Origin of the sequence: Jiangella aurantiaca, from assembly GCF_004349105.1 — a bacterium.
Lineage (GTDB): Bacteria > Actinomycetota > Actinomycetes > Jiangellales > Jiangellaceae > Jiangella > Jiangella aurantiaca.
Genome location: NZ_SMLB01000032.1, coordinates 1 through 55,661, shown reverse-complemented (window position 1 = coordinate 55,661; position 55,661 = coordinate 1). Strand labels below are relative to the sequence as shown.

Sequence of the window (55,661 nt, the reverse complement as noted above, 5' to 3'; positions counted from 1 at the left end):
ATCAGTGAGATCGCGTACGGCAACTGGATCACCCACGGCTCCCAGGTGCAGGACGACACCGCGATCGCCTGCGTGCGCGCGGCCCTCGACGCCGGCATCACGACCTTCGACACCGCCGACGTCTACGCGGGCGGCCGCGCCGAGGAGGTCCTCGGACGCGCGCTGGCCGGTGAGCGGCGCGAGTCGCTGGAGATCTTCACCAAGGTGTTCTGGCCCGCCGGCCACGACGGCCCGAACGACCGCGGCCTGTCGCGCAAGCACATCCACGAGGCGATCGACGCCTCGCTGCGCCGGCTCGGCGTCGACTACGTCGACCTCTACCAGGCGCACCGCTACGACGCGAGCACGCCGCTGGAGGAGACGATGGAGGCCTTCGCCGACCTCGTCCGCGCCGGCAAGGCGCTCTACATCGGTGTCTCGGAGTGGACTGCCGACCAGCTCCGGCAGGGCCACGCGCTCGCCCGCGAGCTGCGTATTCCGTTCGTCTCCAACCAGCCGGAGTACTCCATGCTGTGGCGGGTGATCGAGTCGGAGGTGATCCCGGCGTCGGAGGACATCGGCGTCTCGCAGGTCGTCTTCTCCCCCATCGCCCAAGGCGTGCTCACCGGCAAGTACCGGCCCGGCCAGGCCGCGCCGGAGGGCTCCCGCGGCGCTCTGACGAGCAGCGGCTCGGACATCGGCCGGCGCCTGCTCACCGACGACGTGCTCACCCGCGTCCAGAACCTGCAGCCGCTGGCCGAGCAGGCCGGGCTCTCGCTGGCTCAGCTGGCGGTCGCGTGGGTGCTGCAGAACGCCAACGTCGCGGCCGCCATCGTCGGCGCCTCACGGCCGGAGCAGGTCACCGAGAACGTCGCTGCCAGCGGTGTCACGCTCGAGCCGGATCTGCTGAAGGCGATCGACGACGTCCTCGGCGACGCCATCGTGCGCGATCCGGCCGAGACGGCCAAGCGGTCGCCGAAGTACTGACACCGGAGACAGCGCGAGCCCCGCGGCGGGCCGGACCACACCGGACCCGCCCGCCGCGGCACGTCCGCGCCGCCCGCGTCCGCCGTCAGTCCGGCGGGGCGAGGCTCATCGGGCCGTAGACCTCGCGGCCGTCTTCGATCAGCACCACCGAGTCGACGCCGGCCTCGACCAGTTCCCGCCAGTGCTCGCCCAGCCAGCTCTCGGCGTCGGACTGGGTCGGGAACCCCGCGTCGGGGCGCCCCGCTCCGTCGTCCACGCCCGGCACGGGTCCGCCGTCCGCTGCCAGGAACCGCCACGTCCAGCTCATCTTCGCCTCCCGATCAGCGCCGTCACTCCGCCCCGACAGTACGGTCCGCCGGCCGCGGAGCGACGCCCGCCCCGATGTTGCCCACGTCACATCGAATGCCGCGTCATGAATCGGCGGCCGCTCTGTCTTGACGGGTACAAGGGCGCGTCGTTGCCGCGCAGGGGACGGCAACGACGCGCCCTGAAGCCACCTCCCCAGGCGGTTCTGACGAGCGCCGCGACGCGCCCGCGGGCGCCTTGACAAGACACCCGTCATGCTGTTGCCTTCCGCGTAAAGTTCAGTTCGCGGGGGGCGGGAGTTCATCGACGTGGGTAGTTCAGCGCCCGCAAGGCGCCAGCGTCTGCTCGACGATCCGGACATCTTCCGGTACGTGGCGGCGCGCATCGTCTCACTGACCGGCTCGGCGGTGACGTTCATCGCCATGCCGGTCCTCATCTACGGCATCACGGCCTCAGCCACGTGGACGTCACTGGTGATCGTCGCCGAGGCCGTGCCGTACCTCGTGTTCGGCCTGTGGGCCGGCGCGCTGGCCGATCACGTCGATCGGCGCCGTATGATGGTCGGTGCCGACCTGCTGGCGGCGCTGACGCTGGCCACAGTGCCGGTCGCGTTCTGGTTCGAGTCGCTGACCGCGACGCACGTGCTGATCGCGACGTTCGCCGTCCGCACTGTCTACGTCTTCTTCGACGCCGCCAACCAGGGCGCGCTGCCCAGCCTGGTCGGCCGGGAACGGCTACCGGCGGCCAATGCACTGGTGGCCGGCGGCAGCACGGTCGCCGAGACGGTGGTGCCGATGATCGCCGGCGCGCTCATCGTCGTCATCTCCCCCGCGTCCATCATCGCCATCGACGTGCTGACGTTCGTCGCGTCGGCGATGCTCATCCGTGGCATCGTCCGGCCGCTGACCGGCGCGCGAGACCGCGAGAGCACGCTGCGGCTGTCCGCCGTCGCCGAGGGGACCCGGTTCATCCTTCGGCACGAGATCATCCGGGTGATGATCGTCATCGGGGTCCTGGTGGCGTTCAGCGCCGGTTCGCTGATGGCCATCCTCGTCGTCTGGGCCGACCGCACCCTCGGCGTGCAGGAGGGCGACTGGCGGCTGGGCATGCTGTTCGGCGCCTGGGGGATCGGCGCCGTCGTGGGCAGCGTGCTCATGCCCCGGCTCATGCGACGCTTCGGCGGGCCGCGGGCCGCGCTGATCGTGCTGCCGTTCGCAGCCGTCGCCGGGATCACCGTCGCGCTGGCGGGGAGCTGGCTGTCCGGCGCGCTGGCGATCGCCGGCTGGTCGCTGATGTATCTGGTCATCGCGACCATCTCGGTGACGCTGCGGCAGCAGGTGACGCCTGAGCCGCTGATGAGCCGCGTCATGACGGCCGGGCGCATGGCCACCTTCGGCGTCGGCTACCCGCTGGGGGCGGTCGTCGCCGGCGCGCTGGCCGGTGCGCTCGACACCCATGAGGCGGTGCTGGTATGCCAACTGTCGCTCGTGGTCGCGGCCGTCATCGCCTGGCTCTCGCCGCTGCGCTCCGCGCCCCGGCGGCTGGACGTCGCCGAGGGCTGACGGCCGGCGGCTCAGCCCTCCTTCGTCGACGGCTGCACGAACGGCGGCCGCACCACCTCGAAGGCCTCGGCCCGGCCGCGCACGTCGACGTACACCTCGGCACCCTCGGCGACGTCCGGCGGCAGCAGCGCGAGGCCGATCCCCTGCTTCAGCGTCGGCGAGAACGTCCCCGACGTGACGGTGCCGGCCGGCTCGCCGTCGACCGTCACCGTCATGCCCGGGCGCGGGATGCCCCGGCCGCGTGCCTTGATGCCCTGCAGCCGCCGGGCCGGGCCGGCCGCCTTCTCCGCCAGTAGCGCGTCGCGGCCCCAGAACGCCGGCTTGGACCAGCCGACCGCCCAGCCGGCCCGGGCCTGCACCGGCGAGATGCCCAGCGAGAGGTCCTGCCCATGCAGTGGGTAGCCCATCTCGGTGCGCAGGGTGTCGCGGGCGCCGAGGCCGGCCGGCGCGATGCCGTACTCGCGGCCGGCCGCCAGCAGCGCGTCCCACACCGTCCCGGCGTCGGCCCACGGGACCAGCAGCTCGTAGCCGCGCTCGCCGGTGTAGCCGGTGCGGCAGACGGTGAGCGGGACGTCGTCGTGCGTGGTCTCGGTGAACGACATGTACGGGTGCCCGGTCGGCAGCCCGAGCGCGGTGAGCACCTCGTCGCTGTTCGGGCCCTGGACGGCGAGGACGGCGAAGTCGTGGTGCCGGTCGCGCACCTCGACGCCGGCGGGCGCGGCCGCCGTGAGACGGCGGACCACCTCGGCGTTGTTGGCGGCGTTCGGCACCAGCAGCAGGTCGTCGTCGGCGCGCAGATACACGATGAGGTCGTCGACCACTCCACCGGACTCGTCGCAGCACAGCGTGTACTGCGCCTGCCCCGGGCCGATCTTCTCCAGGGCGTTGGTGAGGCAGGAGTCGACGAACGCCCGCGCGCCCGGCCCGGTGACCGACGCCTTGCCCAGGTGGCTGACGTCGAACAGCCCGACCCGCTCGCGCACGGCGGTGTGCTCGTCGACGACGCCGGTGTACTGCAGCGGCATCGACCAGCCGCCGAACTCTGCGAACTTGGCGCCCAGCGCCACGTGGCGGTCGTACAGTGAGGTTCTGGCGAGGTCGTCGGTCGTCACGGCCACACCCTACGGCGTCACCAGCCGGTGTCGGCGGCGGTGACGGCAGCACCGGTCGCGAGCAGGTGCGGCGGCAGCTCGCGGTCGACAGCGAGCCCGGCACCCTCGACGCACCGGCCGCCGGGCTCGTAGGTCAGCGCGGTGCTGACGCTGAGGACGACGCCGTCCAGCAGGCCGACCGTCCGCGGCCGGCCGCTGCCGCCGCCGCTGGGCTCGCCGACCAGCTGGACGTGGCGCATCGTGCGCAGCCCGAGCAGCGCGTCCTCGGTGGCGGAGTAGCACAGCCGGTCGACCAGGAACCGGGTCGGACGGGTCCAGCGGCCGGCCTCCGCCGGGGTGCCGGTGATGGGCGCCGGGCCGGCGAGGCCGCCGTCGCCGGTGCTGAACCGGACGGTGCCCAGGGCGGTCGCGCGGTCCAGGAACCGGTCCCGGAACCGCAGCGCCGTCACCAGGTCGCCGCCGGAGTTGCCGCGGACGTCGACGACCAGCCGTTCACACCGGCCCAGCTCGGTGAGGGCGGCGTCCAACGCCTCTGGGTCGGACCAGGCGCGGATCCGCAGGTAGCCGGTGCCGGACGGCAGCCGCGACCAGCTCACCGGCCGGGGCTCGGTGTCGTCGAGCCAGCTCCGCTCCCGGCCGCCGGCGGACCGGACGACGACGCCGGCGGCGGCGCCGCCGGTCAGCGTGAGCGCCCGCCGGCCGGCGAAGGACTCCAGCGTCCGGGCCTCGGCGCCGGTGGTCGCCCGCAGCCGCGCCGCGTCGACCGGCTCACCGCCCACGGCGACCAGGAGGTCGCCGGGCCGGGCGCCGGCCGCCCAGCCCGCGCTCCACCGCGGCACGTGCGCGAGCCGGACGCTGCCGCCGCCGCCCCGCGCCGTGTACGGCAGCACCCGCCGCGGCCCCGCCGCCCGGACCGACGTGTGCGGGTCGCGCAGCTCGGCGATCCAGCGCTGCAGCGCGTCCAGTCCGCCGTGTACGGCGGCCTCGCGGTGCCGCGCCACCAGCGCCGGCCAGTCCAGGCCGCGCAGCGCGAACGCCGGGTACGTCCAGGCCACCTCGGCGGCCAGCCGGTCGGCGGCCTCGGCGGCGGTCCGGGCGGGCCGCGGCGTCAGCACGCCTGCCGCGCCGGTGCGGACCGCCGTGCGCAGCAGGCTCAGCGCGACGCCCGCATCGTCGCCCGCCGTCACCACGACGACGTCGCCGGCGAGCTCGACCGCGGGACCAGCCATGGCCACGCTGCCGGTCCGCCGACGCCAGGCGGCCAGCTCGGGATGCGGAGCGCCCGGCACGTCGAGAAACATGGTCGGCCCGGCACCCGCGGCCCCGGACCTGCGGACCTCCACCGGCGCGCCCAGCTCGGCGGCGAACTCAGCCCGTTCCCGGGTGACGAGCTCGGCCAGGTGCCGTGCCGCCGCGTCCCCGCCGTCCGGCAACACCATCCACGCGACGGCGGCGCCCACGAACGGCCGCGGATCGACGATGGCCATCGCCCCATCCTCGCCGAGACCGGCCGCGTCCCCGCGTCCCGTCCGTTGATCTTGGAGAAACTGTCGAGATCCGGTCCGGAATGTCCGATGAATTCCACGGTTACTCCAAGATCAACGCGGGGGTGAGAGCATCGGACGCATGGTCGCGTCCGTCGCCGTGTTGTCCGACATCCACGGAGCGCTGCCGGCGCTGGAGGCGGTGCTGGCCGAGCCCGACGTCCGGGCGGCCGAGCGGATCGTGCTGACCGGCGACATCGCCGCGGGCCCGCTGCCCGTGGAGACTCTGGACCGGCTCGTCGGCGAGGGCGAGCGGGTCGTGTGGGTGCGGGGCAACGCCGACCGCGAGCTGGTCGCCGTCGCGCGGGGCGGGACGTCGGGCATCGACATGTCGGACTGGGCGGGCCGGCAGCTGCGGCAGGACCAGGTCGAGCTGCTGGACGGCCTCCCCCACCCCGTGACGCTCGGCGTCGACGGGTTCGGGCCGGTGCTGTGCTGCCATGGCACGCCGCGCGACGACGACGAGGTCGTGCTGGTCGACAGCTCGCTGGACCGCTGGGCCGACGTGCTGTCGACGGTGCCCGACGACGTGCGCACCGTCGTCTGCGGCCACACCCACATGCCGTTCCAGCGGCTGGTCGACCGCCGGCTGGTGGTGAACCCGGGCAGCGTCGGCATGCCCTACGGACGGCCCGGCCCGCACTGGGCGCTGCTGCGCGACGGCGTCGTCACGCTGCGACACACCGCCGTCGACCCGGACGAGCTCGCCGACGCCGTCGTCACGGCCAGCTCCTACCCCGGGGTGGCGGCCTGGGCGGACGCGTACGCCCGCACCGTCTACTCCGACGCCGAGGCGCTGACGGTGTTCGCGCCGCGCGACGGCCGCCCGGTGGAGCGACGGTGACCCGGCGGTAGCATCGGGCGGAATCGACTGAATGAGCGACGTCAGGAGAACCGTGACCAGCATTGCCCTGTCCTCCGCCGCCCCGACGGGTCTCAAGGTCGACGCCGTCGTCGTGGGTGTGGCCCCGGGTGACGACGACGTCGTCCTGCTGCCGGGCAGCGAATCCCTCGACAAGGCCCTGAAGGGCTCGCTGGCGCGGCTGCTGGGTCAGCTCGGCGCCACAGGGAAGGCCGACGAGGTCACGAAGCTGCCCGCCATGGGTGCCGCGAAGGCCGGCCTGCTGGTCGCCGTCGGGACCGGTCCGCTCGCCGAGGCCGGCACGCCCGCACGGCACGAGTCGCTGCGGCGCGCCGCCGGCGCCGCCGCCCGCGCCCTGGCCGGTCAGCAGTCCGCCGCCGTCGCGCTGCCCGTCCTCGACGAGGCCGACGCCGCCGCCGTCGTCGAGGGCATCACCCTCGGCGCCTACGCGTTCGACCAGTACAAGAGCGGCGACTCGACCACGCCCGTCCGGTCCGTCACGCTGATCGGCCCCGGCATCAAGGCCAAGGGCGTCAAGGAGGCCGTCGCCCGCGCCGAGACCGTCTCCGCCGCCGTCAACCGCGCCCGCGACTGGGTCAACGTCCCGCCGCGCGACCTCACCCCGGCCACGTTCGCCGACGCCGCCACCAAGCTGGCCAAGAGCGCCAAGCTCGACGTCGAGGTGCTCGACGAGAAGGCACTGGCCAAGGGCGGCTACGGCGGTCTCATCGGCGTCGGCCAGGGCTCGGCCAACCCGCCGCGGCTCGTCCGCGTCGCCTACCGGCCGTCGCGGGCGAAGAAGCACGTCGCGTTCGTCGGCAAGGGCATCACGTTCGACTCCGGCGGCCTGTCGCTCAAGCCGGCCGACAGCATGGTGGAGATGAAGAGCGACATGAGCGGCGCCGCCGCCGTCATCGCCGCCGTGCACGCCATCGCCCAGCTGGGCACCAAGGTCGCCGTCACCGCCTACGCCGCGATGGCCGAGAACATGCCGTCGGGCAGCGCCCAGCGCCCGTCCGACGTCATCACGATCTACGGCGGCAGGACCGTCGAGGTGCTCAACACCGACGCCGAGGGCCGCCTGGTGCTGGCCGACGGCATCGTGCGGGCCGGCGAGGACGAGCCCGACCTCATCATCGACGTCGCGACGCTGACCGGCGCCGCCGTCGTCGCGCTGGGCAAGCGGGTGTCCGGCATCATGGCCAACGACGAGAAGCTGGGCGCGAAGGTCCACGACACCGCGGGCCGGGCCGGCGAGGCGATGTGGCCGCTGCCGCTACCCGCGGAGCTGCGCGAGAAGCTCGACTCCCAGATCGCCGACATCGCCAACATCGGCGACCGCTGGGGCGGCGCGCTGCAGGCCGGGCTGTTCCTCCAGGAGTTCGTCGCCGACGGCATCGACTGGGCGCACCTCGACATCGCCGGACCGGCGTTCAGCGACAAGGCGTTCGGCTACACCCCGAAGGGCGGCACCGGCGCGGCCGTCCGCACGCTGGTGCGGCTGGTCGAGGACGTCGCCGACGGCGTCATCTGAGGGCCGGCCGCTTCGGACGGCGGTCGCGGCGCAGCAGTCAGGCGCCGCGGCCGCCGTTCTTGCGGTTCCAGTCGCGCATGCGCTGCGGGTAGCCGACCACCTGCGCGTCGTAGGCCGGAATGCCGAGCTTGCGGGCCAGCGCGTGCGCCGCGCCGGCGTCACGCACGCGGCGGCGGGTCCACTCGCCGTCGTGGGCGACGAAGACGACGGTGGTGGCCGTCATGGTCGTGGGCGGCTCGACGAACGCCTCGACGCCGCGGCGGCTGCGCGCGAACTCCTCGAGGTGCTTGACGTCGGCGGAATCGGCAGCGCGATCCAAGCTGCCGTCGGCGCTCTTCCGCCGTCGCCGGAACAAGCCCATCGTCGACCTCCGTGTTCGTCCGCCTGGTGAGAACCAGGACCGTATCGCGACACTACCTGCTCACCGTGCAACGTCCCGGTCCGGTGAATGGTGTCGGAACAGCGAATGGAAGGATGCTGTTGACGCGGTAGCGAGGACAACGACGACATCGAGGAGCACCACCGTGGCCGACACTGCCGGTTTCGACGTCATCATCCTGGGCGGCGGGAGCGGCGGCTACGCCGCGGCGTTCCGCGCCAGCGAACTGGGCATGAGCGTCGCGCTGATCGAGAAGGACAAGGTCGGCGGCACCTGCCTGCACTACGGCTGCATCCCCACCAAGGCGCTGCTGCACGCCGCCGAGGTCGCCGACAACTCCCGCGAGAGCGAGCAGTTCGGCGTCAAGACCTCCTTCGAGGGCATCGACATGGCCGGCGTCAACGCCTACAAGGACGGCGTCGTCGCGCGGCTGTACAAGGGGCTGCAGGGCCTGGTCAAGGCGAACAAGGTCACGCTCATCGAGGGCGAGGGCAGGCTGGTCGCGCCCAACGCCGTCGAGGTCGGCGGCACCCGCTACGACGGCCGCAACGTCATCCTGGCGACGGGGTCGCGCTCGCGCACGCTGCCCGGGCTGGAGATCGACGGCACCCAGGTCGTCAGCAGCTACGAGGCGTTGACGCTGGACCGCGTGCCGGCGTCGGCTGTGGTGCTGGGCGGCGGCGTCATCGGCGTCGAGTTCGCCAGCGTGTGGCGCTCGTTCGGCGCCGAGGTCACCATCGTCGAGGCGCTGCCCCGGCTGGTCCCGCTCGAGGACGAGGCGTCGTCGAAGGTGGTCGAGCGCACGTTCCGCAAGCGCGGCATCGGCTCCAAGACCGGCGTGCGGTTCGCCGGCGTCGAGAAGCGCGACGGCGGCGTCACCGTGTCGCTGGAGAACGGCGAGACCATCGACGCCGAGGTGCTGCTGGTCGCCGTCGGACGCGGCCCGGTCACCGAGGGCCTGGGCTACGAGGAGAACGGCATCACGCTCGACCGCGGCTTCGTCGTCACCGACGAGCGGCTGCGCACCGGGGTGCCCGGCGTCTACGCCGTCGGCGACATCGTCCCGGGCCTGCAACTGGCCCACCGCGGCTTCGCGCACGGCATCTTCGTCGCCGAGGACATCGCCGGGCTGAACCCGGTCCCCGTCGACGACCTCGGCATCCCCAAGGTCACGTACTGCGACCCCGAGGTCGCCTCCGTCGGCCTCACCGAGGCGCAGGCCAAGGAGCGGCTGGGCGACGACAAGGTCGAGACGATCGAGTACAACCTCGCGGGCAACGGCAAGAGCCAGATCCTCAAGACACAGGGCTTCGCCAAGCTGGTGCGCGAGAAGGACGGCCCGGTCATCGGGCTGCACCTCGTGGGCGCCCGGGTCGGCGAGCTCATCGCCGAGGCGCAGCTCATCTACAACTGGGAGGCGCTGCCCCACGAGGTCGCCCAGCTCATCCACCCGCACCCCACCCAGAGCGAGGCGCTGGGCGAGGCGCACCTCGCGCTGGCCGGCAAGCCGTTGCACGTCCACGGCTGACCTGCCGGGGCATAAGCTTGCCTCGGCCTTGTAGCGACGACCGTTTGTAGCACTCGAGAGGACAGACGATGGCAACCTCCGTCACCTTGCCCGCACTCGGCGAGAGCGTCACCGAGGGCACAGTGACCCGCTGGCTCAAGCAGCCGGGTGACACGGTTGCCGTCGACGAGCCGCTGCTGGAGATCTCCACCGACAAGGTCGACACCGAGATCCCGTCGCCGGTCGCCGGCACGCTGCTCGAGATCAAGGTCGCCGAGGACGAGACCGTCGAGGTCGGCGCCGAGCTCGCGGTCATCGGCCAGGAGGGCGAGTCCACGGGTGACGGCGCCAGCGGCGGCCAGGCGGCCGCCGAGGAGGCCGCGCCGGCTGCTGAGGAGGCGCCTGCTGAGGAGGCGCCTGCCGAGGAGGCGCCTGCTGAGGAGGCGCCTGCCGAGGAGGCCGCCCCGGCTGCCGAGGCGCCGGCCGAGCAGGCCGCCCCGGCTGCCGAAGAAGCGCCGGCGGCGTCGGGCAACGGCGCGGGCGGCGAGAGCACGCCGGTCACGCTGCCGGCGCTGGGCGAGAGTGTCACCGAGGGCACGGTCACCCGCTGGCTCAAGCAGCCGGGCGACACGGTCGCCGTCGACGAGCCGCTGCTGGAGATCTCCACCGACAAGGTCGACACCGAGATCCCGTCGCCGGTCGCCGGCACGCTGCTCGAGATCAAGGTCGCCGAGGACGAGACCGTGGAGGTCGGCGCGGTACTCGCGCTGGTCGGCGCCGAGGGCGCCACGCCGGCGGCCCAGCAGGCACCGGCGCAGGAGGCCCCGGCGCAGGAGGCCCCGGCGCGGGAGGTCCCGGCGCGGGAGGTCCCGGCGCAGGAGGCCCCTCCGGCCGCCGCTCCCACACCGGCCGCGACGCCGGCCCCTGGCCCCGTCCCGCAGGCACCGCAGACCGCCGGCCCGCAGGCGACCGCCACTCAGGCACCGCCGGCGCCCGCCGCGGCGCCGTCCGGGAACGGGACGCCGTACGTCACCCCGCTGGTCCGCAAGCTCGCCGCCGAGCACGGCGTCGACCTCAGTACCGTCGAGGGCACCGGCATCGGCGGCCGGGTTCGCAAGCAGGACGTGCTCGCCGCGGCCGAAGCCGCCAAGGCCGCCGCCGCGCAGCCGGCCCCGTCCGCCCCAACCCCGGTGGCTCAGCCGGCCGCCGCGCCCGAGACGGTCGAGCCGTCGCCGCTGCGGGGCACCACCGAGAAGCTGACCCGCATGCGCAAGGTCATCGCCAAGCGCGTCCACGAGTCGCTGCAAGAGACCGCGCAGCTCACCACCGTCATCGAGATCGACATCACGACGCTGGCCCGGCTGCGCGACCGCGTGAAGGCCGACTTCGCCCAGCGCGAGGGCGTCAAGCTGTCGTTCCTGCCGTTCTTCGCGAAGGCCGCGGTCGAGGCGCTCAAGCAGCACCCGAAGATCAACGCCTCGATCGACGTCGAGAAGGGCGAGGTCACCTACCACGACCGCGAGAACCTCGTCATCGCCGTCGACACCGAGGCCGGCCTGCTGGTGCCCGTCGTCAAGGACGCCGGCGACCTCAACATCGCCGGGCTGGCCCGCAAGATCGCCGAGGTGGCCGAGAAGGCGCGCACCGGCAAGCTGACGCCCGACGAGATCACCGGCGGCACGTTCACGCTGACCAACACCGGCAGCCGCGGCGCGCTGTTCGACACGCCGATCTTCTTCCAGCCGCAGGTCGCGATCCTCGGCACCGGCGCCGTCGTCAAGCGGCCGATGGTCATCGACGACCCCAACCTGGGCGAGACGATCGCCGTCCGGCACATGGTGTACTTCGCGCTCAGCTACGACCACCGGCTGGTCGACGGCGCCGACGCCGCGCGGTTCCTGACGACGGTGAAGAAGCGGCTCGAGGGCGGCGCGTTCGAGGCCGACCTGGGCCTGTAGGAGACGTGCGGGTCGCCGTCGCGGGATCCAGCGGGTTCATCGGCACGGCGCTGGTCGCCGGGCTGGAGTCCGCCGGCCACGACGTCGTGCGGCTGGTCCGGCACGCTCCGGCGGCAGCGAACGAGGCGCAGTGGGACCCCGAGCAGGGCGCGGTCCCACTCGCCCACCTCGCCGGTGTCGAGGCCGTCGTGCACCTGGGCGGCGTCAACGTCGGTTCGCGCCGCTGGACCCGTCGCGTCAAGAAGCAGCTGCACCACAGCCGCATCCGCTCGACGACGGTGCTCGCGTCGGCGCTGACCGGGCTGGCCATACGGCCGCGGGTGTTCGTGTGCGCCTCGGCCATGGGCATTTACGGCCCCGACCGCGGTCGCGAACTGCTCGACGAGGAGTCCGGCCCCGGCGACGGTTTTCTCGCGCGCCTGTGCCAGGACTGGGAACACGCCGCCGCCCCTGCCCGGGCCGCCGACATCGCCGTCTGCCATGCGCGGTTCGGCCTCGTGGTCGGGCCGGGCGGCGGGGCGCTGAAGCCACTGCTGCCGCTGTTCCGGCTCGGGCTGGGTGGCCATTTCGGCAACGGCGAGCAGTTCTGGAGCCCGGTCTCCCTGCACGACACCGTCCGGGCCCTGCGGTTCCTCATCGAGCAGCACGGCTGCGTCGGGCCGTACAACGTGACGGCGCCGGAGCCGGTGACGAACGGCGAGTTCAGCCGCGTACTCGCGGCCGAGCTGCACCGGCCGCGGCTGCTTCCCGTGCCCGGATTCATCCTGGAGATCGCCATCGGCCAGGCGTCGTCGGAGCTGCTCGGCAGCCTGCGGGTCGTCCCCACGCGGCTCACCGAGGCGGGGTTCGAGTTCGATCACCCGGATGCGCGCGCCATCATTCGGGCCGCTCTCTAGCGGGAGTTGATCACGTTCACCATGAAAACTCGTGTCGCACTACGCCTGTAATCGTGTCGACGCTCCAGAAATCCTGGTGATGGCCGCCCCGGGGGGCCCGAGGAACCACCAACGATCAAGGACCAGGCGAACTAGCCGAACCGCCAGGAGGTCGTACCGTCCGGGTTGGCGACCGCGACGAGGTCGGCCTCCCAGGTCATCTCCTCGAAGCCGTCCATCTCCTGCTCCACGTCGCCATCCTCGTTGACGAGCGTGTAGGGCGGGGTCCGCTGGGTGATGTTGACCGTCGCGCGGCCGCCCTCCTGGGACACGAGCTCGGCGTTGACCACCTCGAAGACCAGGCCCTCCGTGTGGACGTCGGCGTCGGCGTACTCCTCGAGCAGTTCGGCGTCATCGGCGAGGGTGCCGTTGGTCGGGGCGTGGACCTGGCAGAGCAGCTCGGGATTGCTCTCCTCGAACGCCTGCGCCCGCAGCGAGTACAGCCGCTGCACCTCCTGGGTCCAGTCGGTGACGGTGGGCGGCGGAGCTGTGGGCGCGGGCTGCGGGCCGCCGCAGAGATCGGCCGAGGCGGCGGAGTCGCCCGGGCTGGAGCCGCTGCCGGGGCCGTCGGTCGGGGTGTCCTCGCCGAAGATGCGCCAGCCCACGATCGCCACGCCGGCCACCACCAGCAGCGCCACCAGCGTGCTGACGATCCAGAGCCGGTCCTTGCGTTTCGGGCCGCCGGTGTCCTCGTCGGGGACGGGAGGCGGGGCGCCGCGCCCGCGCCGGGACTCCTTCGCCGCCGGCGCGGCGGCCGCGGACTCGGCCGCACGGCGGTCGGGACGGCGGTCCGGACGGCGCTCGTCGGGCATGACGCCGCCGGGGACGGGCACGTTCACTCCGTCGTCGATCCCGCCACGCGCGCCCCCACCGGGAGCACCTGCCGGCGGCTCCTCGCTGCGGCCACGCCGGCCGCGCCGTGGAGTGCGGATCGGGCCGGTCGGGCTGACCCCGGCTCCACCGGGCGCGGCGGGGGCACCAGCGGCGCCGGCTCCCCCGGCGCCCGTGCCCGCCAGGCCGCCGATGGCACCCGGCGTGCCGACCTCGGGAGTTTGGCGCAGGTCGCCGGACTCGGCGCGACGGCGGGCCCGGCGCCCGGTGGACGTCGAGCGGCGCATGAAGGCGGCCACGTCGTCGGCGGCGCCCATGACGGGGGCGTCGAGGACCGGCCGCATGGTGCCCGTCGTCGCGTGATTCTCCTCGAGGACCAGTTCGACGGGCGCGGGGTCGGCCACGGCGAAGAAGACGTTGCCGATGCTGCTGACCGGCGGCCGCCGGTTGGGCACCGGGTCGAGCGCGCTGGCCAGCAGCGCCTGGGTGGCCGGCGGGACGGCGGGCAGCGACAGCCGCGCCGACGGCAGGTAACCCGTCAGCGCGACGACCGCGGCCGTGACGAGCCCGTACACGTCGGCCGGGGGTCCAGGCGGCGAACCGGCCTGGACCTCGGGCGGAACCGGACGGGAGCGCTGACCGACCCGCAGCGGGACGCCGGCCTGCACCAGCCCGACTCCGGCGACCATGGGCCGGCCGTCGAGGCTGAAGACGATGTCGTCGAGCGTGAGGTCGCCGTGGACGATGCCGCGGCGGTGAATCTCGGTCAGCCCTTCGGCGACCGGCGCGCAGGCCGTGACGACCTCGCCGGGCGGCAGCACGCCGCGGGCGCCGATGATGCCGGCCAGGCTGCCGCCCTCGGCCGCCCCCAGGACGACGACGATGCCGCCGGGCGCGTCGACGATGTCGAGGAACGGGATGACGTGCGGGTGGTCGATGGCGCGCAGGGGCTGTGCGGCCATGCGCAGCCGGTCGCGCACCTGGGGGCCCACCTGGCCGACGAACCGCAGGGTGACGGACGCACCGGTCGCGTCCTCTCGCGCGAGGTACATGGCCGACGCGTCGGAGCCGAGCCGCCGGGTGATCGTGTAACCCGCGGGAGTCTCGAGACCCTGCATCCGCCCATCGTTGCAAACCTCGGCCCCGGATGCCTCATCGGCCGTGTCACAGCTTGCTCGGAACCCCGTTCCCCGGCTGCCGGCCGCCGTTGTCGATGACGATGGGTCGTCGTTGACGTTGACGACGACGACCGGCACGCTTGATCATGGAGAAGGTCGCCTTTGGAGTCGCGGGAAACCCGACCTTCTCCATGATCAACTCGGTGAGGGAGGGTGTGAGCCGGCCATGGGGGGCAGGTCATTCCAGGCGCTGCCCGCCGGGGCGGCTCGCATCCCTGCCGGCGCCGGTGATGGCCGCGGAGGTGTTGACATGAGCGCCAACGGTTGGCGCTGGTGTCAACACGCCCGGTTGTGATCGGTGCCCTGCCCGGGGGCCGGCCCAGCGTCGCGGGGGCGGCCGACGCCGTACGACGGCGACGTCGCCGCGCCGATCACACGACCTCGCCCGTGACCGCCAGATCCTCGTGATCAGTGACGCCATCATCGGCATTTTCAATGGCGGCTAACACGCGGCCCGCGCGGCCACGCGCCGGCCAGTGACTACGATGCCGGACATGGACGGGGTCACGCCGCTCGCCGCCCCGGAGAGCCCGTTCGGCCTGCCGCTCTGGCTGGGTGTCGCCGTCATGTTCTGCATCGTCGTGGCACGTGCCCAGGCCACCTACTGGCTGGGCCGGGCCGCGGGGACGGGGATCGCGCGGTCCCGCTGGGGCGACCGCCTCGGCCGCGACCGGCTGGCCCGGGCCGAGCACGTGGTCGCACGCTACGGCCCGGCCGCCGTCACGCTGTCGTTCCTGACCATCGGCGTGCAGACGGCGGTCAACGCCGTCGCCGGCGCCACTCGCATGCCGTTCGGCCGCTATCTGGCGGCGATGCTCGTCGGGTCCGCGCTGTGGGCGGTCATCTGGACCGTCGGCGGGCTGGGGGTGATCTGGGGCGCCGTGACGGTGGCGTCGGCGTCGCCGCTGGCGGCCGCGGCGGTGGTGCTCACGGCGCTGGCGCTGGCGGCCGGGGTCGTCGGGTACCGTCGGCGGCGCGCCCGCCGCCGGCTCGTCCCCGACCAGGAGGCTCGATGACCCGCACCCCGACCGTCCTCGCCACCAGCGGCGGGTTCAGCTACGACGCCCGCGGCACCCTCCGCCCGGCCGGGCTGGCGCAGCTCGCGCTGCGGCTCACCGGCGCCGACCGGCCGAAGCTGTGCTTCCTGCCGACGGCCTCCGGCGACAGCGTGAACTACGTCCAGCTCACGTACGCGGCGTTCGCGGGCTGGTCGGTCGATGTGTCGCACCTGAGCCTGTTCCCGATGCCGAACGTCGAGGACATCCGGGCGCACGTGCTGGCGCAGGACGTGCTGTGGGTAGGCGGCGGCTCGGTCGCCGGGCTGCTGGCGATGTGGCGGCTGCACGGCGTCGACGACGTCATGCGCGAGGCGTGGGAGGCCGGCGTCGTGCTGGCCGGCGTGTCGGCGGGGTCGATCTGCTGGCACGCCGGCGGGCCGACCGACTCGTTCGGGCCGATGCTGCGCGCCGTCACCGACGGGCTGGCGCTGCTGCCGTACGGCAACGGCGTCCACTACGACTCCGAGGAGCAGCGCCGCCCGCTCCTGCACCACATGGTCGCCGACGGCGAGCTGCCGGCGTCGTACGCCACCGACGACGGCGCCGGCCTGTTGTACCGCGGGACGGAGCTGGCCGGCGTCTACGCCGAGAAGGACGGCGCTCGCGGCTACCTCGTCGAGGCGGCCGGCGGGGAGGCCAAAGAGACCGTGCTGGACCCGCAGCCGGCTCCGTAGGTCACGGCAGCAGGCCCGCGAGCAGCTCGTACGAGCGCGGCCGGTCGGCGTGCGGGGTCACCGTCGTCACGACCATCAGCTCGTCGGCCGCGGCGCGGTCCAGCAGCGACTCCAACTCGCTGATAGCCCAGGTCGTCGGCGTGCCGGGCCAGCTCCAGCGTCTGCGCAGCGCCGCCGACGGGGTCGACCCGGTCACGACGGGCGCGAGGTCGAGGACAGAGAGAGAGGTACTCCGCGGAAGGTCACCACGTGAGACACCAACCGCGGTGTTGCCGCGAGACTTCCTCGCGGGCGTAGGCTCGACGTTCGTGGGCGAGCTACGGATCATCCGGCACGACGCGTTCGTGCCGTATCAAGAGGCCTGGGACGAGCAGCGGCGGCTGCACGCCGCGCGGGTCGCGGGCGAGATCGAGGACACCATAGTGCTGCTGGAGCACGAGGCGGTCTACACCGCGGGCAAACGCACGACGCCCGAGGAACGGCCACTGCTGGACGCCGGCGCTCCGGTCATCGACGTCGACCGCGGCGGCAAGATCACCTGGCACGGCCCGGGGCAGATCGTCGGCTATCCGATCCTCAAGCTGCCCGAGCCGTACGACGTCGTCGGCTACGTGCGCCGGGTCGAGCAGCTGATGCTCGACGTCTGCCGCGATCTCGGCGTCGACGCCGTCCGGGTCGAGAGCGACGGCCGCAGCGGCGTGTGGATCCAGCCGGGCGGCGGCCGGCCCGACCGCAAGATCGGCGCCGTCGGGCTGCGGGTCGCGAAGGGCGTCACCATGCACGGGTTCGCGCTCAACTGCGACAACGACCTCGGCTGGTACGACCGCATCGTCGCGTGCGGCATCCGCGACGCCGACACCACGACGCTGTCCCACGAGTTGGGCCGCCGGGTCACCGTCGCCGAGGTGCTGCCATATGTCGAACGTCACCTCGACGACCTCCTCGCGCTGCAGCCGCAGACGTAGGGTGGAGGGGTGACTGTCGCGCCGGAGGGACGTCGGCTGTTGCGCCTCGAGGTGCGCAACGCCGCGACGCCGATCGAGAAGAAGCCTTCCTGGATCAAGACGAAGGCGACCATGGGCCCGGAGTACCGCGAGCTGCAGTCGCTGGTGAAACGCGAGGGCCTGCACACGGTCTGCCAGGAGGCCGGCTGTCCCAACATCTTCGAGTGCTGGGAAGACCGCGAGGCGACGTTCCTCATCGGCGGCGACCACTGCACCCGCCGGTGCGACTTCTGCCTCATCGACACCGGCAAGCCCGACGAGCTCGACCGCGACGAGCCGCGCCGGGTCGCCGAGTCCGTCCAGGCCATGGGGTTGCGCTACGCGACCGTCACCGGCGTCACCCGCGACGACCTCCCCGACGAGGGCGCCTGGCTGTACGCCGAGACGGTCCGCGAGATCCGCCGCATCAACCCCAACACCGGCGTCGAGATCCTCACGCCCGACTTCACCGGCAAGGCCGACCTCCTGCAGCAGGTGTTCGACGCGCGGCCGCAGGTGTTCGCGCACAACGTCGAGACCGTGCCGCGCATCTTCAAGCGCATCCGGCCCGCGTTCCGGTACGAGCGCTCGCTCGACGTCATCTCGATCGCCCGCGCCGCCGGCATGATCACCAAGTCCAACCTGATCCTCGGCATGGGTGAGACCCGCGAGGAGATTTCCCAGGCCCTCGTCGACCTGCACGGCGCCGGCTGCGACCTCATCACCATCACGCAGTACCTGCGCCCGTCCGTGCGGCACCACCCGATCGAGCGGTGGGTCAAGCCCGAGGAGTTCATCGAGCTGCAGGCCGAGGCCGAGGAGATCGGCTTCGCCGGCGTCATGTCCGGGCCGCTGGTGCGCTCGTCGTACCGCGCCGGACGCCTCTACCGGCAGGCCATGGAGGCCCGCGCCGCCCGGTGACGAACCGGGCGGATCAGGTTCCGGACCACGGCCGGCGAAGAAGTACTCTTCTCCCCATGGCACGCAACGACGACCAGGAAACGCCCGAGAAGACCGGGCGCATCGCGCAGATCCGGCAGACCTACAAGATGGCCCGGCGGTCCGATCGCTGGGTCGGCTGGATCATCCTGGGCATCCTGCTCGGCGTCATCGCGCTCGCGGTCGTCGTCGGCATCTTCGTCGGGCCGCTGTGGCTGTGGATCGTCGTCGGCCTGCCGATCGCCCTGCTGGCCGCCGCCATCGTGTTCGGGCGGCGGGCCGAGCGAGCCGCGTACTCGCAGATCGAGGGGCAGCCCGGCGCCGCGGCGGCCGCTCTCGGCACGCTGCGCCGCGGCTGGGATACCACCCCCATGGTGGGCGCCAATCGCTACCAGGACGTCGTCCACCGCGCCGTCGGCCGCCCCGGCATCGTGCTCATCGGTGAGGGCGCCGTCGCCGGTCGCGTCGCGCAGCTGCTCGCGAACGAGCGCAAGCGGCACGCCCGCGTCTCGCCTGAGTCGCCCATCATCGAGGTCATCGTCGGCCGCGAGGAGGGCCAGGTGCCGCTGCCCCGGCTGACCCGGCACCTCAACAAGCTGCCGAAGAACATCCGGCCCGGCGAGGTGACCGAGCTGCGGGCGCGGCTGCGCGCGCTGGGCAGCACGCCCATCGGCATCCCGAAGGGCCCGCTGCCCAAGGGCGCCCGCATCCCGCGCGGTACCCAGCTGCCGGGTCGTTGAGCTGAGCCCGCCGGCTCAGCGGGCGTTGACGACCACCGTGTTGGACGCGAGGTCGTGCAGGCCACGACCCTCGCGGGTGAACACCAGCGGCGGGATGACCAGCGCGATCATCAGCGTCCGCACCGCGGCGATCACTGGGCCGATGCGCCGTCCGCCCAGGTGGGCGACCCGCAGCCCGAGCATCAGCTGGCCGAGGCTGCCGCCTGACACCGTCGTCGACACCACCACCAGCAGGTACCAGCAGATCAGCGGGAGCCAGAACACCCCGCTCTGCGCATCCCACACGCCGGAGTTCCCGCCGGTGACGATGAATGCGACGAGGTTGCCGGCGACCCAGTCCAGCAGCAGCGCCGCGAAGCGCCGTCCCCACCCCGCGGGCGAGCCGGGACCGTGGTCGGGCAACTGGAGGTCGGAGGCGGTCGGCCGGTCGGAGCTCACGCTGCGAGCCTAGGCCCTTGCCGGCGACCGGGGGCGACCGGATCGGCACACCGCCGCACACCGCACGTAACACTGGTGAAACACTTGGGACACCACCGGGAAATCCCAGGAATCTAGCGTCCGGGCCACGAGGGTAATACGGTCAACGCCGACCGTCGACGGATGCGGAGACTGCGCCGCCCAGGCGCGAAGGAGATGCGGATGTTCACCAACCCGGACGAGCTGCTGAAGTTCGTCAAGGACGAGGGCGTCGAATTCATCGATGTCCGCTTCTGCGACCTGCCAGGCGTGATGCAGCACTTCAACGTCCCGGCTTCGGCCTTCGACGCCGACGCGATCGCCGAGGGCCTGATGTTCGACGGCTCCTCGATCCGCGGCTTCCAGGCCATCCACGAGTCTGACATGAAGCTCATCGCCGACCCCGCCACGGCGTTCGTCGACCCGTTCCGCCAGGCCAAGACCCTCGCGCTGAACTTCTCCATCGTCGACCCCTTCACGGGTGAGCCGTACAGCCGCGACCCGCGCAACATCGCGGCCAAGGCCGAGGCGTACCTCGCCAGCTCCGGCATCGCCGACACCGTGTACTTCGGGCCCGAGGCGGAGTTCTACGTCTTCGACGACGTCCGTTTCGAGACCAAGCAGAACGCCGGCTACTACCACATCGACTCCATCGAGGGCGCCTGGAACACCGGCCGCGTCGAGGAGGGTGGCAACCGCGGCTACAAGACGCGGTACAAGGGCGGCTACTTCCCCGTCCCGCCGGTCGACCACTACGCCGACCTGCGCGACACCATGGTGAAGGCGCTGACCGAGGTCGGCATCCCGGTCGAGCGGGCCCACCACGAGGTCGGCACCGCCGGCCAGGCCGAGATCAACTACAAGTTCGACTCCCTCAAGCACGCCGGCGACCGCCTGATGCTGTTCAAGTACATCATCAAGAACGTCGCCTGGGAGGCCGGCAAGACGGCCACCTTCATGCCGAAGCCGCTGTTCGGCGACAACGGCTCGGGCATGCACTGCCACCAGTCGCTCTGGAAGAACGGCGACCCGCTGTTCTACGACGAGCTCGGCTACGGCGGCCTGTCCGACACCGCCCGCTGGTACATCGGCGGCCTCATCAAGCACGCCAACTCTCTGCTGGCCTGGACCAACCCGACGGTGAACTCCTACCACCGCCTGGTGCCGGGCTTCGAGGCGCCGGTCAACCTGGTCTACTCGCAGCGCAACCGGTCGGCGGCGGTCCGCATCCCCGTCACCGGCACGTCGCCGAAGGCCAAGCGCATCGAGTTCCGCGTCCCGGACCCGTCCAGCAACCCCTACCTGGCCTTCTCCGCCATGCTCATGGCCGGCGTTGACGGCATCCGCAACAAGATCGAGCCGCCGGAGCCGGTCGACAAGGACCTCTACGAGCTGCCGCCGGAGGAGCACGCCAACATCGCGACGGTCCCGTCGTCCCTCGGCGAGGCCCTCGACGCCCTCGAGTCCGACCACGACTACCTGCTCGAGGGTGGCGTCTTCACCGACGACCTGGTAGAGACCTGGATCGACTGGAAGCGCACCAACGAGATCGACCCGATCCGCCTGCGCCCCCACCCGCACGAGTTCGAGCTCTACTTCGACATCTGATCGCAGGGCACACCCCTGACGGGAGCCGTTGGCCGCCTGCCTCGAGGCGCGGTCAACGGCTCCTCCCGTGTCCGGGGTCGCGTGAGCCGCTCGGATACGTCGTCGCACTTCGATTTGCGGCTGTCGACTTCGATAGCGAGAGTGCTGCCGATCGGCACGATCGGGCGACGTGGTGGAACCCGCGCTATCGAAGTGCGCTCCGGTATCGATGTCAGCGGCCGCGGAAGACCGGGTCGCGCTTATCGACGAACGCGGCCACGCCCTCGCGGCCGTCCTCGGTGGCGAACAGCGACGACAGCACGGACTGCTCGAACCCCAGCGCGTCCGGCAGCGGCAGCGCCGGGCCCTCTCGGACCAGCCGCTTGGCCGCCCGCACCGCCAGCGGCGCACCGGCGGCCACGGTGCCGGCGAGTTCCGACGCTCCCGCCCGCAGCGCGGCGGCGTCGGTGTACACCTCCTCGAGCAGCCCGCGCCGGTACAACTCGGCGGCGGGGACCATCGCGCCGGTGGCGATCAGCCGGAGCGTGAACCGCACGCCGAGCGCCCGGGCCAGCCGCTGGCTGCCGCCCCCGCCGGGCAGCAGGCCCAGCTTCACCTCGGGCAGGCCGAACCTCGCCCGCTCGGTGGCGAGGATCGCGTCGCAGCACAGGGCCAGCTCGAAACCGCCGCCTAGGGCGTACCCGTTCACGGCGGCGACGGTGTACTGCGGCAGCGCCTCGACGGCGTCCAGCACCCGCCTGCCCAGCCGCTGGTAGTCGTCGAACCGCCGCTGGTCGACGCCGTGGTACTCGCCGATGTCGGCGCCGGCGACGAATCCCCGGCCGGTGCCGGTCAGCACGACGGCGCGGACACCGTCGTCGGCGGCCAGCTCGGGCAGGTAACCGTCGAGGGCCTCCAGCATCGAGCGCGACAACGCGCCGAGGGCGTCCTCGCGATCCACGGTCACGGTGACGACGGCGCCGTCCCGCCGGACGACGAGGTGCTCGTCGATGCGGTGCTCGGCGGCGGTCACTGGATCGCCCCGGCCGCTCGCAGTGCCGCGATCTCCGACGGCGGCAGTGCCTCGGCGAGCACCTCGTCCGTGTGCTCGCCGACCAGCGGGGGACGACGACGCTGTGTCCACGGCGTGCCGCTGAGAGTGATCGGGCAGCCGACCAGCTCCACCTCGCCGCTCTCCGGCAGGTCGACCGTGACCAGCAGCGGCGAGCCGTCGGCGCGCAGCTCGTCGACGGCCTCGCGCATGGTCCGCACCCGGGCCGCCCACAGCCCGGCGCCCGTCAGCGCGGCCACCAGTTCGTCGGCGGACCGCCCGGCCACCAGGCCGTCGAGCGCGGACTTGATCTCATCCCGGTGCAGCCAGCCGTCGAGACCGGTGAAGTCGCCACCCACCACCGCGCCGAGCCGGTCGAGGTCGCCCATCGCGATGGCCACCGCGCCGTCGGCGACGGCGTAGATGCCGTACGGCGCGGACAGCCAGGGCTGGGCGATGCCGGCCTCCGATCGCTCGTAGTCCTGCTTCTGGTTGACCGTGGCCGCGATCTCCTGGCACATGATCGCCATCGTGCTGTGGAAGAGGTCGACCTCGACCCGCTGGCCGCGGCCGGTCCGTTCGCGGGCCACCAGCGCGGCGAGGATGCCGTTGCCGAGGGTCAGGGCACCGACGGCGTCGCTGACGGAGGTGCCCGCGACGACCGGCGCCTCCCCCGCCCGCCCCGCGTTGGCGGCCAGCCCGCTCATCGCCTGGACCAGCAGGTCCTGCCCGGGCCGGTTCTCACGCGCGTAGGCCGTGTCCTGCCCCCAGCCGGACCCCGAGCAGTAGATGACGTCCGGCCGGGCCGCCGCGAAGGCCTCATAGCCCAGGCCCAGCCGGTCCATGACGCCAGGCCGGAAGTTCTCGACCACGACGTCGAACCCGGCCGCCAGCTCGAGGATCGCGTCGCGGCCCGCCGGCGACTTCAGGTCGACGGCGACGGAGCGCTTGTTCCGGTTCATCGCCAGGAACGCCGACGACACGCCGTTCAGCAGCCGGCCGCCCATCTCGAGGCCGCGCTCCCACTCCCCCACCACCGGCCGCTCCACCTTGACCACGTCGGCGCCGAGATCGGCGAGCAGCTGGGTGGCGAACGGGCCGAGCATCATCTGGCTGAAGTCGAGGACGCGGATGCCGTCGAGAGCACCGGGAGTGTCGTTCACGCGGGTACCACCTTGTCGTCAGCGGTCGAAGCGGTCGGGATGCCGTGGCGGCGCTGCATGGCACGCAGCTCGGCGGCCAGGCCGGCGGGCCGGGCCCGGCCGGCGAGCCCGTCGCGCAGCAGCAGGCCGGCCTCGTACTGGAACGCCGGCCACCGCGGGTGTGCCGGCCGGCGGACGGCGGCCAGCATCGATCGGCGGGTGGCGGAGTAGAAGCCGCCGAAGGCGCGGTCGAGGTCCTGGTCGTCCCACGCCGCGGCCGCCGCGGGCTGGCCACCGGAGGGGCCGACGATCCGCCGCTGCACGTCCGCGCCGCCGTACCAGGCGGCGAACTCCGCGGCGAGGTCCGGCGCCGTGCTCGCGGCACTGACGCCCAGGCCGGCGCCGCCCAGCAGCGAGCCGATGACGCCGTCGGGCCCGGTGGGTGCGTCGTGCCAGGCCAGCCGCGCACCCGTCGGCGACGGCGCCGGCTCGCCGTCCGCCGCGCCGGGTCCCGCGGACCAGCGCGCGTAGCCGAACAGCAGCGGGCTGTAGAGCCAGCGGTCGCTCGTGGCCAGCTCGGCGAGGACGGCCGGCGGGTTGCGGTCCAGCAGCTGGTCGTCGAGCAGCGCGGCCAGCTCGCACAGCACCTCGACGGCGCTGTCGTCGGCCACGAACCCGCCCGGCCCGATCGGCGCGCCGACGGCGGCTGTGATGCTGAGCAGGGCGCACAGCACGTCGCTGTGGAACAGCGGGACGGCCACCCGGCCCGGGTGGGCGCGGGCGAACGCGAGCACGTCGGCCCAGGTGCGCGGCACGTCGGTCGCGGGCAGCAGGTCCGCTCGCGAGACCGCCACCTGGCAGGCTGCGTCGACCGGGATCCCCCACGACCGGCCGTCCCAGTCGAACGACCCGTGCGCGGCACCCACGGCGCCCGCGCCGGCCGGGCGCACCGGCAGCAGCGCGCCGGACTCGGCCGCGCGCGGCGCCATCGGGTAGTCGAAGACGACGACGTCGTGGCCGGCGGCGGCCTCCTCGATGGGCTGGTCGTTGAACGCGGCGAGCGGCCGGCCGGCCACCTCGACCCGCACCCCCGGCCGCGCCGCGGCGAACGCCGTCGCCGCCGCCCGCATCGGTGCCAGGCAGCGCGGGTCGTCCCAGCACAGCACCCGCAGCGTGGTCACGAGCTCACACCGGAGGAGCCGAGCACCGCCGCGCCGCCGTCGACGGCGAGCACGTGGCCGGTGACGAACGACGCGTCGGCCGAGGCGAGGAAGGCGACGGCGGCGGCCACCTCGGCCGGCCGGCCGATGCGCCCGAGCGCGTGCAGCGAGTTCCACGTGGCCCGGACGGCATCCGGGTCGGCCGACTCGGCGAGGATCTTCTCGTTCATCGGGGTCGCGATGGTGCCCGGCGCGACGGCGTTCACGCGGACGCCGTCGCGGGCGTACTCGACGGCCGCCTGCGTGGTCAGGCCGATCAGGCCGGCCTTGGTGGAGGCGTAGGCCGCCCAGCCGGAGAAGCCGCGGATCCCCTGCAGGCTGGAGACGTTCACGACGGCGGCCGCGTCGGACGCGCGCAGCCACGGCAGTGCGTGCTTCATGGTCAACCAGGCGGCGCGCAGATTGACGTCGAACGCCGTCCGCCAGTCGTCCAGCCCCAGCGACTCGACGCTGCCCGCGACCGCGACGGCCGCGTTGTTGACCAGGAGGTCCAGCCCGCCGAGACGGTCGGCGGCGGTGGCGAGACCGGCCTCGACGGCCGCGGGGTCGGAGAGGTCGAGCGGGACGAGGTGGGCCACGCCGCCGGCGTCCTCGACCTCACTGGCGGTTCGCCACAGCGCGGCCTCGTCGCGGTCCAGCAGCGCGGTCGCCACGCCCTCCTCCGCCAGCCGGACCGCGACGGCCCGGCCGATGCCGCCGCCCGCCCCCGTGACGACCGCGCGCCGGCCGGACAAGCCTCTCATGCGACTCCTCAGTAAAACGTTTGCCTGATACGCTCCGATATCGTGCGGGAGAACCGCAGAGGATGTCAACCGGACGAGGTGGGCCATGGCAGGGATCGTCGATGTCGCGGCCGCGGCCGGCGTCACCGTCGGCACGGTGTCACGGGTGCTCAACGGCGACCCCGCCGTCCGGGTCCGGCCCGAGACCCGCGAGCGCATCCACGCCGCCGCCCGGGCCGCCAACTACACGCCCAACCGCGCCGCCCGCGCCCTGCGGCGGGCGCGGCTGGGCACCCTGGCGCTGGCAGTGCACGACGTCAGCAACCCGGTCTACGCCGCCGTCACCGCCGGCGCCCAGCAGGCCGCGTCGAGGCACGGCTACGTGCTCATGCTGGCCGACGTGCCGGAGCTCGCCCGCGACGCCGCCACCTTCAGCCGCGTGGTCAACAGCGGGATCGTCGACGGGTTGCTGTTGCTGCCGGCCGGTGTCGATGCGGACCGGCAGGTGGCCGCGGAGGCCGCCGGCATCGTGCCGACCGTCATCGTCAACGACTCCGCCGACGCGCTGGCCAGCGTCACCCTCGACAACGAGGCGGCCGCCCGGATGGCCACCGAGCACCTCATCGGCCTCGGTCATCGCGACATCGGGCTGCTCGAGCTCGACGGCGACACCGAGCGCGGCTTCGCCCGCACCCGCGGCTGGGAGACGGCCATGCATGCGGCCGGGCTGCCGGTCAACACCGCCTGGGTCCGCCGCGGCGGGCACACCGCGGAGGCCGGCCGGCAGGCGATGGGCACCGTCCTCGACCGCGCCGACCGGCCGACGGCCGTCATGGTGGCCAGCGTGCTGGCCGCGGTCGGCGCCGTCGCCGCCGCCCGCGACCGCGGCCTCGAGGTCCCCGCCGACCTCTCCGTCGTCGGGTTCCACGACGTCTTCTTCGCCCAGTATCTGCAGCCCGGCCTGACGGTGGTCGAGCTGCCGCTGCGCGCGCTGGGCGAACGCTCGGTCGAGCTGCTGCTCGCCCTGCTCGACCACGGCGAGCCCGAGCACATCGTCATCACCGAGCCGGCCCCGCGCATCGTCGTGCGCGGCACGACCGCCCGGCACCGCCCGCCCGTTCGCTGACGTAGCGCCCTCCCAACTCGCCTTGACATGTCGCGATGTCAGGACATAGAAAAAGGTTTTACCGATCCGGCCGTTGGACGCCGAGCCCGGGCGTTCCGCCCACACGATGCGCTCGAAGGAGAGACCGTGAATGCACCCGCGCGTTGGCTCGCCGGTGGCGGAGCCGCCCTCGTCCTCACCATCGCCGCCTGCGGCACACCGGGTTCGTCGTCGGAGGACGACGGGCCGGCCCGCGTCGAGGGCGAGGAGATCACCGCACCGGTGACCGCGGACGAGGTGGCCGAACTCGGCGACGTGACCTTGCGCGTCCTCGCCGACGCCGGCGAGGAGAGCACGCTCACCGAGCTGATCCCGGAGTACGAGGAGCTGTACCCGAACGTCACGGTCGAGGTGGAGTACCGCAGCTACGACGACATCGTGCGCACCGAGGCCAACACGCTCAGCGGCGGCGACCCGCCAGACCTCGCGCAGGGCGCTCAGGGCTATGCGCTCGACGGCGCGCTGGTCGAGGCCGGCCTGATCCGGCCGCTGGACGACCTCGCCGAGGCGTACGAGTGGTTCGACCGGTACGGCGAGTCGACGCTCGGCGAGTTCCGCTGGTCCGATGACGGCACCCGGTTCGGCACCGGCAGCATCTACGGCATCTCGCCCGTCGTCTCGATGGTCGGTGTCTACTACAACAAGGCCAAGCTCGACGCGCTCGGGCTCGAGCTGCCGCATACCTTCGCGGACTTCGAGGCGGCGCTGGCGACCGCCCAGGCGGCGGGCGAGCAGCCGATCATGTTCGGCAACGCGCTCAAGAGCACCGGCCTGCACATCTTCGGTGTGGTCCAGGGTCAGAACGTCGACCCGGCCGTCACCCGCGACTGGATCAGCGGCACCGACGGCGCCACCTTCGACACGCCGGAGAACGTCGCCACCGCGACGACGATCCAGGAGTGGGCCCAGCAGGGCTACTTCGGCGAGGGCTACAACGGCTTGGCCGAGGACGACGCCGTCGCCCGGTTCGCGGCCGGCGAGGGGGTGTTCCTCATCGGCGGGACCTGGCAGATGGCGGCGATCCAGGCCGGCGGCGGCGACTTCGGGTTCTTCCCGATGCCGCCAGGCGAGTCCGGCCTACACGTCGCGTCAGGCTCGCTCGGCATGGGCTGGCACGTCAGCACCGAGTCCGAGGTGGTGCCCGCGGCGGCCGCGTTCATCGGCCTCATCACCAGCGACGAGTGGGCGCAGAAGCTTGCCGACCTCGGCCGGGTGCCGGTGCTGGCGCAGCAGATCGACGCTTCGGAGCCGCTGTTCGCCGACGCCGTGGCCGGCTCCGGCACGATCCTCGCCGACGGCGGCAACACCTACTCGTTCGACTGGGCCACCGGCACGATGATGGCCTCGATGGGCGGCGCCCTCCAGGAGCTGATGGACGGGCGGCTCACCCCACAGGAGTTCGTCACACCGATCCAGGACGACTGGGCCGCCTTCCAGGCCGAGCGCTGATGACGTCGACCACCACCCCGCGGGCCGGGCGCGACCACGCGCCCGGCCGAGAGGTGCCCGCACCGGCCCTGGGTCGCCGGCGACGTCGGCGGCGGGACTGGTGGGGTTATCTGTTCGTGCTGCCGGCGCTGGCGGTCTACGTCGCGTTCGCGCTGCGGCCGATCGGCGAGACGGCGTACACCTCGCTCTTCGAGTGGGACGGCCTGACGCTCGCCACGTGGGTGGGGTTCGGCAACTACACCGAGCTGTTCGAGTCCGGCGTCCTGCAGTCGACGCTCGGGCACTCGCTGGTGTTCCTGGTCTTCTACGCCCTGCTGCCGACCGCCGTCGGCCTGGTGATCGCCGGCCTGATGACCCGGATCCGGATCCGCGGGCTGGCGCTGTTCCGCTCGGTGCTGTTCATTCCGCAGATCCTGTCGTCCGTGGTCATCGCGGTGGCGTGGCGGTGGGTCTACGACCTCGGCGGGCCCCTGAACGCCGTCCTCGACGCCCTCGGTCTCGGCGGGGTGACCCGGGCCTGGCTGGGCGACTTCGACACCGCACTGGTGAGCGTCGGGCTGATCGGCACGTGGGTGCAGTTCGGGCTGTGCATGATGCTGTTCCTCGCCGGCGCGCAGCGGATCCCCCGCGAGCTGTACGAGTCGGCGCGCATCGACGGCGCCGGCGCGATCCGCGAGTTCTTCGTGGTCACCGTCCCCGGGCTGCGGACCGAGCTGCGGATCGCGCTGGTACTCACCACCATCTTCGCGCTGCGCAACTTCGACATCGTCTGGAACACGACGGCGGGCGGCCCGGGCACGTCGACCACCGTCCCGAGCGTGTACGTCTACCAGGGCGCGTTCCTGACCCGCGAGGTCGGCGACGCCGCCGCGGTCGCCGTCGTGCTGACGCTGTTCATCCTCGTGGTGGTCGGCGCCATCATGGCCGCGCTGCGGGAGAGGGAGGCCCGATGACCCGCCGCCGCGACGCCGTCGTCAGCCACGCCCTGCTCGTGCTGGCCTCGCTGGTGGCGCTCTATCCGTTCCTGTCCATCCTGATGCTGGCCCTCAACGAGCCGGGCCGGCGGCTGTCCGGGTTCGCGCTACCGGAGAACCCAAGCTTCGGCAACTTCACCAACGCGTGGGAGCGCGGCGGCTTCTCCGACGCCCTGGTGTCCAGCCTGATCATCACCGGCACGGTGGTGGTCGTCGCTGTGTTGCTGTCGGTGCTGGCCGGCTACGCACTCGGAGTGCTGGACCTGCCGCTGGCGAAGGTCGTGGTCGGGGTGTTCCTGCTCGGCCTGGTGATGCCGTACGAGGCCACCGTCATCCCCATCTACCACCAGATGAAGGAGTGGGGACTGCTCGGCACGTACCCGGCGGTGATCCTGCCGCAGATCGCGTTCTCGGTGGCCCTCGGTACGGTGTGGATGCGCGGCTACTTCGGCAGCATCCCGGCGACGCTGCGCGAGGCCGGCATGATCGACGGCGCCGGGAAGCTGCAGGTGCTCCGGCACATTCTGCTGCCGGTCGCGGCGCCCGCGGTCGGGGTGCTCGCCACGCTGCTGTTCCTGTACACGTGGAACGAGTTCCTGCTCGGGCTGGTGCTGCTCTCGGACAACCCGGACGCCCGCACCACTCCGGTGGCGCTGTCGTTCTTCGCCGGCAACCGCCGCGAGAGCGACCCGGGCACGACAGCGGCGGCCGCCGTGCTCGTGGCACTGCCGGTGCTGATCGCCTACGTCGCCGCGCAGCGCAAGTTCGTCCAGGGCCTGCTGGCCGGAGCGGTCAAGGAATGACCTTCGTCTAGGCTCGGCTCCGCACGGCGCGCTCGTGGATGGCGCGCATGCGCCGGTCGTACGGCGGCACCGGCCCCACCACCTCGAGACCGGGCACGACGTCGTTGATCGACAGGACGCGCACGCGGGATGCCGGGAACCCCCACTCGGCCCGCCAAGCGGCCAGTTGAGTACTCGACACGGCGTAGACGATGCGTCCCAGGCCGACCCATCCATGCGCCGCCGCGCACATCGGGCAGTGCTCGCCCGAGGTGTAGACCGTGGCACCGGCCCGCTCGGACGGCGGCACGTGCTGAGCGGCCCATCGGGCCAGCGCCAGCTCCGGGTGTGCGGTCGGGTCCGCGGCGGTGGTCTCGCGGTTGCGGTCCTCGGCGAGGACTGTGCCGCCACGACTCACCAGCACCGACCCGAACGGGTCGTCACCGGCCTCGAGCGCGACCTCGGCCAGCTCGACGCAGCGCTCCAGGTAGGCGGCGTCAGCGGAGTACTCGTCAGCGGGCGTCATCGTGGAAGATCCTTTCGACGACGGAGCGGATCACGCGGGGCGCAGCGATCGTAGTCGTCAACGAAGGGCTTCCGGCACGGGCATCGGGGCGGGTGAGGTGCTTCCGGGACAGGTGCGGCCAGGCGATCGTCGTCCATCGGCGCTGGGCCCGACATCCTGGGTCTGGGTCGCGTCCTGGGTGTGCGTCGCGCTGGTGGGCCGGATTCGGCGGTCAGGCGCGACTGAGACCCAGGACGCGACCCAGACCCAATGAAGCAGCGGAAGGGGCCACTTTCCCGGCCCTGCCCGGGAACGAGGATCGCGGGACTGTCACCACCGGCATCTAGCCTTGCGCCATGAACCGGATGGACCGTCTGTACGCCCTCGTCGAGGAGCTGCGAGCGGCGGGACCACGCGGCCGTACGGCCCGGCAGCTGGCCGGGCACTTCGAGGTGAGTGTCAGGACCATCGAGCGCGACCTGAGCGCGCTCGGGCAGGCCGGTGTCCCGCTCGCGACCAAGCAGGGACGTACCGGCGGCTACACGCTCGACCCGTCGATGAGCCTGCCGCCGCTCAACTTCACGCCACGCGAGGCCACGGCCATCGCCGTGGCGCTGAGCCGCGGCGACCACGTGCTCTTCGCGCGCGACGCCCGCAGCGCGCTCCAGAAGATCGTGGCCGCCATGCCTGAGCGCGCACTCGAGGAGGCCCGCACGGCCGCCGCGAAGGTGCGGCTGCTCGTCCAGCCGGTGCCCGATCCCGACGCGGAGATCGCCGAGACGATCTGGCGGGCCGTACGCGACAACCATGTGCTGCGCATCGGCTACGTCGACGTCGGCGGCATCGGAACCGAGCGTGAGGTCGAGCCGCAGCACGTCGTCGTCGGTCCCAACGGCTCCTATCTCACGGCCTGGTGTCACCTGCGACAGGACGATCGGGTGTTCCGGATGGATCGCATCACCCGGGCCGAGCGCACGCCTACGCCGCCGCGCCCGCGGCGCGCCGCCCCCGAGCCAGTGGTCGACGGCCACTGCACCAAGTTGCCCGAATGGGTGCTGCGTCCCGAAGATCTTCTGCCGAACTCCGACATAGGGCTGTCGCGAGACCCTGCGACGGTGGGTGCAGCCCGCCGCCCTGGTGGGTGATCCGTTCGATGAAGGAGACACCCATGCCCGATCCCATTCCCGGCACCCTGGCCTGGTTCGAGGTCGCCACCAGCGACCCCGACGGTGCCCAGAAGTTCTATGGCAGCCTCTTCGACTGGACCTTCGAGGCGGACGGTCCGGCGACGGCCGGGGGCATGGATTACCGCAACATCAAGGCCTCCGGAGCCGACCAGCCGATGGGCGGCATCTTCGGAACCCGCGGGCAGGCGCCCGACCACGCGGTGTTCTACATCCTCGTCGCCGACGTCGAGGCCACCTGCGCCGATGCCGTGCAGCTCGGCGGCTCGGTGGTGAGCAAGCACCTCGACCCCGGCCCGGGTGCCCCGGCGTTCGCCTACCTGCGCGACCCGTCGGGCAACCAGTTCGGGGTCTTCAGCCCGCCGGCGGCCTGATGGCGCCAGACGCGAAGGGCACGTTCCCGCCGGACCGGTCCGGCGGGGACGCCGCCCGCGACCTCTACGAGGAGCTCACCGACGACCTGCTCTACGATCCCGCGATCGGCCGGGCGACGATGATGGGCTACCCGTGCGTGCGGCTGGCCGGGCGGTTCCTCGCGTGCTACGACGACAAGGCCGGCCGGCTGGTCCTGAAGCTGCCGAGCGAGCGGGTGGTCGAACTCGTGCGGGCCGGCACCGGCGACGAGTTCGCCCCCGCCGGCAGGGTGTTCCGCGAGTGGGTGGCGATTCCCACCGCCGATCGGGAGCTGTGGCGCGTCCTGCTCGCCGAGGCGGTCGCCTTCGCGCGGACAGCCGCCTCCGGGCGTTCTTGAGGCCGTCCTCAGCGGGCGTCGTCGTAGAAGAGGCGTTCGACGACGGAGCGAGCCTTGCGGGCGGAGCGGTGGTAGTCGTCGACGAACAGGGTGCTCTCGCCGGCGCCGTAGCCCAGCACCTGCGACACCGCCGCCAGCGTCTTCGGGTCCTTGGGCAGCATGTCCGACGGCCGGCCGGTGACCAGGACGGTCGCGTTGCGGATGCGGGCCGCCTGCCGCCAGGCGTCCACGAGCACGGCTCGGTCCTCCGCGGCCAGGAGGCCGGCCGACACCGCCGCGGCGAGCGCCCCCGGCGTCGACATCGTCCGCAACTCCGGCACCCCTGCCGCGTGCCGCAGCTGCAGCAGCTGCGCCGTCCACTCCACGTCGGCGAGGCCGCCGGGACCGAGCTTGAGGTGCATCGACGGGTCGGCGCCGCGCGGCAACCGCTCGGACTCCACACGGGCCTTCATGCGCCGCACGTCGCGGATCTGCGTCGCCGACAACCCGGCCGTGGGCCAGCGCAACGGGTCGATCAGCGCCGAGAACCGCCGCAGCAGCTCCGGATCGCCGCAGCACGGCGCCGCCCGCAGCAGCGCCTGCCGCTCCCACACCTCGCCCCACCGGTCGTAATACGCGGCGTACGAGGCCAGCGTCCGCACCAGCGGCCCCTGCTTGCCCTCCGGCCGCAGACCGGCGTCGACGGTCAGCGACGGCTCTGGCGACGGCAGCGAGAGCAGCCGGGTCATCTCGTTGGCGACGGCGAGCGCGGCGGACGCCGCCTCGGTCTCGTCCTCGTCGGGGTACGGCGTGTGCACGAACAGCACGTCGGCGTCGGACGCGTACCCCATCTCGCGGCCGCCGAGCCGGCCCATCGCGACGACCGCCAGCCGGGTCGGCAGCGGCCCGCCGCGTGCGGCCTCGACGGCGCGGGTGGCGGCGGCCAGCGCGCCGGACAGCGTCGCCTCCGCGATGACCGTCAACGCCTCGCCGACGTCCTCGACGGGGGCGTCGGCGGCGAGGTCGGCGACGGTGACGCGGAACAGCTCGCGCCGGCGCATGGCCCGGACCACGCCGATCGCGTCGACAGGGTCGTCGTGCCGTTGGACGCCGGCCAGGACCTCCTTCTCCAGTGGCCCCCGCTCACGCAGCCGCAGCGCGTCGTCGTCACCGAGCAGCGAGACCGCCTCGGGCGCCCGCAGCAGCAGCTCGGTCGCGTACCGGCCGGACGCCAGCACGCGCGCCATCCGCTCGGCCGCCGCGCCGTCGTCGCGCAGCAGCCGCAGATACCACGGCGTCGTGCCGAGCGCCTCGCTGACCTTGCGGAACCCGGCCAGGCCGGTGTCGGGCTCGGGCGCATCGGCGAACCAGCCGAGCAGCACCGGCAGCAGCGTCCGCTGGATCGACGCCCGCCGCGACACGCCCGTCGTCAGCGCCTCGATGTGCCGCAGTGCGCCGGCCGGGTCGGCGTATCCGAGCGCCCGCAGCCGGGCCAGCGCGGCCTCCGGGCTGAGCCGGACGCCGTCGCCGGGCAGCCGCGCGACGGCGGACAGCAGCGGTCGGTAGAACAGCTTCTCGTGCAGCCGCCGCACCTCGCGGGCCTGCTGGTGCCAAACGTCGACCAGCTCGGCCGGCTGCTTCATCGCCAGCGACCGCGCGAGGATCCGCAACTGCTCGTCGGAGTCCGGGACGACGTGCGTGCGGCGTAGCCCGCGCAGCTGGATGCGGTGCTCGAACGTGCGCAGGAACCGGTAGGCGGCGTCGAGCACGGCACCGTCCAGGCGCCCGACGTAGCCGCCGGCCGTCAGCGCCGCGAGCGTGTCGAGCGTGTTGCCGTCGTGCAGGCTGACGTCGGCCCGGCCGTGCACCAGCTGCAGCAGCTGGACGGCGAACTCGACGTCGCGCAGCCCGCCAGGGCCGAGCTTGAGCTGACGGTCGGCCTCGGCCGGGCGGATGTGGTCCTCGACCCGGCGCCGCATCGCGTGCACGTCGTCGACGAAGCCGTCGCGGCCGGACGCGGTCCACACCATCGGCATGACGGCGTCGAGGTACTGCTGGCCGAGCGCGCGGTCGCCGGCCACCGGGCGGGCCTTGAGCAGGGCCTGGAACTCCCACGTCTTCGCCCAGTCGCGGTAGTAGGCGACGTGGCTGGCGACGGTGCGCACCAGCGGCCCCCGCTTGCCCTCGGGCCGCAGCGCCGCGTCGACCGGCCAGATCGTCCCCTCGCCGGTGTAGACCGAGCACGCCCGCATCAGCGCTGTTGCCAGCGCCGTCGCGGTGCCCAGCCAGTCGGTCGCGCCGTCGGGATCGTCGGCGGGCGGCTCGCCGACGAAGACGACGTCGACGTCGGAGGCGTAGTTCAGCTCGCGGCCGCCGGCCTTGCCCATCGCGATGACGGCCAGCCGGCAGTCCGGCGCGTCGGGGACCGCGGCCCGCGCGACGGCGAGCGCGGCCTCGAGTGTCGCGCCGGCGAGGTCGGCCAGCTCCGCGGCGACGGCGGCGACGTCCAGCCGGTCGGCGAGATCGAGCGCCGCTAGCGCCGTGACGTGCCGCCGGTACGCCACCCGCAGGGCATCGAGCAGCTCCGGCTGCTCCCCCACCGCGACGGGGACCGGCGCGGCCGGGTCGGCGCCTACGGCCGTGAGGAGGCGGGCCCGGACGGCGTCTGCGTCGGGCCGCCGCTCCGGGTCGAGGTCGCCGAGGTCGAGCCAGTGGTCCGGATGCCGGCACAGGTGGTCGGCGAGCGCCGAGCTGAACCCGAGCACGGCCAGTAGCCGGCGCGCGTGCGGCGAGTCGGCGGCCAGCGCGTCGCGCAGGCGGGCCCGCCGCTCGTCCGTCACCAGCGACTCCAGCAACCGCCCGAGCCCGCGCAGCCCGAGGTCGGGGTCGGCGACGATGCCCAGCGCGGCGACGAGGTCGGTGCCGGCGGCGAGGTCGCTGAGCAGCGGGCCGTCCAGCTCGCGCTGGGCGGCGGCGGTGTCGGCGAACCCGGCCTTGGCCAACGACGCGACGCGGCCCTCCGTCCGGTTCACAGACATGCAACAAACGTACCCGGCGCGCCACCGCGCGGCCGCCTCGCCCGGCGCTAGGACGCCAGGGTCCAGCCGAGGGCGGCCGCACCCAGGCCTGCGGCCACGCTGACCAGCACGTTCGCGACCCCGCGCGACCACGCGCCGTCCTCCAGCAGCCGCAGCGTCTCGTAGCTGAACGTGCTGTACGTGGTCAGCGCGCCGCAGAAACCGGTCCCGATCAGCGCGGTCGCCTCCGCGCCCACGGACGGCGAGCCGAGCACCAGCCCGAGGACGAACGAGCCCACGACGTTGACCACCAGCGTGCCCCACGGGAACCCGGCGCCCAGCCGGATCCCCACCCAGCGGTCCACGACGTAGCGCAGCGGCGCGCCGACCGCGGCGCCGGCCGCCACCAGCAGCACCGTCACGAAGCAACGCTCCCGCTGCTCCCCCGGCCCACGTACCGGACCACCTCGACGTCGGCCAGCGTGATGAGGCCCTCGCTCACCAGCGGCGCGACCTCGTCGACGAACCGGGCCACAGCCTCGGCGCGGTCCACGATCACGACCGCGACCGGCAGGTCCTCGGACAGGCTGAGGATGCGCGTGGTGTGGATGTGGTTGGACGCGCCGTACCCCTCGATGCCGCGGAAGACGCTGGCGCCGGCCATTCCGGCGGCGTGCGCGCGGTGCACGATCTCGGTGTACAGCGGCCGGCCGTGCCAGGTGTCGTTCTCGCCGACGACTATGGTCAGCCGCTTCGCCGGTCCTTGCAGCGTCATGCGCGTCTCCTCCCTCGAAGGGCCCGCGTCGCCGCGGTCCCGAACCAGACCGCCAGCAGCGCCAGCACCGGCGTCACCAGGACATACGTCACCGCGGCCGCGTAGCGCGCCTCCGCCAGCAGCCGCTGCGTGTCGACCGCGTAGGTCGAGAACGTCGTGAACCCGCCGAGCACGCCGATGCCGAGGAACGGCCGCAGCAGCCGGTGCGGCGCGGTGAGATCCAGCAGCACGGCCATGAGGACGCCGATCAGGAGGCAGCCCGACACGTTCACGACGAGGATCGCCCATGGCCAGCCGCCGTCGGCCGCGGGCTGCAGCGACGCCGCGCCGTGGCGGGCCAGCGAACCCAGGACGCCGCCCGCGCCGATGACCGCGAGCACGGGCACATGGCGGCGCACCCTGGACATATGTCTCCCTACCGTCGATCGAGCCGAGGTAGGGACTGTTGGCCGCGCCGGACGGCACGGCGGTTGTCGGCGAGCCCCACCGCCATCGTGATCGAGTCTAGCGGCGCACCGCCGGCGACGTCGCGACGATGCGGGCGAAGCGGCCGGCCAGCTCGCGTCCGGCGGCGACGACCTCGCTGTCGCGGTCGGCCAGCTCGCGCACCACCGTCCCGGCGTCGACGTCGGGCAGCTCGTGCGCCCAGCCGGCGAACGTCGGCTGGGACACCTCCGGATGGAACTGCACACCCCAGGCAACCGCTCCGACCCGGAAGACCTGGTGCGGGTACATCGCCGACGACGCCAGCCAGACGGCGCCCGGCGGCAGCTCCGCGACGGCGTCGGCGTGCATGCTGGGCCCGGGGAACGGGCCGGCCATCCCGCCCACCAGCGGATCGTCGCCGGACTCCGGGCGCCAGAGCACGTCGACGACGCCGGACTCGCGGCCCGGCGCGGCACCGACCTCGACCCGGCCGCCGCACGCCACAGCCAGTAGCTGCGCGCCGAGGCAGATCCCCAGCGTTGGTGTCCCGCCATCGGCCGCCGCGGCCAGCAGCGACCGCACCGCCGGCAGCCAGGGCGCGACGCCGTCGTCGTAGGCGTTCATCTGCCCGCCGAGCACGATCAGGCCGGCACCGGGCACCGTCGGCAGCGGGTCGCCGGCGTACGGCCGCACCACCCGCACGTCCGCTCCCGCGGCCGTCAGCCAGCCGCCGAGGCGGTCCAGCGGACAGCCCGGCTCGTGCTCGACGACGTCGATGACCTCCGCCACGCCGGTCACATCACCGGCAGCATCTTGGCCCGCTCGAACGCGGTGACCTGCAGGCTGTACTCGTTCCACTCCGAGCGCTTGTTGCGCAGGAAGAACTCGAAGACGTGCTCGCCCAGGGTCTCGGCTACCAGCTCGGAGTTCTCCATGGCCTGGATCGCTTCGTCGAGCGAGGCCGGCAGCGGGTCGATGCCCATGGCCCGGCGCTCGCGGTCGGTCAGCGCCCAGACGTCGTCCTCGGCGCCCGGCGGCAGCTCGTAGCCCTCCTCGATGCCCTTGAGCCCGGCCGCGAGGATGATCGCGTAAGCGAGGTACGGGTTGCAGGCGGAGTCGAGCGAGCGGAACTCGATGCGCGCCGACTGGCCCTTGTCGGGCTTGTACATCGGGACGCGGACCAGAGCGGACCGGTTGTTGTGGCCCCAGCAGATGTAGGCCGGCGCCTCGCCGCCGCCGCGCAGCCGCTTGTAGGAGTTGACCCACTGGTTGGTGACCGCGGTGATCTCGGGCGCGTGCCTGAGCAGCCCGGCGATGAACGAGCGGGCCACCTTGGACAGCTGGTACTCGGCGCCGGGCTCGTGGAAGACGTTGCGGTCGCCCTCGAACAGCGACACGTGGGTGTGCATGCCCGACCCGGGCCAGGCGGTGAACGGCTTGGGCATGAACGACGCGTAGAGGTCCTGCGACAACGCAACCTCGCGGACGACGGCGCGGAACGTCATGAGGTTGTCGGCCGTGGCCAGCGCGTCGGCGTAGCGCAGGTCGATCTCCTGCTGGCCGGGCGCGCCCTCGTGGTGGCTGAACTCGACCGAGATGCCCATGTCCTCGAGCATCGTGATGGTGTCGCGGCGGAAGTCCTGCGCGATGCCGTGCGCGGTGTGGTCGAAGAAGCCGCTGGCGTCGACGGGGATCGGCTCCTCGCCGCCGGTGGGCTGGTTCTTGAAGACGAAGAACTCGACCTCGGGGTGGGTGTAGAAGGTGAACCCCTGCTCCGCGGCCCGGCCGAGCGCCCGCTTGAGGACGTGCCGCGGGTCGGCGTACGACGGCGAGCCGTCGGGCATGAGGATGTCGCAGAACATCCGTGCGGTGCCGTTGGACCCGCCCCGCCACGGCAGCACCTGGAAGGTGGTCGGGTCGGGTTTGGCCAGCATGTCGGCCTCGTAGACGCGCGCGAACCCCTCGATGGCCGAGCCGTCGAAGCCGATGCCCTCGGAGAACGCGTTCTCCAGCTCGGCGGGGGCGACCGCGACCGACTTCAGGAACCCGAGCACGTCGGTGAACCAGAGCCGGACGAACCGGATGTCGCGCTCTTCCAGCGACCTGAGGACGAACTGCTGCTGCTTCTCCACGCCGCCAGTCTGCCCCACGGTCGTGTCCGCCGGGTAGCTGGACGGTGTCCTCACGTGACTAAGCTCGGACCGTGCCGCAGATCAGAATCGCGCTCGCTCAGGTGAACCCGACCGTCGGTGCGCTGGAGGCCAACGCGGACCTCGTCGTCCGCATGACCAAGCACGCCGCCGCGCAGCACGCCCACCTGGTCGCGTTCCCCGAGATGATGCTCACCGGCTACCCGGTCGAGGACCTCGCGCTGAGGACGTCGTTCGTCGACGCGTCGCGGGCCGCGCTGGAGAAGCTGGCGGTCCGGCTCGACGCCGAGGGGCTGGGCGCCACCGCGGTCGTCGTCGGGTACCTGGGGCGCGACGACGCCACGGCACATCAGTACCAGCTGGGCCGGCCCAAGGGGTCGCCGCAGAACGCCGTCGCCGTCCTCTACGGCGGGCGCGTGGTGGCGCGGCAGGCCAAGTACCACCTGCCCAATTACGGCGTGTTCGACGAGGCCCGTTACTTCGTCCCCGGCGACCATCTCGGCGTGTTCCGGCTGCATGGCATCGACATCGCGCTGGCCATCTGTGAGGACCTCTGGCAGGACGGCGGGCCGGTCTCGGTCGCGCGAGAGGCTCGGGCCGGGCTGCTGCTGGTCGTCAACGGGTCGCCGTACGAGCGCAACAAGGACGACACCCGCCTCGACCTCGCCCGCCGCCGGGCCGCCGACTCGCACGCCACGCTGGCGTACGTGAACATGGTCGGCGGCCAGGACGAGCTGGTGTTCGACGGCGACTCCCTCGTCGTCCGCCCCGACGGCGAGGTGCTCGCGCGGGCCCCGCAGTTCGAGGAGGGCTGCCTGGTCGTCGACCTGCAGCTGCCCGAAGCCGTCGCACCTGCGCCCGGCCCGTGGGGCATGACGCAGGAGCGCATCGCCGGGTTCGCCGTCCACCGCACCACGCTGACCACGGCACCGCTGCCCGCGTACACGCCCGACCCCGGCGCGCTGGCGCCGCGGCTGTCCGACCTCGCCGAGGTGTACGCCGCCCTCGTCACGGGGCTGCGCGACTACGTGCGCAAGAACGGCTTCTCGTCGGTGGTCATCGCGCTGTCGGGCGGCATCGACTCCGCGCTGGTCGCAGCGGTGGCGGTCGACGCGCTGGGCGCCGAGCACGTGTACGGCGTGTCGATGCCGAGCAGGTATTCGTCGGAGCACTCGAAGTCCGACGCGCAGGACCTGGCGGAGCGCACCGGGCTGCGGTTCCGGACCATCCCGATCGAGCCGATGGTCCGCGCCTTCCTCGACAACGTCGAGCTCACCGGGCTGGCCGAGGAGAACCTGCAGGCCAGGGTGCGCGGCATGACACTGATGGGGCTGTCGAACCAGGAGGGCCACCTGGTGCTCGCCACCGGCAACAAGACCGAGCTGGCGGTCGGCTACTCCACCATCTACGGCGACGCGGTCGGCGGCTACGCCCCGATCAAGGACGTGCCGAAGACGCTGACCTGGGAATTGGCCCGCTGGCGCAACGCGGCCGCCGTCGAGCGCGGCGAGACCCCGCCGATCCCGCAGGGTTCCATCGACAAGCCGCCGAGCGCCGAGCTGCGCCCCGGCCAGCTCGACTCCGACTCGCTGCCCGACTACCCGCTCCTCGACGACGTCCTGTACCGGCACCTCGAGCAGGACCTCGGCGCGACGGAGTTGCAGGCGGCCGGGTTCGACGCGGACCTCGTCGCCAAGGTGCTGCGCATGGTCGACACCGCCGAGTACAAGCGACGCCAGTACCCGCCCGGCCCGAAGATCACCATGCGCAACTTCGGCCGCGACCGGCGAGTGCCGATCACCAGCGCCTGGCGCGAGGCCGCGCGCGAGGGGTCCACGCCGGCCGACGCGCCGAAGGCCGACATCCCAGAGGCCGGTCCGGCGGCGAGCGAGCCGGCGCCGGTCGAGCCCGCCCCCGTCGAGCCGCAGGCGCAGCCGTCCGATGAGACCGCCGAGCAGCAGGCTGACGCCGTCGAGCCGCCGGCCGCCGAGACGCCGGAGCGGGCCGGGCGGGAGCTGCCGCCACCGCCTCCGCCGCACTGACACCCGCGTTCGTGGGACAATCGGAGGTGTTAGGGGACCCGGACACGGGCCTCGAGACACACTCAAGGAGTCCTGCGATGACGCACGAGACCGTCCCGTTGTACGGCGGCCAGCTCTCCCGGCGGGTCACCATCCGCGATCTCCGCACCGCCAAGGAGCGCGGCGAACGGTGGCCCATGCTCACCTCGTACGACATGTACACCGCCGAGATCTTCGACGCCGCCGGCATCCCGGTGCTGCTGGTCGGCGACTCGGCCGGCAACAACGTCTACGCCCACCCCGACACCGTCCCGGTCACCGTCGAGGAGATGATCCCGCTGGCCCGCGCCGTCGTGCGGTCCACCAGCCGGGCGCTCGTCGTCTGCGACCTGCCGTTCGGGTCGTACCAGCTGGGGCCCGAGCAGGCGCTGGCCACGTCGATCCGCATCATGAAGGAGACCGGCGCCCAGGCCGTGAAGCTCGAGGGCGGTCTCCCGGTCGTCGAGTCGGTGCGCCGCATCGTCGAGGCCGGCGTCCCGGTCATGGCGCACGTCGGGTTCACGCCGCAGAGCGTCAACGCGCTGGGCGGCTACCGCGTCCAGGGCCGCGGCCTCGAGGCCGACCGGCTGATCGAGTCCGCGCTGGCACTCGAGGAGGCCGGAGCGTTCGCCGTCGTGCTCGAGATGGTGACGGCGGCGGTCGCGGCCGAGGTGACGAAGCGGCTGTCCATCCCGACCGTCGGCATCGGCGCCGGTCCCGACGTCGACGCCCAGGTGCTGGTCTGGCAGGACATGGCCGGCTTGCGCGCCGGCCGGCTGCCGCGGTTCGTCAAGCAGTACGGCGACCTCCGCGGTGCCCTCGCCGACGCGACCAAGGCGTTCGCCGACGACGTCGTCAGCGGTGCGTTCCCGGCGGAGGAGCACACGTACCACTGAACGGACCGCGCAGTTCCTCGATGAGCCGCCAGAGCCGGGCGGGTGTGGGGATCGATGGCGGGTGGATCAGTGGGGCCAGGGCACCACCAGACCACCCGCCATCCAGCCAGCGTCTCAACCCAAGGAGCGACCGGTCACTCCTCCCCGCTCCACTCTCGATCGAGTGCGTCCTGCTGAGCGGTCCGCTCGTGCGCCCGCGCCAGCGCGTCCTGCGCTTCTTCTCGCGTCTCGTACGGCCCGAGGCGCCGGTCGTTGGGACAACCATCGACTGGCTCGACCGTCGAATGCACCAGGCACCAGTACCAGGGTCCGTCGGCCACGATGACTCCCTTCGCCGGAGAAGCGCACCTCAGCCTAGACTTTCACACCATGTCGCCCGTCGTACCCGGCATCGTGTCGCCCGAACGCCCCGTCCCGCCGTCCATCGCGCGCCCGGAGTACGTCGGCAAGGCCCGCCCCACCCCGTTCAGCGGCTCCGAGATCAAGGATGCCGCCACCATCGAACGCATCCGCGTCGCCGCCCAGCTGGCCGCGCAGGCGCTGGCCGAGGTCGGCAAGCACGTCGAGCCGGGCATCACCACCGACGAGCTGGACGCGATCGGGCACGAGTTCCTCATCGAGCGCGGCGCGTACCCGTCGACGCTCGGGTACCGGGGGTTCCCGAAGTCGCTGTGTACCAGCGTCAACGAGATCATCTGCCACGGTATCCCCGACTCCACCGTCGTCCAGGACGGCGACATCGTGAACATCGACATCACCGCGTACATCGACGGCGTGCACGGCGACAACAACGCGACGTTCCTGGCCGGCGACGTCGACGAGGAGACGCGGCTGCTGGTCGAGCGGACGCAGGAGGCGCTGAACCGCGCCATCAAGGCGGTGAAGCCGGGCCGCGCCATCAACGTCATCGGGCGGGTCATCGAGTCGTACGCGAAGCGGTTCGACTACGGCGTCGTGCGGGAGTTCACCGGCCACGGCGTCGGTGAGGCGTTCCACTCCGGCCTCGTCGTGCCGCACTACGACGATCCCGGATCGACGACGATCATCGAGCCGGGCATGGTGTTCACCATCGAGCCGATGCTCAACCTCGGCACGCACGAGTGGACCATGTGGGACGACGGCTGGACGGTCGTCACGCGCGACGGCCGGCGATCGGCGCAGTTCGAGCACACGCTGCTGGTGACCGAGAACGGCGCCGAGATCCTCACCCTGCCCTGACTTCGGCACCACGGGTGGCCGCGCCGGGCGTCTTGAGCGAAGCTTGATGACGTGACCTCGACGGCGCAGGGTTTCGGCATCGACATCGGCGGCAGCGGCATCAAAGGGGCACCGGTCGACCTCGGCAAGGGCGAGTTCGCCGCCGAGCGCGTCCGCATCGACACTCCCGAGGAGTCCACCCCTGACAACGTCATCGCGGTGGTGCTCGACGTGCTCCAGCAGTTCGGCTGGGACGGGCCGTTCGGCTGCACGTTCCCCGGCATCGTCAAACGCGGCATCATCCACTCCGCCGCCAACGTCGACAAGTCATGGATCGGCGTGGACCTCGAGAAGGAGCTCGCTGAGCGCGCCGGCCGGCCCGTCACCATCGTCAACGACGCCGACGCCGCCGGGGTCGCTGAGGACCGCTTCGGCGCCGCCGCCGAGCAGGACGGCGTCGTCATCGTCACGACGCTCGGCACCGGCATCGGCAGCGCCGTCCTGCACGACGGCGTGCTGCTGCCGAACACCGAGTTCGGCCACCTCTACCTCGCCCACCACAAGGAGGCGGAGAAGTTCGCCGCCGCCTCCGTCCGCGAGGAGAAGGAGCTCTCCTGGGAGCACTGGGCCGAGCGGCTGCAGGAGTTCTACTCCCACCTCGAGTTCATCTTCTCCCCCGACCTGTTCGTCGTCGGCGGCGGCGTCAGCAAGAAGGCGGACAAGTTCCTCCCGCTGCTCGACCTGTCCACGCCGATCGTGCCGGCCGGCCTGCGCAACGACGGCGGCATCATCGGCGCCGCCCTTCTAGCCGCCGAACGCGCAGCGTAAGCGGTATCCTGGAGCTGGAGGACGAGCCGGCCGGGCGGCCGCGTCGGGGCCGTCAGGTCCCGCCGAGGAAAGTCCGGACTCCACAGGGCAGGGTGGTGGGTAACGCCCACCCGGGGTGACCCGCGGGACAGTGCCACAGAAAGCAGACCGCCTCCCGCGTTCGCGCGGGCGGTAAGGGTGAAACGGTGGTGTAAGAGACCACCAGCGCCCCAGGTGACTGGGGCGGCTCGGTAAACCCCACCCGGAGCAAGGTCAGACAGGGAGCGTTCGAGGGCGGCCCGCCCGAGCTCCCGGGTAGACCGCTGGAGACCACCGGCAACGGTGGCCGTAGATGGATGGTCGCCGGTCCCGGTCCGCCGGGAACCACAGAATCCGGCTTACAGGCCGGCTCGTCCCCGTTCTGTCCGACCGCCCCAGTAGCCTTCGCCAGTTCGTTCCCGAGCACGTGGAGGGCCGCTGGACATGGCGATGATGCTGGTCAGCTTCGACGCGAATACGCCGGGACACAGCTACGACCGTCTCCTCGACGCGCTCGAGGGGTTCGGGGCGTACTGGCACTGTCTCGACTCGACCTGGCTGGTCGAGACGAGGATGAGCATCACCCAGGTCCGCGACTCGCTCTGGCTGCACATGCACCCGGACGACGAGCTCCTGGTCGTCGACGTGACCGGCGCGCCCGCCTCGTGGGTCGGCTTCACCCGGGAGTGCGGCGACTGGCTGCGCGACAACCTCGACCGTCCCGGCTCGCCCTGACGGCGGATGGTCCGGCACCGCTCTGGCTGCACCGGACCACCCGTCGCGTTCTACCGCTGGGCCGCCGTCCGGCGGTACACCAGCAGCGCACCGGCGGCCAGGAAGGCCACGGTTGCGAGCCAGAGCGCCCCCAGGTCGCCGGAGCCGGTGTTCGGCAGCTCCTCGCCGTCGCCGCCGACGCCTGCCCCGGCCGCGCCGCCGTCGTCGTCGCCGGCGCCGTCGTCGGCATTGCCGTCGGCGCCGGCGTCGGTGCTGTCGTCGTCGTCCTCACCGATCTCGCAGCCGACCGCGTCGGAGTCCCGGTCCAGGTGGAACGGGTCCTTCTCGGCGTCGAACAGCTCGATCGGCTTGTGGGCGTCGTCGATGTCCGGGCAGTTGTAGTCGCCGTGCGTGTCGCTGCACCACTCGGCGGAGTCGGCGTAGTGAGCGCACGGGCCTGGCTCGTCGGCCGGCTCCTCAGCCGGCGGTTCCTCGGCCGGCCCACCGCCCGCGTCGCCGCCTCCACCCGAGCCGTTGTCGCAGCCGAAGCCGTCTCCGTCGGCGTCAAGACCGAACGGATCGTCGGACCCGGGCACGAGCTGGACCGGCAGGTACTCCTCCGGGATCTCGTCGCAGTCGTAGTCGCCGTGTGCTGGGTCGCACCAGCCCTCGCCTTCGAAGGGCTGTGCGTAGTCGTCGCAGTCGGTTGCTTCGGGTGCCTTGGTCTCTTCGGTCGTCTCGGTCCACGTTGCCGGGTCCTGGACCTCTGCCCAGGCCGGCAGCGCGCCGCCGAACAGTAGGGCCAGGCCGGCCAGAATCGCTATGGTGACCTTTCGCAAGGTCGCCCCCCTTCGGAACTTCGGATACATAGGCCGTAGGTACGGCCCAACCAAAGCCCCGCACGCTAGCGCGATCTTCGTCGCCCCGGAAGCACTTTCGCCCGAATCGCCGCGATTCTCATGAAGATCGACGGAGTAGCGTGACCGATCGTGACCGAACAGCGTGACACCGACCCCAAGGAGATCGTCCGCCGCGGCTACGACGCCGCCTCGCTCCACTACCGCGCCGACGACGCCGATCCGGACACCCACCGGCCGTGGATCGCCGAGCTCACCCGCCGGCTGCCGGCGCACGCCGGCGTCCTCGACCTGGGCTGCGGCAACGGCGTCCCGGTGGCCCGCGACCTCGCCGCCGCCGGGTTCGCCGTCACCGGCGTGGACCTCAGCGAGGTGCAGATCGCCCGAGCCCGCGCACTCGTGCCGGACGCGACGTTCCTCGCCGCCGATGCGACCACCGTCGACCTGCCGGCCGCGAGCTTCGACGCCGTCGTGTGCCTGTACGCGCTGATCCACATACCGCTGGAGGAGCAGCCGCCGCTGCTGCGGCGGATCGCCGGCTGGCTACGGCCCGGCGGCCTGTTCCTCGCCACGACCGGGCACGACGCCTGGACCGGCACCGAGGAGGACTGGCTCGGAGGCGGCGCGACGATGTGGTGGAGCCACGCCGACGCCGCGACGTACCGGGAGTGGCTCGCGGCCGCCGGGTTCACCGTCGAGCGGCAGGAGTTCGTCCCGGAGGGCGACGGCGGGCACGAGCTGTTCTGGGCCCGCACCGCCGCGTGATCATGTCGCCGCGTGGTGCGCGGTCAGCTCGTGGACATCGTCCGGGACGACGCCGCCGTAGGACGGGTTGACGTGCACGACGACGTGGCCGAGATGCCGGACGCGGTGCAGCAGCGCCGTCAGCCAGCACCTGGCCAAGCTGCGGCTCTCGGGCCTGGTACGCAGCCGCCGGGAGGGCACGTTCGTCTACTACCACGCGGCCGACACCCACGTACGCCAGCTCCTCGAGCAGGCACTCTTCCACGCCGACCACGCCCACGGCGAGCACCCGCGCGAGGACGACCCGCACCACGTCCACGAGAGCGGCGGCGCGGCCCGCACCCCCGCGACCCAGCGGTGACCGCCAGCAAGAGTGGGTTCGCCACGTACACCCGCACCGATGTGGAGGTGAGCCCGACGGGGGCGAGCACGCTCCCGATCAGGCTGACGCCCTGAGGCAGATCGCAGCCGGGGCCGGGCGGCTGCTGCCGCCCGGCCCCGGCCCGGTGGGCAGGCGGGCTCAGGCTCCGGCGACGACGGACGCCAGCTGCGGCACCAGCTCCTCCAGCGCGTACGGCAGGCTGAGCACCGTCGACCACGTCAGGGCGCCGGACACCAGCGGGTCCTCGATGAACAGCACTCGGCCGTCCTGCACGACCTGCAGCTGGTCGTAGAGCGGCTTGGCCTCGATCTGGGCGCGCAGGCTGTCGTCGTGGCCGACGTTCCAGATCAGCAGCTCGCGGTCGAGCTGGGTCATCAGCTCGTCGCTGATCGGCGCGCCGTCGAGGTCGCCGGCCAGCTCCGCGATGTCGTCGGGCAGCACGAAGCCGAGCTGCGTCATGAAGACGGTGCGCGGGTCGGTGGCGCTGCGGGCGAACGACGAGCCCGGCTCGAACTGCTCGGCGACGACCATCTCGACGCCCTCGAACTCCGGGTGCGCCGCTGCGGCGTCGGCGAACCGCTGGTCGATCTCGGCGATGAGCTCCTCGGCGCGGTCGGCCTGGCCGAGGATCTGCCCGACCATGCGGGTGGTCTCCTGCCAAGGCATGCCGTACTCGGGGTAGTCCGGTGACGACGCGACGGTAGGCGCGATGACCGACAGGGTGTCGTACTCCTCCTGCGTCATGCCGGTGTAGAGGCCGATGATGAGGTCGGGTTCGAACTCGGCGATGGCCTCGTAGTCGAAGTCCTGCATGCCGGTGAAGGCGCCCTCGTTGAGCACGACGGGCTCGGCGTCGCCCAGCTCGTCCTGCGCCCACGGCCAGGTGGCGTGCGGGTACTCGCCGTACCAGTCGGTGACGGCGACCGGCGCGATGCCGAAGGCCAGCACGGCGTCCTGGTCGCTGAAGCCGAGCGTGACGATCCGCTCCGGCGCCTCGGTCAGCTCGGTGGTGCCGTAGCGGTGCTCGACGGACGCGGGGAACTCCCCGGTCGCCGCGTCGTCCGCCGCGGCCGAGGCGTCCGGCTCCCCGGTCGCCGCGCTGCCGTCGTCGTCGCCACTTCCGCATGCGGCGAGGAGCAGGAGCGGGACCGTCAGGACGAGGGCGAGCCGGCGGCCCGCGACACGAAGGGACATGAGCACAGGATAGGCTGGCCTAACCCGGCGTTCGGCACCGACCCCCAGCCGTGCGGCCGCAGACCGGTACCGTCGGCGCGTACCCGGTCAGGGACACATGGGCGACCGTGCGGAGCTGCGCCGCCGGCTGGCCGCCGACCGCCGCTACCTCGACGAGCTGCCCAGCCCGCCCCGAGCCCAAGTTGATCTTGGAGCAACCGGGGAATCAATCGGGCGAATCGCCCGGCAACTCACCGGTTACTCCAAGATCAACTTGGGCTTGGCGACCGGGCAAGGCTGGCTGGGTTGGGCGGACGGTCAGCCGAGCGCGGTGTCGAGCGCGGCCCAGTCGACGGTGCGGGGGCTGTGTGCGCCGATCGTCGCCAGCAGGCCCAGCCGGGACGAGCGCACCGCCGGGTCCTCGGCCATGACCAGGATGTCGTCGAAGAACGCGTTCACCGGGTCGACGAGCGCGCCGGCGGCGTCGGCGAACTCGGCGACCGGGCGGCCGGACCGGTCGCCCAGCGCGGACACGGCCTCGACCAGCCGCTGCTCGGCCGGCTCGGTCAGCACGGCCGGGTCGTAGGACGCCGCCGTCCCCGCCGGGACGATGCGGTTGATCCGCTGCAACGCCGCCACCAGCGCCCGGAACGACTCGTCGCCGGCCCGCGAGCGCAGAGCGGACAGCGTCGCGACGGCCTGGCCGGGCGCGTCGGCGCCCGGCAGGACGGCGGAGACGAAGTCGGCGGGGACGTCCTCGTCGCGCAGCTGCTGGGCGAACCGGGCCACGACGAACTCGCGAGCGGCCGCCACGGCATCGTCGGACACCTCGATGCCCTGGGCGCGCAGCCGGTCGGCCGCCACCGCCAGCCCGCCGTCGACCGTCACCCCGGACAGCGCCGGAGTCTCGCGCAGGATCCGCACGACGCCGAGCGCGGCACGCCGCAGCCCGAACGGGTCAGAGCTGCCGGTCGGCTTCGCACCGAGCGCGAACATGGCCATGAGCAGGTCGAACCGGTCGGCCAGCGCGAGGATCGCGCCGGGCGTGGACGACGGCAGCGCGTCGGCCGTCGACCGCGGCAGCTCCATCTCGAACAGCGCCTGCCCGATGGCGGGCGCCTCCCCCGCGCGGACGGCGTACTCGCGGGCCATGACGCCGGCCAGGCTGGACAGCTCGACCACCATCTGCGACGACAGGTCGAACTTGGCCAGCGCGGCGGCCCGCTCCAGCGCGGCGGTGTCGTCGGAGGACAGCTCGACACCCTTGGCGAGGTCGGCGGCGATGGTCTCGATGCGGGCGGCCCGCTCGGCCATCGAACCCAGCTTCTCCTCGAACGTCAGCTTGGTGAGGCCGGCCTTGAACCGCTCCAGCGGCACCTCGAGGTCGGCCCGCCAGAAGAACGCGGCGTCCTCGTACCGGGCGCGCAGCACCGCCTCGTTGCCGGCCCGCACCGCGTCGGCGTCGCACGCCCCGTTGGCGACCGCCACGAAGTGCGGCAGCAGTGTGCCGTCGGCCGAGCGGACCGGCAGGTAGCGCTGGTGCTTGCGCATGACCGTGGTGAGGATCTGCTCCGGTAGCTCGAGGTACCCGGTGTCGAACCCGCCGAGCAGCGCGTTGGGCTGCTCGACCAGGTTGGTGATCTCGTCGATCAGCCCGGCCTCGGCCTCGGTGTCGACGACCCCGCCGACCTGCGCGGCCAGCTCCGCCGCGGCCTCGACGACGGCGGCCCGGCGGACCGAGGGGTCGGCGACGATGCCGTGCCCGGCCAGGAACTCCAGGTACCCGGCGGCCGACGGCACGGTGACGACGGGCTCCGGCGCGATGCGGTGCACGCGGGTCGTGCGGCCGCTGACCAGCGCCGACACCCGCACCGGCACGACGGTGTCGCCCAGCAGCGCGGTGAGCCAGCGGATCGGCCGGGTGAAGGACAGAGCGGGGTCGCTCCACCGCATGTTCTTCTCCGACCGCAGCTCGGACACGACGTCGGCGAGCAGCGACGACAGCACCTCGACGGCCCCGCGGCCGGCATCGACCACGCGGACGACGACGTGCTGATTGCCGCCGAAGTCCGCGGTCGCGAGGTCGGCGACGTCGACGCCCTGGCCACGGGCGAACCCGAGCAGCGCCTTCGTCGGGCTGCCGTCGGCGTCGTAGGCGGCCTCGACGCGCGGGCCGCGGACGGTGCGATCGGCGTCGGGCTCGCGCGCCTCGACGGCGTCGACCTGGACGATGACGCGCCGCGGCGTGCCGACGACGCTGATGTCGCCGTGCCCGAGCCGCGTGGCGCCGAGCTTCGTCGCGACCGCCTCACGCACCGCGGCCACGGTGTTGGTGACCTCGTGCGGCGGCATCTCCTCGGTGCCGATCTCGAACAGCAGCGGCGCCGGGCCGCTCAGCTCCACCGGGTGGTCGGGCAGCAGCGGCTCGGCGTCGGCGCCGTCGAGCCCCGGCCGCGACACCACGCCCAGCGGGTGGCCGAGCTCCTCGCGCCGCGCCGTCCACAGCGACGACACCTCGCGCGCCAGGCCGCGCATGCGGGCGAACGCCTTGGCACGCTCCGTGGTGCTGATGGCGCCGCGGGCGTCGAGCACGTTGAACGTGTGCGAGCACTTGAGCACGTAGACGTGCGCCGGGACCGGCAGCCGCTCGGCGATCATGCGCTCGGCCTCGGCGGCGTAGGTGTCGAACAGCCGGCGGTTGGCCTCGATGTCGGCGTCGTCGAGGTAGTAGCGCGACATCTCGTACTCGGCCTGGCCGAACGCCTCGCCGTACGAGATGCCGGGCGCGTACTCGATGTCCTTGAAGTGGCTGACGCCCTGCAGCGCCATGATGATGCGCTCGATGCCGTAGGTGATCTCGACCGAGACGGGGTCGAGGGTCTGCCCGCCGGCCTGCTGGAAGTACGTGAACTGGGTGATCTCGAGGCCGTCGAGCCAGACCTCCCAGCCCAGCCCCCACGCGCCGAGGGCGGGCGAGGCCCAGTTGTCCTCGACGAAGCGGATGTCGTGGGCGTGGATGTCGATGCCCAGCGCCTCGAGGCTGGCGAGGTAGATCTCCTGCGGATCGCCCGGGTCGGGCTTGAGGATGACCTGGAACTGAGTGTGCGTCTGCAGGCGGTTCGGGTTCTCTCCGTACCGCGCGTCGTCGGGCCGGACACTGGGCTCGACGTAGGCGACGTGCCAGGGCTCCGGACCCAGGACCCGGAGGATGGTGGCGGGGTTCATAGTCCCGGCGCCGACCTCGGTGTTGAACGGCTGCACCATGAGGCAGCCCCGGTCGGTCCAGTACTTCGTCAGCGCCAGCAGCGCGTCCTGCATCGTGAGCACCGGGAAAGCCTAGTGGGGCGAGGCCGATGGCACGAACTCGAACCCGGTGACCCGGGCCACGATCTCACCGTGCGGAACGAGGAACCAGCCGTCGTCGTGACCGGCCCACTCGCGCCACGCGGCGGCCAGCCGGTCGAGATCCGAGGCCGCCGCCAGTCCGCGGCCGACGGCCTGCTCCGCGAACGCCGACGACGTGACCCGGTCGGCCCACAGGCCGCCCCACCACGCCCGGTCCTCGGGGCTGCTGAAGCACCAGACGCTCGCGGTGGCCGTGACGACGGACAGCCCGGCCTCGTGCGCCCACGCGAGCAGGCGCCGGCCGGCGTCCGGCTCGCCGCCGTTGCCGGCGGCCAGCGTCCGGTACAGCTCCAGCCACTCGGACAGGCCTGGCAGCCGCGGGTACCAGATCATGCCGGCGTAGTCGGAGTCGCGCGCCGCCACGACGCCGTCGGGCCGGGCCACCCGGGCCATCTCGCGCAGCACGGCGACCGGGTCGGCGACGTGCTGCAGCAGCTGGTGCGCGTGGACGACGTCGAAGCCGCCGGCACTGAACGGCAGCGCGGCGGCGTCGCCGGTGACGAACTCGACGGCGCCGGCGCCGTCACCCGCCGCTGCCTGGGCGATCACGTCGGCCGACGCGTCCAGCCCGACCACCCGGCCGGGCGCCACCAGCGACGCGAACTCCGTCGTGATGGTCCCCGGCCCGCAGCCCACGTCGAGCACGTCCGTCCCCGGCACCAGCCCGTCGCGCAGGTACGCCGCCGAGTTCGCGACCGTGCGCCAGGTGTGCGAGCGCAGGACACTCTCGTGGTGGCCGTGCGTGTACGTCGCCATGCCGCCACCGTAATCAAGGGGTCCCGGTCGGTAGGCTGTCCGGAGTGCTGATCCTGCTGCCGCCGTCGGAGGGCAAGACCACGCCGGACGACGGCGCCGCCGTCGACCTCGACGCGTTGTCGTTCCCGGAGCTGACCGGAGACCGCGTCGATCTGCTGGCCGCGCTGGTCCGGCTGTCCCGTACGTCGCCGCAGGCCGCGGCGCAGGCGCTCGGGCTCGGGCCGACGCAGGCCGCCGACGTCGAGCGCAACGCCGTCCTGCCGCACGCGCCGGCCGCACCGGCCCGCGAGGTGTACTCCGGCGTGCTGTACGACGCGCTCGGCCTGCGGTCGCTGCGCGGCGGCACGGCCCGGCGGGCCGACGCGTCCCTGCTGATCACCAGCGGGCTGTGGGGGCTGCTGCGGCCATCGGACGTGATCCCGGCGTACCGCCTGGGCGGCGGCGTGAGCCTGCCCGGCGTCGGCCCGCTGGCCGCGTTCTGGCGCCGGCCGCTGGGCAAGAGCCTGCCCGCCGCGGCCGGCGACGCGCTGATCGTCGACCTGCGGTCCAGCACGTACGCGGGGTTCTGGCGGCCGCCGGCAGACCTCGCCCCCCGCACCGTCGTCGTCCGGGTCCTGCACGAGCACGACGGCAGGCGCACCGTCGTCAGCCACCACAACAAGGCGACGAAGGGCCGCATCGTGCGGCGGCTGCTACAAGACGGCGCCCGCGTGACGACGCCCGCCCGGCTGGTGCGGGTGCTGACGCGGCTGGGCTGGACGGCGGAGCTGACCCCGCCGACCGGCCCCGGCCGCCCGGCGACCGTCGACGTCGTGGTGACCGAGGTGCCGACGTCCTAGCCCGCCGGTCAGGACCCGATCGGCGTCCACGTGGTGAGATTTCGCCGCGATCCGGGGCACGTCACGACGTTTTCTGGAGCATCATCACGCCTGCAATCGTGGTGAGGCTCCAGGTATCCTGGTGATGCGGGCGATCCTTGATGATCATGGCTGTCCACAGGCGGCAGGTGCACGCCACGGCACCGCGAGGCGTGCCCACGGTGATGTGAGGTGAGAACCGCGGACCGGAATCGCGCGCTGATCAGGGGCGGTGGCCGAACGACGGCACCGCGGTGGTGCCGTCGGCGTAGTACTGCAGCTCGGTGACGGAACCGGGCGCGGGCAGCAGCCGGAACAGCGCGTCGGGCGGCGCGCCGAGCGCGAGCGTCGTCAGCGTCCGCATCGGCATCGAGTGGGTGACGACGATCACCGGCTGGCCGGGGTACTCGGCAACGAGTTTGTCGCGGGCCGCGCCGATGCGCCGGGCGACGTCGTCGAGCGACTCGCCGCCCGGCGGCCGGGCCGCCGTCGACTCGTACCAGGCGGCCAGCGCGTCGGGGTACCGCTCGCCGAGCTGCGCCAGCGTCAGGCCGTCCCAGTCGCCGAAGTGGCACTCGCGCCAGGCCTCGTCGATACGGACTTGCAGGCCGAGGCGGTGCGCCACGGCCTCGGCGGTCTCGCGGGTGCGCACCATCGGCGAGCAGACGACGGCGACGGCGCCGCTGGTGCTCAGCAGCTCGGCCGCGCGGGCCGCCTGCGCACGGCCGGTGTCGTCCAGGCTCGGACCGGGCACGCCACCGCCGCTGAACCGGCGGGCCGCGGTCATCGCCGTCTGGCCGTGCCGGACGACGTGCAGCGTAGTGGGCGGACCGAGCTCTGGGGTCCACGCGGTCAGCTTGGCGGCCGGGGCGGTGACGTCGGCGGGCAGCGGCACCGGCCGGCCGTCGAGGGCCTGGTTGACCAGCCGGTCGGCGTGCGCGTTCTCCGCGCGCGGCACCCAGGTGTAGCTGACCCGGCCGCGCGGGAAGACCCGGCCGGCCTCGTCGGCCAGCGGCCGCAGCTCGGCGTTCTTGATCTGCCAGCGGCCGGAGAGCTGCTCGACGACGAGCTTGGAGTCGAGCCGGGCCTCCACGACGGCGTCGGGGTCGATGCCGCGGGCGGCGCGCAGCCCGGCCAGCAGGCCGCGGTACTCGGCGACGTTGTTCGTCGCGACGCCGATGGCCTCGGCCGTCTCGGCGAGCACCTCGCCGGTCTCGGCGTCGCGGACCACGGCGCCGAAGGCGGCCGGGCCCGGGTTGCCCCGCGACCCGCCGTCGGCCTCGACGATCAGCCGCCGGCCGGTCACAGCCCTGACTCGTGGGTGCGGACCAGGATGCGCCGGCACTCCTCGTGCCGGACCACGACGTCGGGCGCGAGGCCGCGGATGCGGCTCAGCTCGGCGGCGTCGAGCTGGATCATGCAGCCCTCGCACCGGCGCTGGCGCAGCGCCGCCGCGCCGATGCCGCCGCGATCGGCGCGGATCTTCTCGTACAGCGCCAGCAGGTCGGCCGGGATGTCGGCGACCAGCGCCTGACGCTCGGCGCGGGCGGCGGTGGCGTCCTGGTCGATCTGCGCCCACGCGGCGTCGCGGGCGGCCTGGACCTCCTGCGCCGTCTTGCCGACGCTCTCGCGCTCGGCGGCCAGCGCGGCGGCCTCGTTCTGCGCCACCTCGAGCCGCTCCATGATCTCGATCTCGGCGTCCTCGAGCACGCCCTGGCGGCGGTTGAGCGAGGCGATCTCGCTCTGCAGGCTCTCGAGCTCCTTCGCCGACGACACCTGGCCGGCGTCGAGCCGCCGCTGGTCGCGGTCCTTGCGCGCCCGGACCTGCTCGACCTCGGCGTCGGCACGCTTCTGCTCGCGTTCGAGGTCGGCGACGGTGGTGCCGGCGACGACCTCGGCGTCGCGCAGCCGGCTGTGCTCGGCGGCGAGCGTCTCGAGCTCGGCGGCCTCGGGCAGCGTCTTGCGGCGGTGGGCCAGCTGGTCGAGCCGCTGGTCGACCGCCTGGACGTCGAGCAGCCGCAACTGGACGGCGGGGTCAGCGTTCAGCGTGAGCTCCTTCGTCGGTACCGGATTCCGGGGCGGGTCGGTGCAGTGTCCACGGATCGGTCGGAGTGGTCGAGACGAGAGTCTCCACCGTAGCGCCTGCGCCCGACAACTCCGCCGTCAGCAGCGCCGCGGCGTCGGGCAGCCACGGCCACTCGCTGGCCCAGTGCGCGACGTCGACGAGCGCCGGCCCGCCGGCCTCTCCCGCCTCCGACGACGGGTGGTGCCGCAGGTCCGCCGTCACGTACGCGTCGACGCCCGCCGCCCGGACGGTTCCGAGCAGGGAGTCGCCCGCGCCGCCGCAGACCGCCACCGTCGCGACGTCGGCGTCCGGATGGCCCATGGCGCGCACGCCGGCCGCCGTCACCGGGAGCGCCGCCGCCACCCGGCGGACGAACGCGCTCAGCGGCTCCGGCCGCGACAGCCGGCCGACGCGGCCCAGGCCGAGTGCGGGGTCTTCAGCGTCGGCGGGCACCAGCGGGCGGGTCTCCTCCAGCCCGAGCGCCGACGCGAGCGCATCGTTCACGCCCGGCGCGGCGCGGTCGGCGTTGGTGTGCGCGGTGTACAGGGCGACGCCGCCGGTGATCAGCCGGTGCACCAGCCGCCCCTTCGGCGTCGTGGCCGGCACGCCGTGCACCGGGCGAAGGAACAGCGGGTGGTGCGTGACGACGAGGTCGGCCTCCCAGGCCAAGGCCTCGTCCACGACGGCGGCGACGGGGTCGACGGCGAACAGGACGCGCCGCACCGGAGCGTCGGGGTCGCCGCACACCAGCCCGACGGCGTCCCACGACTCCGCCAGCTCCGGCGGGTACAGCCGCTCGAGGGCGGCGATGACAGCGGCGAGACGGACCACTAGCAGCTCCCATGTGTCAGGCCATGCACGACATCCTCACTCTCTCCGCAGACCCTTCCGCACCCGGCCGACGACTCGTGGGAGCCTTCGGCCCCAGTCGTCGCCGGTGTGCATGGCCCTTCACGGGCTCGACCCTATCGATCACGGCGGGTGCGCCGTCGAAACGGACCCGCTCTCCGGTTGACGTCGCGACGACACCGATGTGACCCTCCTACCCAAAGGGGCACGGCACGCACGAGGAGGCTCGTCCCATCAGCACCCCACACCCCGCCGATGGCCACCCCTGGTGCGTCGAGCACGACCCGGCCGGCGGGTGCCTCGGCGGCCTCCACGAACTGCCGGGCGGCGGGGCCGCCTTGCTGGGGCGCGCCCGCGACGGCGCGGCCGTCGTCGTCGCGCCGGCCGTCGAGCTCGACCGCCCCAGCTGGTCGACCCGGTGATCGAACGCCCGTTTGACATTCCCCTCCCACCACCC

53 protein-coding genes, 1 other RNA gene and 1 pseudogene (1 of these 55 running past the window's edge) are annotated in these 55,661 nt (G+C 72.9%); 29 read left to right on the top strand and 26 right to left on the bottom strand.

Annotation, left to right across the window (positions count from 1 at the left end; translation table 11 throughout):
• Nucleotides 1-966: the 3' portion of an aldo/keto reductase family protein gene (locus E1262_RS20275; RefSeq protein WP_132104950.1), read on the top strand. The gene continues 36 nt to the left of window position 1, outside the view; the window shows 966 of its 1,002 coding nt (coding positions 37-1,002); the start codon falls outside the window, past its left edge; it ends in the stop codon at nt 964-966.
• Between the two features lie 85 nt (nt 967-1,051).
• On the opposite strand, the gene E1262_RS20270 is transcribed toward E1262_RS20275, so the two are convergent.
• A complete protein-coding gene (locus E1262_RS20270; protein ID WP_132104949.1) occupies nt 1,052-1,273 on the bottom strand; it encodes a hypothetical protein in 222 nt (73 codons plus the stop codon).
• A gap of 370 nt (nt 1,274-1,643) precedes the next feature.
• Here E1262_RS20270 and E1262_RS20265 point away from each other — a divergent pair, with 370 nt between their 5' ends.
• Nucleotides 1,644-2,834 (top strand): MFS transporter, encoded by a 1,191-nt coding sequence (locus tag E1262_RS20265; protein WP_162606007.1) that lies wholly within the window; start codon nt 1,644-1,646, stop codon nt 2,832-2,834.
• An 11-nt stretch (nt 2,835-2,845) separates the two neighbouring features.
• Here E1262_RS20265 and gcvT read toward each other — a convergent pair whose 3' ends face one another.
• Both gcvT and E1262_RS20255 read right to left on the bottom strand, forming a co-directional pair.
• Entirely contained in the window at nt 2,846-3,952 is a 1,107-nt protein-coding gene (gene gcvT, locus E1262_RS20260; protein WP_132104947.1) for a glycine cleavage system aminomethyltransferase GcvT, read from the bottom strand.
• 11 nt (nt 3,953-3,963) lie between these two features.
• Nucleotides 3,964-5,433 carry a S41 family peptidase gene (locus tag E1262_RS20255; protein WP_132104946.1) on the bottom strand — a complete coding sequence of 490 codons (1,470 nt, stop codon included), beginning with the start codon at nt 5,431-5,433 and terminating at the stop codon, nt 3,964-3,966.
• 139 nt (nt 5,434-5,572) lie between these two features.
• On the opposite strand from E1262_RS20255, the gene E1262_RS20250 reads away from it, so the two are divergent.
• Both E1262_RS20250 and E1262_RS20245 read left to right on the top strand, forming a co-directional pair.
• Nucleotides 5,573-6,334, top strand: a complete 762-nt coding sequence (locus E1262_RS20250; protein WP_132104945.1) for a metallophosphoesterase family protein — start codon at nt 5,573-5,575, stop codon at nt 6,332-6,334.
• A 52-nt stretch (nt 6,335-6,386) separates the two neighbouring features.
• Nucleotides 6,387-7,886 (top strand): leucyl aminopeptidase, encoded by a 1,500-nt coding sequence (locus E1262_RS20245; protein WP_132104944.1) that lies wholly within the window; start codon nt 6,387-6,389, stop codon nt 7,884-7,886.
• Nucleotides 7,887-7,923: 37 nt separating this feature from the next.
• On the opposite strand, the gene E1262_RS20240 is transcribed toward E1262_RS20245, so the two are convergent.
• On the bottom strand, nt 7,924-8,247 hold the full coding sequence (locus tag E1262_RS20240; RefSeq protein ID WP_119659348.1) for a hypothetical protein: 324 nt from the start codon (nt 8,245-8,247) through the stop codon (nt 7,924-7,926).
• A gap of 163 nt (nt 8,248-8,410) precedes the next feature.
• Between E1262_RS20240 and lpdA the strand changes: the two genes are divergently transcribed.
• The 3 genes from lpdA to E1262_RS20225 all read left to right on the top strand — a co-directional run bounded on the left by lpdA (nt 8,411) and on the right by E1262_RS20225 (nt 12,626).
• Complete coding sequence (gene lpdA / locus E1262_RS20235; protein ID WP_132104943.1) at nt 8,411-9,793, top strand: dihydrolipoyl dehydrogenase; 1,383 nt, start codon at nt 8,411-8,413, stop codon at nt 9,791-9,793.
• A gap of 68 nt (nt 9,794-9,861) precedes the next feature.
• On the top strand, nt 9,862-11,730 hold the full coding sequence (gene sucB, locus E1262_RS20230) for a 2-oxoglutarate dehydrogenase, E2 component, dihydrolipoamide succinyltransferase (protein ID WP_132104942.1): 1,869 nt from the start codon (nt 9,862-9,864) through the stop codon (nt 11,728-11,730).
• A 5-nt stretch (nt 11,731-11,735) separates the two neighbouring features.
• Nucleotides 11,736-12,626 carry a TIGR01777 family oxidoreductase gene (locus tag E1262_RS20225; RefSeq protein WP_132104941.1) on the top strand — a complete coding sequence of 297 codons (891 nt, stop codon included), beginning with the start codon at nt 11,736-11,738 and terminating at the stop codon, nt 12,624-12,626.
• Nucleotides 12,627-12,757: 131 nt separating this feature from the next.
• Here E1262_RS20225 and E1262_RS20220 read toward each other — a convergent pair whose 3' ends face one another.
• Nucleotides 12,758-14,614, bottom strand: a complete 1,857-nt coding sequence (locus tag E1262_RS20220) for a serine/threonine protein kinase (RefSeq protein ID WP_132104940.1) — start codon at nt 14,612-14,614, stop codon at nt 12,758-12,760.
• A gap of 554 nt (nt 14,615-15,168) precedes the next feature.
• Between E1262_RS20220 and E1262_RS20215 the strand changes: the two genes are divergently transcribed.
• Both E1262_RS20215 and E1262_RS20210 read left to right on the top strand, forming a co-directional pair.
• A complete protein-coding gene (locus E1262_RS20215; protein WP_132104939.1) occupies nt 15,169-15,690 on the top strand; it encodes a DedA family protein in 522 nt (173 codons plus the stop codon).
• Nucleotides 15,687-16,406, top strand: coding sequence for a Type 1 glutamine amidotransferase-like domain-containing protein (locus E1262_RS20210; protein ID WP_132104938.1), 720 nt, complete (start codon nt 15,687-15,689; stop codon nt 16,404-16,406). The genes E1262_RS20215 and E1262_RS20210 overlap by 4 nt, the downstream gene beginning before the upstream one ends.
• A gap of 1 nt (nt 16,407) precedes the next feature.
• Here E1262_RS20210 and E1262_RS20205 read toward each other — a convergent pair whose 3' ends face one another.
• On the bottom strand, nt 16,408-16,602 hold the full coding sequence (locus E1262_RS20205) for a hypothetical protein (protein ID WP_132104937.1): 195 nt from the start codon (nt 16,600-16,602) through the stop codon (nt 16,408-16,410).
• 112 nt (nt 16,603-16,714) lie between these two features.
• Here E1262_RS20205 and lipB point away from each other — a divergent pair, with 112 nt between their 5' ends.
• Genes lipB through E1262_RS20190 form a run of 3 tightly spaced genes read left to right on the top strand, consistent with a single transcriptional unit; the run spans nt 16,715 to nt 19,068 of the window.
• Nucleotides 16,715-17,371, top strand: coding sequence for a lipoyl(octanoyl) transferase LipB (gene lipB / locus E1262_RS20200; RefSeq protein ID WP_132104936.1), 657 nt, complete (start codon nt 16,715-16,717; stop codon nt 17,369-17,371).
• Between the two features lie 9 nt (nt 17,372-17,380).
• Nucleotides 17,381-18,310: a lipoyl synthase gene (gene lipA, locus E1262_RS20195; RefSeq protein ID WP_132104935.1), complete on the top strand. Its 930-nt coding sequence runs from the start codon at nt 17,381-17,383 to the stop codon at nt 18,308-18,310.
• A 56-nt stretch (nt 18,311-18,366) separates the two neighbouring features.
• Nucleotides 18,367-19,068, top strand: a complete 702-nt coding sequence (locus E1262_RS20190) for a DUF4191 domain-containing protein (protein ID WP_132104934.1) — start codon at nt 18,367-18,369, stop codon at nt 19,066-19,068.
• A gap of 15 nt (nt 19,069-19,083) precedes the next feature.
• Here the strand turns inward: E1262_RS20190 and E1262_RS20185 are convergent, their stop codons facing one another.
• Nucleotides 19,084-19,506, bottom strand: a complete 423-nt coding sequence (locus E1262_RS20185; RefSeq protein WP_132104933.1) for an RDD family protein — start codon at nt 19,504-19,506, stop codon at nt 19,084-19,086.
• A 201-nt stretch (nt 19,507-19,707) separates the two neighbouring features.
• On the opposite strand from E1262_RS20185, the gene glnA (E1262_RS20180) reads away from it, so the two are divergent.
• Nucleotides 19,708-21,132, top strand: coding sequence for a type I glutamate--ammonia ligase (glnA, locus tag E1262_RS20180; protein WP_132104932.1), 1,425 nt, complete (start codon nt 19,708-19,710; stop codon nt 21,130-21,132).
• Nucleotides 21,133-21,343: 211 nt separating this feature from the next.
• Here the strand turns inward: glnA (E1262_RS20180) and E1262_RS20175 are convergent, their stop codons facing one another.
• From E1262_RS20175 to E1262_RS20160, 4 genes are read right to left on the bottom strand one after another with little or no spacing between them, the layout of a single operon-like run.
• Entirely contained in the window at nt 21,344-22,144 is an 801-nt protein-coding gene (locus E1262_RS20175) for an enoyl-CoA hydratase/isomerase family protein (RefSeq protein ID WP_203454087.1), read from the bottom strand.
• On the bottom strand, nt 22,141-23,325 hold the full coding sequence (locus tag E1262_RS20170; RefSeq protein WP_203454086.1) for a CaiB/BaiF CoA transferase family protein: 1,185 nt from the start codon (nt 23,323-23,325) through the stop codon (nt 22,141-22,143). The genes E1262_RS20175 and E1262_RS20170 overlap by 4 nt, the downstream gene beginning before the upstream one ends.
• On the bottom strand, nt 23,322-24,485 hold the full coding sequence (locus E1262_RS20165; protein ID WP_132104931.1) for an extracellular solute-binding protein: 1,164 nt from the start codon (nt 24,483-24,485) through the stop codon (nt 23,322-23,324). The genes E1262_RS20170 and E1262_RS20165 overlap by 4 nt, the downstream gene beginning before the upstream one ends.
• Nucleotides 24,482-25,267, bottom strand: a complete 786-nt coding sequence (locus E1262_RS20160; protein WP_132104930.1) for an SDR family NAD(P)-dependent oxidoreductase — start codon at nt 25,265-25,267, stop codon at nt 24,482-24,484. The genes E1262_RS20165 and E1262_RS20160 overlap by 4 nt, the downstream gene beginning before the upstream one ends.
• 85 nt (nt 25,268-25,352) lie before the next feature.
• Between E1262_RS20160 and E1262_RS20155 the strand changes: the two genes are divergently transcribed.
• From E1262_RS20155 to E1262_RS20140, 4 genes are all read left to right on the top strand, one after another.
• A complete protein-coding gene (locus E1262_RS20155) occupies nt 25,353-26,372 on the top strand; it encodes a LacI family DNA-binding transcriptional regulator (RefSeq protein ID WP_132104929.1) in 1,020 nt (339 codons plus the stop codon).
• A gap of 126 nt (nt 26,373-26,498) precedes the next feature.
• Entirely contained in the window at nt 26,499-27,860 is a 1,362-nt protein-coding gene (locus E1262_RS20150) for an ABC transporter substrate-binding protein (protein ID WP_162606006.1), read from the top strand.
• Nucleotides 27,860-28,813, top strand: a complete 954-nt coding sequence (locus E1262_RS20145) for a carbohydrate ABC transporter permease (RefSeq protein WP_132104927.1) — start codon at nt 27,860-27,862, stop codon at nt 28,811-28,813. Before E1262_RS20150 ends, E1262_RS20145 begins: the two co-directional genes overlap by 1 nt.
• Complete coding sequence (locus E1262_RS20140; RefSeq protein ID WP_132104926.1) at nt 28,810-29,637, top strand: carbohydrate ABC transporter permease; 828 nt, start codon at nt 28,810-28,812, stop codon at nt 29,635-29,637. Before E1262_RS20145 ends, E1262_RS20140 begins: the two co-directional genes overlap by 4 nt.
• Before the next feature lie 7 nt (nt 29,638-29,644).
• Here the strand turns inward: E1262_RS20140 and E1262_RS20135 are convergent, their stop codons facing one another.
• A complete protein-coding gene (locus tag E1262_RS20135) occupies nt 29,645-30,142 on the bottom strand; it encodes a nucleoside deaminase (RefSeq protein ID WP_132104925.1) in 498 nt (165 codons plus the stop codon).
• A 335-nt stretch (nt 30,143-30,477) separates the two neighbouring features.
• On the opposite strand from E1262_RS20135, the gene E1262_RS20130 reads away from it, so the two are divergent.
• The 3 genes from E1262_RS20130 to E1262_RS20120 are packed head-to-tail and all read left to right on the top strand — an operon-like array spanning nt 30,478 to nt 32,056.
• Nucleotides 30,478-31,266: a helix-turn-helix transcriptional regulator gene (locus tag E1262_RS20130; RefSeq protein WP_132104924.1), complete on the top strand. Its 789-nt coding sequence runs from the start codon at nt 30,478-30,480 to the stop codon at nt 31,264-31,266.
• 23 nt (nt 31,267-31,289) lie between these two features.
• On the top strand, nt 31,290-31,679 hold the full coding sequence (locus tag E1262_RS20125) for a VOC family protein (RefSeq protein WP_132104923.1): 390 nt from the start codon (nt 31,290-31,292) through the stop codon (nt 31,677-31,679).
• Complete coding sequence (locus E1262_RS20120) at nt 31,679-32,056, top strand: hypothetical protein (RefSeq protein ID WP_132104922.1); 378 nt, start codon at nt 31,679-31,681, stop codon at nt 32,054-32,056. Before E1262_RS20125 ends, E1262_RS20120 begins: the two co-directional genes overlap by 1 nt.
• 8 nt (nt 32,057-32,064) lie before the next feature.
• On the opposite strand, the gene E1262_RS20115 is transcribed toward E1262_RS20120, so the two are convergent.
• From E1262_RS20115 to glnA (E1262_RS20090), 6 genes are all read right to left on the bottom strand, one after another.
• Complete coding sequence (locus E1262_RS20115; protein ID WP_132104921.1) at nt 32,065-35,073, bottom strand: bifunctional [glutamine synthetase] adenylyltransferase/[glutamine synthetase]-adenylyl-L-tyrosine phosphorylase; 3,009 nt, start codon at nt 35,071-35,073, stop codon at nt 32,065-32,067.
• Between the two features lie 47 nt (nt 35,074-35,120).
• Nucleotides 35,121-35,474, bottom strand: a complete 354-nt coding sequence (gene crcB / locus E1262_RS20110; protein ID WP_132104920.1) for a fluoride efflux transporter CrcB — start codon at nt 35,472-35,474, stop codon at nt 35,121-35,123.
• Entirely contained in the window at nt 35,471-35,827 is a 357-nt protein-coding gene (locus tag E1262_RS20105) for a DUF190 domain-containing protein (RefSeq protein WP_132104919.1), read from the bottom strand. Before E1262_RS20105 ends, crcB (E1262_RS20110) begins: the two co-directional genes overlap by 4 nt.
• A complete protein-coding gene (crcB, locus tag E1262_RS20100) occupies nt 35,824-36,213 on the bottom strand; it encodes a fluoride efflux transporter CrcB (RefSeq protein WP_203454085.1) in 390 nt (129 codons plus the stop codon). Before crcB (E1262_RS20100) ends, E1262_RS20105 begins: the two co-directional genes overlap by 4 nt.
• A gap of 118 nt (nt 36,214-36,331) precedes the next feature.
• Nucleotides 36,332-37,042 (bottom strand): type 1 glutamine amidotransferase, encoded by a 711-nt coding sequence (locus E1262_RS20095; RefSeq protein ID WP_203454084.1) that lies wholly within the window; start codon nt 37,040-37,042, stop codon nt 36,332-36,334.
• Between the two features lie 5 nt (nt 37,043-37,047).
• On the bottom strand, nt 37,048-38,385 hold the full coding sequence (gene glnA / locus E1262_RS20090) for a type I glutamate--ammonia ligase (RefSeq protein ID WP_132104917.1): 1,338 nt from the start codon (nt 38,383-38,385) through the stop codon (nt 37,048-37,050).
• A 71-nt stretch (nt 38,386-38,456) separates the two neighbouring features.
• Here glnA (E1262_RS20090) and E1262_RS20085 point away from each other — a divergent pair, with 71 nt between their 5' ends.
• On the top strand, nt 38,457-40,445 hold the full coding sequence (locus tag E1262_RS20085; RefSeq protein ID WP_132104916.1) for an NAD+ synthase: 1,989 nt from the start codon (nt 38,457-38,459) through the stop codon (nt 40,443-40,445).
• Between the two features lie 77 nt (nt 40,446-40,522).
• Nucleotides 40,523-41,359: a 3-methyl-2-oxobutanoate hydroxymethyltransferase gene (gene panB, locus E1262_RS20080; protein WP_132104915.1), complete on the top strand. Its 837-nt coding sequence runs from the start codon at nt 40,523-40,525 to the stop codon at nt 41,357-41,359.
• 134 nt (nt 41,360-41,493) lie between these two features.
• Here panB and E1262_RS20075 read toward each other — a convergent pair whose 3' ends face one another.
• The gene (locus E1262_RS20075) at nt 41,494-41,679 is read right to left on the bottom strand and encodes an SPOR domain-containing protein (protein WP_132104914.1); all 186 of its coding nucleotides are present in this window, start codon (nt 41,677-41,679) and stop codon (nt 41,494-41,496) included.
• Nucleotides 41,680-41,728: 49 nt separating this feature from the next.
• Here E1262_RS20075 and map point away from each other — a divergent pair, with 49 nt between their 5' ends.
• From map to E1262_RS20055, 4 genes are all read left to right on the top strand, one after another.
• Nucleotides 41,729-42,577 carry a type I methionyl aminopeptidase gene (map, locus tag E1262_RS20070; RefSeq protein WP_132104913.1) on the top strand — a complete coding sequence of 283 codons (849 nt, stop codon included), beginning with the start codon at nt 41,729-41,731 and terminating at the stop codon, nt 42,575-42,577.
• Nucleotides 42,578-42,628: 51 nt separating this feature from the next.
• Nucleotides 42,629-43,384, top strand: coding sequence for a polyphosphate--glucose phosphotransferase (gene ppgK, locus E1262_RS20065; RefSeq protein WP_132104912.1), 756 nt, complete (start codon nt 42,629-42,631; stop codon nt 43,382-43,384).
• Between the two features lie 22 nt (nt 43,385-43,406).
• Nucleotides 43,407-43,780, top strand: an RNA gene (rnpB, locus tag E1262_RS20060) — RNase P RNA component class A.
• Between the two features lie 66 nt (nt 43,781-43,846).
• Nucleotides 43,847-44,137, top strand: a complete 291-nt coding sequence (locus E1262_RS20055; protein ID WP_132104911.1) for a SinR family protein — start codon at nt 43,847-43,849, stop codon at nt 44,135-44,137.
• A gap of 50 nt (nt 44,138-44,187) precedes the next feature.
• Here the strand turns inward: E1262_RS20055 and E1262_RS20050 are convergent, their stop codons facing one another.
• A complete protein-coding gene (locus E1262_RS20050) occupies nt 44,188-44,955 on the bottom strand; it encodes an LPXTG cell wall anchor domain-containing protein (protein ID WP_162606005.1) in 768 nt (255 codons plus the stop codon).
• A gap of 150 nt (nt 44,956-45,105) precedes the next feature.
• Here E1262_RS20050 and E1262_RS20045 point away from each other — a divergent pair, with 150 nt between their 5' ends.
• Nucleotides 45,106-45,738 carry a class I SAM-dependent methyltransferase gene (locus E1262_RS20045; protein WP_132104909.1) on the top strand — a complete coding sequence of 211 codons (633 nt, stop codon included), beginning with the start codon at nt 45,106-45,108 and terminating at the stop codon, nt 45,736-45,738.
• A 112-nt stretch (nt 45,739-45,850) separates the two neighbouring features.
• A pseudogene (locus tag E1262_RS31410) lies at nt 45,851-46,078 on the top strand (ArsR/SmtB family transcription factor); the annotation flags it as partial.
• Between the two features lie 159 nt (nt 46,079-46,237).
• On the opposite strand, the gene E1262_RS20035 reads toward E1262_RS31410, so the two are convergent.
• From E1262_RS20035 to E1262_RS20025, 3 genes are all read right to left on the bottom strand, one after another.
• Nucleotides 46,238-47,293, bottom strand: a complete 1,056-nt coding sequence (locus E1262_RS20035; RefSeq protein WP_132104908.1) for an iron-siderophore ABC transporter substrate-binding protein — start codon at nt 47,291-47,293, stop codon at nt 46,238-46,240.
• 297 nt (nt 47,294-47,590) lie between these two features.
• Nucleotides 47,591-50,590 (bottom strand): glycine--tRNA ligase, encoded by a 3,000-nt coding sequence (locus E1262_RS20030; RefSeq protein WP_132104959.1) that lies wholly within the window; start codon nt 50,588-50,590, stop codon nt 47,591-47,593.
• Between the two features lie 18 nt (nt 50,591-50,608).
• Nucleotides 50,609-51,433 carry a methyltransferase domain-containing protein gene (locus E1262_RS20025; RefSeq protein WP_132104907.1) on the bottom strand — a complete coding sequence of 275 codons (825 nt, stop codon included), beginning with the start codon at nt 51,431-51,433 and terminating at the stop codon, nt 50,609-50,611.
• 44 nt (nt 51,434-51,477) lie between these two features.
• Here E1262_RS20025 and yaaA point away from each other — a divergent pair, with 44 nt between their 5' ends.
• A complete protein-coding gene (gene yaaA / locus E1262_RS20020; protein WP_132104906.1) occupies nt 51,478-52,272 on the top strand; it encodes a peroxide stress protein YaaA in 795 nt (264 codons plus the stop codon).
• Nucleotides 52,273-52,513: 241 nt separating this feature from the next.
• Here yaaA and E1262_RS20015 read toward each other — a convergent pair whose 3' ends face one another.
• Genes E1262_RS20015 through E1262_RS20005 form a run of 3 tightly spaced genes read right to left on the bottom strand, consistent with a single transcriptional unit; the run spans nt 52,514 to nt 55,186 of the window.
• Nucleotides 52,514-53,596: a bifunctional RNase H/acid phosphatase gene (locus tag E1262_RS20015; RefSeq protein ID WP_132104905.1), complete on the bottom strand. Its 1,083-nt coding sequence runs from the start codon at nt 53,594-53,596 to the stop codon at nt 52,514-52,516.
• Nucleotides 53,593-54,336: a zinc ribbon domain-containing protein gene (locus tag E1262_RS20010; RefSeq protein ID WP_203454096.1), complete on the bottom strand. Its 744-nt coding sequence runs from the start codon at nt 54,334-54,336 to the stop codon at nt 53,593-53,595. The genes E1262_RS20015 and E1262_RS20010 overlap by 4 nt, the downstream gene beginning before the upstream one ends.
• Nucleotides 54,326-55,186: a Nif3-like dinuclear metal center hexameric protein gene (locus E1262_RS20005; RefSeq protein WP_132104903.1), complete on the bottom strand. Its 861-nt coding sequence runs from the start codon at nt 55,184-55,186 to the stop codon at nt 54,326-54,328. The genes E1262_RS20010 and E1262_RS20005 overlap by 11 nt, the downstream gene beginning before the upstream one ends.
• Nucleotides 55,187-55,661 lie beyond the last annotated feature (475 nt).

Bases quoted from the DNA above. Each gene is read 5' to 3' on its own strand.
- E1262_RS20135 (WP_132104925.1), bottom strand. From the start codon at position 30,142: ATGACGCCCGCTGACGAGTACTCCGCTGACGCCGCCTACCTGGAGCGC.
- E1262_RS20030 (WP_132104959.1), bottom strand. From the start codon at position 50,590: ATGCAGGACGCGCTGCTGGCGCTGACGAAGTACTGGACCGACCGGGGC.
- E1262_RS20130 (WP_132104924.1), top strand. From the start codon at position 30,478: ATGAACCGGATGGACCGTCTGTACGCCCTCGTCGAGGAGCTGCGAGCG.
- E1262_RS20160 (WP_132104930.1), bottom strand. From the start codon at position 25,267: ATGAGAGGCTTGTCCGGCCGGCGCGCGGTCGTCACGGGGGCGGGCGGC.
- E1262_RS20155 (WP_132104929.1), top strand. From the start codon at position 25,353: ATGGCAGGGATCGTCGATGTCGCGGCCGCGGCCGGCGTCACCGTCGGC.
- E1262_RS20270 (WP_132104949.1), bottom strand. From the start codon at position 1,273: ATGAGCTGGACGTGGCGGTTCCTGGCAGCGGACGGCGGACCCGTGCCG.
- panB (WP_132104915.1), top strand. From the start codon at position 40,523: ATGACGCACGAGACCGTCCCGTTGTACGGCGGCCAGCTCTCCCGGCGG.
- E1262_RS20035 (WP_132104908.1), bottom strand. From the start codon at position 47,293: ATGTCCCTTCGTGTCGCGGGCCGCCGGCTCGCCCTCGTCCTGACGGTC.
- E1262_RS20105 (WP_132104919.1), bottom strand. From the start codon at position 35,827: ATGACGCTGCAAGGACCGGCGAAGCGGCTGACCATAGTCGTCGGCGAG.
- E1262_RS20220 (WP_132104940.1), bottom strand. From the start codon at position 14,614: ATGCAGGGTCTCGAGACTCCCGCGGGTTACACGATCACCCGGCGGCTC.
- E1262_RS20055 (WP_132104911.1), top strand. From the start codon at position 43,847: ATGGCGATGATGCTGGTCAGCTTCGACGCGAATACGCCGGGACACAGC.
- E1262_RS20120 (WP_132104922.1), top strand. From the start codon at position 31,679: ATGGCGCCAGACGCGAAGGGCACGTTCCCGCCGGACCGGTCCGGCGGG.
- E1262_RS20255 (WP_132104946.1), bottom strand. From the start codon at position 5,433: ATGGCCATCGTCGATCCGCGGCCGTTCGTGGGCGCCGCCGTCGCGTGG.
- E1262_RS20025 (WP_132104907.1), bottom strand. From the start codon at position 51,433: ATGGCGACGTACACGCACGGCCACCACGAGAGTGTCCTGCGCTCGCAC.
- E1262_RS20115 (WP_132104921.1), bottom strand. From the start codon at position 35,073: ATGTCTGTGAACCGGACGGAGGGCCGCGTCGCGTCGTTGGCCAAGGCC.
- E1262_RS20240 (WP_119659348.1), bottom strand. From the start codon at position 8,247: ATGGGCTTGTTCCGGCGACGGCGGAAGAGCGCCGACGGCAGCTTGGAT.
- E1262_RS20125 (WP_132104923.1), top strand. From the start codon at position 31,290: ATGCCCGATCCCATTCCCGGCACCCTGGCCTGGTTCGAGGTCGCCACC.
- E1262_RS20140 (WP_132104926.1), top strand. From the start codon at position 28,810: ATGACCCGCCGCCGCGACGCCGTCGTCAGCCACGCCCTGCTCGTGCTG.
- glnA (WP_132104932.1), top strand. From the start codon at position 19,708: ATGTTCACCAACCCGGACGAGCTGCTGAAGTTCGTCAAGGACGAGGGC.
- E1262_RS20215 (WP_132104939.1), top strand. From the start codon at position 15,169: ATGGACGGGGTCACGCCGCTCGCCGCCCCGGAGAGCCCGTTCGGCCTG.
- sucB (WP_132104942.1), top strand. From the start codon at position 9,862: ATGGCAACCTCCGTCACCTTGCCCGCACTCGGCGAGAGCGTCACCGAG.
- E1262_RS20145 (WP_132104927.1), top strand. From the start codon at position 27,860: ATGACGTCGACCACCACCCCGCGGGCCGGGCGCGACCACGCGCCCGGC.
- E1262_RS20210 (WP_132104938.1), top strand. From the start codon at position 15,687: ATGACCCGCACCCCGACCGTCCTCGCCACCAGCGGCGGGTTCAGCTAC.
- E1262_RS20190 (WP_132104934.1), top strand. From the start codon at position 18,367: ATGGCACGCAACGACGACCAGGAAACGCCCGAGAAGACCGGGCGCATC.
- E1262_RS20250 (WP_132104945.1), top strand. From the start codon at position 5,573: ATGGTCGCGTCCGTCGCCGTGTTGTCCGACATCCACGGAGCGCTGCCG.
- map (WP_132104913.1), top strand. From the start codon at position 41,729: ATGTCGCCCGTCGTACCCGGCATCGTGTCGCCCGAACGCCCCGTCCCG.